Raw genomic sequence first — 57,671 nt, forward strand, 5'->3', positions numbered from 1 at the left:
AGCGTGGTCGCCAGCGGCAATATTTCCGAGAAGCTCAGCTTGCGCTATGGCGTTGGCGTGTTTGAACCGGCCAGCACCATTGCGCTGCGCTACAAGCTGAGCAAGAAGGTCTATGTCGAGGCGGCGAGTGGCGTTGCGAGTTCGCTGGATATCTTTTACAAGCGCGATTTCTAGACTGTAACTGGTTATTTGAACCGAGGCGCGGCCTTCGCGAGCAGGCTCGCTCCCACATTTGGAATGCGTTTCGCTGTGGGAGCGAGCTTGTTCGCGAAGGCGGCTTTAAGGCCGGCAGAAATCGTGCGGCTGACGGCGTCTTTGCGAACAGGCTCGCTCCTAGTTTTGATCCGGACGACATACCAGGGATGCGCGCTCGTAGTTCAACGCGTTATCACGTTCGGGCAGCGCATACGGTGCTTCACAATGCTGGCCCTGCCATTTGATGATAAGGGTGCCGGCGTCGTCCGCGACCAGTGCCAGCGCCTTGCCGCTCGGGTCGGAGATCGCCAGTTGTTTGCCGGCGGCGTCCTCCAGTGCGGCGCCAAACGGGATCGGCTGGTGGTGCGCGTCGAACAGAGAAAACTGCACCCGGCGTCCGGTTTTGCTCGCGTAGCGCGCTAGCACCACGGCACCACGGCGCGGTACCACTTGCTGGGTGGCGTTTTCAATTTCAAAGTCGCCGCCCAGGTCGCGGGTGTCGAGGCTGATCCAGTTGACCCGATACGGCTGCGCATTGGACACCACAGCGAATCCATTACCGGCGGTTTTCGCGCCCGAGAAACTGGCAATCTTCACGTCTTTGACACCGTCGACCTGCGCCAGCGCAAAAGTCTCACCGACGGTCTGCCCCAGGTTGATCCCGCCCGCGTGGCCGACAATCGATCCGGCCACGTTGAGACTCTGCGAGTTGTAGCCACGGCCCTGACTGTAGCCGGCGCTGATGTCCATCACTGGGGTTCGCGTGCTGAGGTTGGCCGACCCCGTACTGCCGCCGGTGCGACTGTTGCCTCCCTGCACTGAGTAATAGGTGTCGCTGTCTTCGGACAGGTAACCGTTGATGCCGACCTGGGTGCTGCTGTCATCTTTCTGCGTGCTGGCCGAAACGAACGCTCGCGGCGCGCGGGGCTTTGAGCCCAGCGGAAACGACACTGAGAGATTGAACAAAGTGTCGTTGTTCGCCGGGCCGTAGTTGCCGACATCCTTGGTGTAAGTCGCGCTGAGGTTGTAGCTGACGTCAGCCCAATAATTGCTGTAACCGGCCGACAGGCTCTGCGAACCGCCGCGGCCCCAATAGCGCTGATCACTGGCGTTGAGGTAGATGCTGCCGAACTGCTGATTGCGCCCCAGGCTCTGGTTGACAGTGAGGTCGGTGCGGGTTTTCGAGTTGCCGCTACGCTGCTCACCCTCACGGCTTAGCTCTTCGACGTGTTCGCTCAAGGTGCGATAGCCCTCGGTCGAATAGCGATAAGCGGCGAGGGTGAAGTTGGTGTCAGTACCGGTAAAGGTCTTGGCGTACAACGCGCGCAGGCTGTTGCCCTTGAGCGTCTGGCCGAAGGTGCGACTGCTGGAGTGGGTCAGATCGAGCGAGATCGCCCCGATGGCAGTGTTGCGACCGGCGCCGATCGACAGTGCCTGAAAATCCTCGGTGGCCTGAGTGCCGACAATCGCCGACAGGTTACTGCTGACGCCATAAGCCACGGTGCTGCTGATAAATTCCGGCGTTTGCTGGTCATCGCTGTTGCTGTTGTAGCGGCCCGCCGAAACGCTGTACTTCAACTGGCCTTCGCGCACCATGATCGGCAGGCTTGAAAAAGCCTGCACCGTGACCCGGCGCCGGCCATCGGCTTCGATTACGGTGATTTCCAGATCGCCGTTGGAGCCGCTGGGGTAAATGTCGCTGATCTCGAACGGCCCGGGCGGTACGTTGGCGGTGTACAGAATGTAATTGTTCTGGCGAATCTCTACCGTGGCGCTGGATTGCGCAATGCCGCGAATCACCGGCGCATAGCCGCGCTCACTGTCGGCGCGCATGCCGTCGTCGGAGGCCAGTTTCAGGCCGCGATAACGCACGCTGTCGAACAGGTCGGCGTCGGAGAAAATATCCCCGGCACTGAACTGGCCCTTCAGCGCGGTGACGTCATGTTGCAGGTAGCTGCGGTTGCTCTTGAACGTACTTGGCTGGCCGGTGCTGCTGTTGAAGTTCGACTCGTTACGCAGGCGCCAGCCGCCAAGGTTTATGCCGTTGCGCAGGCCGACGTTATTGGCAATCGTGGTCTGGGCATCGGTGCTGTTGCGGTTGCTGCTCACCTGATAATTGATGAACGCTGCGGGTACGCCTTCGTCCCACAGCGCCGGATCGACATAACCACGGCGGCCACGCTCCATGGCACTTTGCGGCACGCTGACCAGCAAACGCAGGCGCGGCACGTCATAGCGCACGGTGGCATGATCGATCAGCGCGGGCAGGTCGAGGCAGGCATCCGCATCGGCGACGTCGAGTTTGCCGCTGGCTTGCAGCTTGCCAATATCCACGCCCAGTTGCTTGAGCATGTCCAGAGTCAGACAGGCTTGGACCTTGTGACTGTCGGGGAGACGCCGAAAGGCGATATCGCGGCGGCCCACCAGCATATCGTTGCCATACAGATCGACCCGGTAAGTGCCGGGGAGCACGCGGCTGCCGGCGAGCAGCGATTGCAGGTCGATGGCAGACGTCGCGCCTTGCAGAAACGAGGTATTGAATTGCTCTTCGGCGTCAGCCAGACAGGTTGTGCTGAAGACCAGAGCAACCGAAAACGGTGCCAGGCCATCGCGCTTGAATAAAAACATGCAGGAACCCTATATCACCTCCGATACGAACTAACGGAGCGAAGAGAAATACAGTGAAAGTGCGGCTGTTAAAGCAGCACGCGAGTCATGGCGATTCTTTATCCAGGCTGGCGCTTACTGCGGCGCTGCCGGAAAGTTGCGCGACATAACGGTCTCTGGCGCCGTAGTCGTTGATGCTGCTGAACAACAGGCGCGGGGAACCTGCCGTGTGAAGTTGTTTGAGAACAAACTCTTTTTCTTCGCCAGGGGCGATCATCATCGAGTCGAACGGATGCTCGCGTGTGGCGCCGGATTGCACAGTGATGTCGGCAATCGAGACGTGATAAACCCCGGGATTACTCACCACCAGTACGCTCTTGCCGGCGCGCTCGGTCAGTCGCCAGGTCAGCTCGGTCGGGGCCTGATAAGCGTTGTTGTTCAGGCCGCCAGGGCGGAAGAACACCTTGATCCGTTGGCGCACCGCCAGTTGCAGGGTGTTCGCGGTTTTCGCCGACTGCGGGATCTCCTGCACGTTCAACCACACCACCGACTCGCGGTCTTTGGGCATACCGGTGCCTTCGTAGATGACCCGCAGAATCTGTTGTTCTCCGTCGCTGACGCGCACCAGCGGTGGAGTGACGGCAAAGGGCACAGAGGCTTCGTCGCTGTCGGTATCGACCCAGGACTGAATCAACACGTCTGCACCGCTGTTGCGCACGGTGATGCCGGCTTCTTTGTGCTTGCCGTCGAATATCAGTCGAGTGCTGCTCAGGGAAATGCCAGCCATGGCCTGATTGACGGCGAGCAGGCCCAGAAGGCCGACGCAAAGGGACAGGGAAGGACGTAAAAACATGAAGAATTACCGCGCAGAGTGAAAGAAAGTGCGGGACCGTTCGGCCCCGCACAGTGCTCGATGAATCGCGCGATTTATTCGTATTGCAGGGTGAACGGCAGGGTCGCGTCGCCACGGCCGGCAACGGCCAGTTTCGGATCGACGGTGGTCACGTAGGCGGCCGAGAATTTCAGCGTGGTGTTGCTGTCCTGCAGGGTGTTTTCGATGCGCGCGGTAGTCGGCGAAGTCAGGTCGATTACTGCACCGTTGGCATCAAGCAAGGCGATACCGATACCTTTTGCCGAGCCCAGGCCGTCGATCAGTTTCAAGACCTTGGTGCCGGTTTCGATACCCGAGCCTGCGCCCTTGGTTGGTTCGAAGATCATTGCCACTTTGGTGCCAGCGTTGCAGTTGATCTTCATGTCGAAGTTCTCGACGCTCAGCGTGCCGTTGCCTTTTGGCGCGGTGGCGGTGCCCATGTCCTTGATCGACACTTCGCCCATGTTCACCGAAATGGTCTTGTCCTTGCCGGCGCCTTCGACCGAGCAGGCATCGTTGTTGATGGTGCCGGTGAAGTTGATGGTGCCGCTGCCAGCCTTGGTAGGCACAACCGGATCGGCCGCCAGGACATTAGCGGCAGCGAAGATCGACAGGGCGAGAAGCGTGCGAGACAGCTTTTTCATGTTGCTTTTCCATTGGTGGGGTAAAGACAACACGATAAAACCCGGTTGGGCGCTGCAACATCAGACAATCCCTAGAAACCAGCAAGTTGCGAGGGGCAACAGTCTGTCAATTGAACAAGTTGCGTTCGATGCAGTAAGTCAGCAGCTCCTGATCACTGCTGACATCCAGTTTGCGCATGGCCGAAATCTTCTGCGTGCTGATTGTCTTTGCACTTCGATTCAGACCTCGGGCGATTTCATTGACGCCTTGCCCCTGAACAAACAAGCGCAGGATTTCATGTTCCTTGGGCGATAGACGGGAGAAACGTTCATCGAGATCGGCGCCATCGTCCAGCACCGAAGTCGGCGTCGTTCGATGGCCGCTTATGCGCTTGCCCTTGGCGATGGCTTTGAGCGCCACTTCTATTTCAACGTGCAACTGGCTTTTCTGAATGACTGCAAGTACGCCGAGTTCTTGCAGGCGGGTCAGGATCAACGGGTTGGAAATCATGGTCAGCACCAGCACCCGCACTGCGGGAAAGTGTCGGGTCACGTACTCCACCAGTTTCAGGCCATCACCGTAGGGCGAGTCACCGGGCATGTTGAAGTCGGTGATCAGCAGATCCACCGGTTGTGACCTCAGCAGCTTGATCAAACCATCGGAACACACTGCCTCGCCGACTACGCTGAAGCGCCGGTCGCGCTCGACCAGTTCCCGCACCCCCAGCAGGACGATGGGATGATCATCGGCGATGACAACGTTGAAGGTTTCCATGAGTGCTTTATCCAGAGTGAAATTATTCAAGGGCGTCGAGCAGGTCAGTCAGGCGCGCCAGTTGTTGACGAACCTCTACGGCCAGCGCGGGAGTCACCGACATGCCGGTCAGGCGGCATTCCAGTGCAACGAAAGCTTGGGCCAGCGCCTCGACCTGCACCGCACCCAACGCACCGGCCATGCTGTGCAGTTGCTGCGCGACGCTGTTGGCGTCGGCGGCATCCAGCGCGCTGAGGGTGGTCTGAATATCCTTGTGCAGTGTCGAGACAAACAGCTCGCGCATCTTCGGCGATAGCGCTGGCGGGATGTCAGCGACCTGCGCGATCGGAATCTGGCAGTGGCTTTGCAGTTGCGCGCGCAGCGTCGCCAGGTTCAGCGGTTTGACCATCCATGCGTTCATACCCACAGCGGCGCAGCGTTCGCCTTCTTCGCGCAAGGCGTTGGCGGTAACACCGATGATCGGCAGCGTTGCATCCTGTTCGCGCAAGGCTGTGGTCAGCTCATAGCCGTTCATGATCGGCATGTTGACGTCGGTCAGCAGCATATCGAAGCGCCCCGGCGCCCATCGCTCCAGCGCCTGTTCGCCGTTGGTAGTGACAACCACCGAGCAGCCTAGTGCCTCCAGTTGTTCCTGGATGACCGCTGCGTTGATCACATTATCCTCGGCCACCAGCACGCGCAGGTTCAGTGCTCGGGTATTTTCCTGCTGCGAGGGTACGCGCCGCTGATGGGCGTCGTGCCTTGCCAGCGCGATCGCCCAGCCAATCGCGCGCACATCGTCGGCATCGACCTGCCAGCCGCTGCCGCTGATCTGTGCCGGGTTGGGGCCGCCCGGTATTGCGACGATTCGCTGGCCATCGAAAACCGTGGCGTGGGTCAGCGGCGCAAGATCCACCAGCAGCGCGGAAGACGACGGCAACTCGTGCGTCACCAGACGGCAATCCAGACCAAAGCGGTGCAGCCAGCCGAGCAGATGCTGCGCCAGTTCGGCGACCGGTGCGCGCACGTAAACGGCGGCGCTGCCGGCCTCGAAGGCCGGGCAATCGGCGAGCCTGCCCGGCGCGCAATCCAGCGCCAGTTGCAGGTTGAAGCGACTGCCCAGGCCCGGTTCGCTGACCACATTCAACTCGCCATGCATCAACTCGCACAGCCATTTGCAAATGGCCAGACCGAGACCCGCACCGGCATGACTATCGGCTTCATTGACTTGATAGAAAGGGTCGAACAATTGCTCTTGCTGTGCCTGGGAAATACCCACGCCGGAATCGCTGACCTGCCACTGCACCTCGGCGCGGCCGCCAGTGCTTTGCAGCACCACAACGCGCACCACAACGCGCCCGTTATCGGTGAACTTGATCGCGTTGCTCAGCAGGTTGTTGAGGATCTGGCGAATGCGTTGCGCATCACCGAGCAGTTGATCCGGCAATGCCGCATCAATGCAGGCGTACAGTTGCAGACCTTTGCCTCGGGCAAACGCGCCGTAGCTGCGCACCACGTCTTCGGTCAGCTCCAGCGGGCAGAACGGCTGAAGCTCAAGGTTCATCTGCCCGGCCTCGATTTTCGACACATCCAGCACGTCGCTGATCAGTTTGAACAGGCTGGCGGACGAGCGCTGAATGGTTTCCAGATAGGCCTGCTGACGCGGCGCGAGATCGGTCAGGCCAAGCAGTTCCAGGGTGCCGAGCACGCCATACAGCGGCGTGCGGATTTCATGGCTCATGGTTGCCAGAAAACGGCTTTTTGCCTGATTGGCCGAATCGGCCGCCTGACGGGCGACTTCCAGTGCCGCTGCATCTTCGACATGGCGGGTGACATCGTGCAGCGCACACAGCCACGCGTCCTGGCCCTGATAACGGGTGGCGATGAAGGCCACGTGCAAATGCCGGCCGTCGATCTCAAGCTCCGCGTGGCCATGGCCGGTCGCGCCTTGTTGTTCGAGCAGGCTGATCAATTCCTGGGTGTCGTGCCATTGCTGGGCGCGCTGGTTTTCCAGCAAGACCTGATGATCACGACGGCTGATCACGCACAGGCCGGTCGGTGCGGTATCGATGACCGCACGGCTGAACGCTTCACTTTCGGCGATGCTTGCGTGGGCACTTTGTGCGGGCAAAATCACCCGTTGCGCGTACCAGCGATTCAGCGCTCGGCCACTGCCGAGCACTACCAGCACCAAGCCCAGCAGACACAGCAATGGCCATAATGCGTAATCGAGAAAACTCTGCACGCTGATCACATAGATCGCCGTCCAGTGCCGTTCACCGGGGCTGCTCAGCTTGAACACCAGACCGTCGCGGGTCAGGTTTGCGCCTTCATTGAGCACCCGATCAGGCTTGAGTTCGCCGATCAACACTGTGCCGCTGGGCGTGATCAGGGTGAAGTCATCGTAGATCGACCATTTCATCAAACGCTCGATATTGTTGACTTGCGAGAGCTTCAGCAGCGAGCCGAGCACTACCCAGGAATTCGCCCCTTCAATGGTCAGCGTCGGTTTGCTCAGGTTGATCCGTACATAAGCGAGCAGGCTCGGCGTCACGTTGTCGTCCGCAGCGAACGGGTAGGGCGCCCACTGCACTTGCGCTGAAGTCTGCGCGCGCCGTTGCAGATTCTTCTGGGTCATGATCTCGACGAAGGTGCTGATTTGCGTTGGCCCCGCACCTCGCAGACGACCGGCGGCGGGCACGGCGATATCGAAATTGTCCGGGCCGTTGAGCAGGATCACCTGCGGCGACTGGTAATGCGAGGCCGCCCAGAAGGCGCTGTAATACGCTGCCAGATAGCTGCCGAGGGCAAACACCTTGGGGTGTTGGCTGGGAGCGATTCGCTCGGGATCGATCTTGACGCTGAATGGCAGCGAGAACGGCAGCCCACGGCCTTCATAAATGTTCGGCCCTTCTTCGGGCAAACGCTTTTGCACCACCGGCGGCGCCACGGTTTCCGGGAAGTACTCGCCCTTGTCGCTGGCCCGTGAGATATCGCCGAGAAACGCTTCCTGCTCGCGAATGTTTTCCATCAGCCGGGCGAAGTGGAACTGCATGGTATCGCGCTGTTCTTCGACCATGCGCTGCACGCCGAGATAGCTGATGCCCAGCAACAGCAAAACCAGCGCGCCGAGGATCAGCAAGCCCTTGTTCAGGCGCAGTGAACTGCTGGCGAGTTTTTCCAGCAAGGCATTGGGATGCGGCATCAACACGCCCGGTCAAAGAAAGTGATTACGCGAGTGAACATGGATGGCCTCGATGGCAAGTGGTGATTGTCCACTGCATTGTGCCGGTCACCAGACATTCGCCGGGCCGTCGTGGCTGAGCAACTGCTGGAACTGCTCCGAAGACACTGCGTGGGAAATCAGGAAACCCTGAACCTGAGTGCAGTCGATCTTACGCAACAGAGCAAGTTCTTGCGCGGTTTCCACGCCTTCGGCCACCACCGTCAGGCCCAGTTGCCGACCCAGGGTGACGATGCTGGTCAGCGCTTGCGCCAGTTCGGCGTTGCTGTTGCAACCCTGGACCAGTGCACGGTCGATTTTCAGCTCGGTAAACGGCGCCGACACCAGGTTCATGTAGGCGCTGTAGCCTTTGCCGAAATCATCCTGAGACAAGCCGAAACCCTTGATCCGCAAGCGACAGGCTCCGGCGTAGAAATTGCTGATGTCGTCGGGCACCGAGCATTCCATCAGCTCGAAACAGATCCGCGCCGGCAGACCGTTGTGTTGCAGGACAAAGGCGAGGATGCGATCGGGCAGGTCGTGGCTGTTGAGCAAGTGCGTGGGCAGATTGATCGACACCGGAATGTCATAGCCTTGCTGGCGCCATATTGCCTGGGCGGCAATCGCCTGTTCCAGCATGCGCCAGAGCAGATGTTCTTCAAGGTCGTGGGCGATCAGCACCGGCAGAAATAACCCCGGTAACAACATGCCATGTTCGGGGTGCACCCAGCGCACCAGTGCTTCGGCGGCGACGATGCGGCCATTGTCCAGCGCCTTCTTGGGTTGAAACCAGGCTTGCAGCTCACCGTTGTCCAGCGCGCGCAAAATGCTCTGCCGATCAATACCGGTATGCGCGGCAACAGGCGCGTCCTGACGCAACGCCTGCAACTGCTCGATCAGGCAGTGCAATGCCGCGCTGTTGACCGGTTTGGAAATCAGCCCGATGACCTTCACCTGCAGATTGCTCGCCACCAGGCTCGCACCCATCAGCATGCGCCGCGAGGCGGCGCTCATGATCGCCAGTGCCGGGCGCGATTTCTGCATCGCGAGGCCCTGAATGAACTGCACGCCGTCCATGCCCGGCATCAACAGATCGGTAAGCACCAGATCGAATTCGCGATTTTGCAGGCGGTGCAGGGCTTCTTCGCCGTCCCGGGCAAATTCCAGATCGAACACGCCCAGCGCATTGAACAGGTTCTGCAAGTACAGATGCTGAAATGGGTGATCTTCGACAATCAGTAGGCTAGAGGACTTCATCGGCGACTCGTTGGTAGGGAGCCAGTGCGGTCGACAAGGCTCGCAACGTGAAAGGTTTGATCAGGCAGTGATTCATGCCGGCGGCCAGGCACAACGCCTCTTCACCGCGCAGGGCGTTGGCGGTGGCGCCGATGATCGGCGTGGTGCAGCCCAGGTGTCGCAGGGCCTTGGCCAGTTCGTAGCCGTTGAGATGTGGCATGTTCACGTCAGTCAGGACGACATCGAAGCTGTCGTCCTGCCAGAGTGACAAGGCTTCTTCGCCATCGCTGGCCAACGTCACCGTGCAGCCCAGTTCCTGCAATTGGTCACGCAGGATCAGTTGGTTGATCGCATTGTCTTCGGCGACGAGGATGTGCAGGTGTAACGCCGCCAGCACCTGGGTTTGAGCGGGGTGTTGATGCTCGATGACGGGACCGCCCTGCGCTTGGCACACCGCCTGGCGGATCGCGGCCAGATCGTTCAGGTTGACGAGCCAGCCGTCGCCTTTGCTCAGCGACTCCCACGCGCCATCGCCGCTCGCCAGAATACGTGGCCCTGCCCAGCGCAGTTCTCGGCGCTGTTCCATCGGCGCAGGCCACAACTCAAGCAACACGCCATCGTCGGCACCGTCGTGGCTGGCCGGTGCGCCGATATGCGGCAGAGCGCCCCAGCGGCGCAACCAGCCAGCGAGGCTTTCGGCCAGCTCGCGCACTGGCGACACCACGTAAACGGTATCGGCCGCGAGCTTCGCCTTGCCCTCAGGCTGCGCATTACCCGAGCGCTGCTCCAGCGGCAAGGTCAGGGAAAAACTGCTGCCCAGCCCCGGCTCGCTGACCATGCGCAGGGTGCCATCCATCAGATGGGTCAGGCGCAGGCAAATCGGCAGGCCCAGCCCGGTACCGGCAACCTCATGGCTGTTGCCTTGGGTCTGGTAGAACGGTTCGAAGATGAAGGCCTGATCCGCGTGGGCAATCCCGCGCCCGGTGTCCGAGACCTGCCATTGCACGCAAACGCGTTCGCCTTCGCGGGTCAGCACTTTGACCCGCAACACCACGCGCCCGGAATCGGTGAATTTGACCGCGTTACTCAACAGATTATTGAGGATCTGCCGTAAGCGACTGACATCGCCGATCAAGCTGTCGGGCAATTGCGGGTCAAAGCAGGCGTACAGCTGCAAGCCTTTGCTCTGTGCCGCCGCCGCGTATCCTTGAACGGCTTCTTGGGCGAGCGCCACGACGGAAAAATCACTCAGTTCCAGCGCCAATTGCCCGGCCTCGATTTTCGACACATCGAGCACGTCGCAGATCAATTGCAGCAGGGTCGCCGACGATCCTTCGATCGCTCGCAAGTAACCTTTCTGCTGAGCGTCGAGCCGGGTCCGAGCGAGCAACTCCAGAGTGCCGAGCACGCCATACAGCGGCGTGCGGATTTCGTGGCTCATGGTCGCCAGAAACAGGGTTTTCGCTTCGTTGGCGGCATCGGCCGACTGGCGCGCCTGCTCCAGCGCCGCTTCGATCTGTCGGCGTGCGCTGATGTCGCTGAAGGCGCAAAGCAACACGTCTTCGCCCTTGTAGCGGGTCGGCGCGCAGCTCAGGTACAGGTGGCGACCGTCGGCGGTCTCGAAGTAGTCGGTCAGGCATGGCGCGTTTTCCGCGAATGCAGCCCGGATCCAGCCGGGGCCGAGTTGTTCGCTGCAGGCGCCCAGCCATTGCTGCGCGAGGGTATTTTCCAGCACCACTTGAGCATCGCTGCGGCGTAATACGCAGAGCGCCACTGGCGCGGTCTGGATCACGTCGCGGCTGAACAGCTCACTTTCGACCAACGCTTGAATGCGTTGCAGGGTCGGCATGATGAAGCGATGTTCCAGACGCCGGATCAGCAGCCAGACCAAGCTGATACTGGCCACGCAGAAGGCCAGCGCGCCAAGCATCTGTGGCCACAACGCCCACAACACTGCGAGCAAGTTGATGGAATAGGTCAACTGCCAGTCCGACGATTTCAGCTGTTTGCGCAACACCAATTGCTCGGGCAGCCAGCCGTCTCCGACGAAGCCGAAGAAATCCTGTTGGCGCAACAGCGGCAGATCCTGCCCGGGCGGCGGCTTGTGGCTGTTGCTGAAGAGTGGCATGCCTTGCGAGTTGAACATGGTGAACTCGCCGGCGCTATGGTCGCTCAATGCGCTGGAGACTTCGCGGTCGTCCATTTCCAGACCGAGCCAGCCGGAATCGAGGTCGCGATCATCCAGACGAATAAAAATGTACAGCTGCGAGTGCCCTTGCGAATTGTGGGTCAGCCAGATTTCTTTGAGGGCGCTGGTGTTGTCACGCTTGAGGGTTTCCAGGCGATCAAGCATCGCACGCGGAAAATCGCCGGCCATGGGCGTCGTGTTGTACAGACGCCAGACCTGCACCTTGGCGCCGCTGCTGACGTAGAGCAGGTTCAGTTTGCGCGCCTGCAGGTAGTCGCGCATGCGCTGGGTCAGCCAGATGCTCCATTGCTTGCCCGGGGGTTGTCCGAGCAACAGTCGAATTTCCTCTTCGGACAGCGGCGCGCTTAACGCAGTCTGCCGAGTCGCCGACAAACTCAGGCTTTCCAGCAGCGCCTCGCGCGTAGTGAAAAACGTATGCGCCTCGGCAATGGCGCTGCTCATGTAGCTGCGCCGCTGGGAGATCTCATTGTTGAAGGTGAACAGCAGAAAGCTGTACACGCCACCGAGGATGCCCACCAGCAACACCCACGCAAAAATGCGCAACAAACGTCGCGCAGCATGGGGCGTGGACAGGACCGGGCTGATCTGGTGGAGGTAATTCTTCAATCGCATGCCGGCACAGTAGGGGTGGCCGGGGGCGGCGAAAATCAGACGATTCTTAAAGACTTCACAAGTAATTGACGATGAAAGTCACTTCGGTATTGGCGCTGCCCGCGCTGAGTTCTTCATTGCCCAGGCGGTAATAAGCGGCTGACAACGGGATCTTGAAGTTGAGCCCGGTGGTGTTGAAAGCATCGAACGGGTAGGTCGTGTCGAAAGCGATCGGCTGGCCCGCTTCATTCAACACTTGCAGGCCGATGCCTTTGGCGGTGGACCCGGCATTCAGTGCGACGATGCCCTTGGTCGCGTCGATCACTGGCGTGTTGGCCTTGAGCGAATAGGTGACTTTCTTGATGCCGGTCTGGCATTGGTTCAGGGCGATATCGAAGCGCACCGTGCGCGGCTTGGCGCCGGCTTCGCGAAATTCATGAAGTTGATAATCGTCGCCCATGGCCACCGGGACGGAAGGTGTCTCGCAGGAGGCGGCGTTCAGTACGATGGGGTTCATCAGGTTGAGTTTTTTCAGGATCAGATCATCGTCCTGCAGGCTGCCCAGATACCCCGCATCGATGTTGACTTTCGACGCCAGCTCGCCGGTCTTGACGATTTCCAGGCGCACCGAGTTTGCACCGAAGCCATAGCTGGTGTTGGGCGCGATGGCCTGCGGCGCTGATTGGTAGCGGTCTAGCGCGGCAAACCAGACCCGGTAGGAAAGCCCGCTTTTGCCTAACGGAAAAAGAGTTTCCGTACCGCTGGCGGTGCCTAACTTCGGATTCATCAGAATGCCGAACATGGACGTCTTTGAGCAGCTCCAGATGTGAGCGGTCGACTGCACGGTGTCCTGATAAACCACGGTGCCATTGGGTGTGTCGGCAGGAATGGTCAGGGTTGAACTGGCCAGGCTGGCGCCGAAGTTGAGCGTGTCGAGTTTTGAGTCGACTACCACACAACTGCCGGCCATCGCGTTCGAAGCGCAGGCAAACAGAGTGACTGCGATAGAGAGCAGGAGCGGGCGGTGGAGTTTGAAACGCTTCATTAGTAGGGCTTTACGTGTCGGCCGATGAGCGGCGTACGTTAGCCACGGCACTCGAGCCTGGACATCAGGCGATTCCTAGAATGCGGTCGCCCATGCAACACAAAAACCCACTCCACTGGTCAACTAACTACCAAGCCTCCTAACTATTGCGTTGACATTCGCTGCCTAGGCAGTAACATCTCGACATACATTCACTGCCTAGGCAGTTATTAGGTGAGCAAATGAAGCATTTCACCCCGGACGAATTCAAACACTGCCATCTCGGCCTGTTGCTTGGCCGTGCTGCGCTGCTCAAGGACCGGATCATCGACACCCACATGGAACCCCACGGCATCACCGCCGCGCAGTTCAAGGTGTTGATCATCATGGCCCAGTTCGGCGTCGATACCCCGGCCGAGCTGTGCCGGCATCTGTCGCTCGACAGCGGTTCGATGACGCGCATGCTCGATCGTCTGGAGCAGAAAGACTTTCTCGCTCGCCAGCGCAGCGAAGGCGATCGCCGTCAGGTGCAACTGAAACTGACCGAGCAAGGCCAGCAACTGGCCGATCGCCTGCCGCACATCGGCGCCGACGCAATGAATGAACTGGCCGGCGCCGTCACTCCGGACGAGTTGAAGACCCTGGAATACATCCTCAAGAAAATTCTGCTGGCAGCCGGTGACCCGATCACCATCCAGCGGTTAGGTGAACACAATGAGCGGTAAAACCTTGCGCAGCAGCCTGACGCTGGTGCTGTCGGCGATGATCCTCGCCGGCTGCGCCAACTACAGCGGCCTCGACACTCAAGGCAAAAGCCTTGATGCGAAAAGCCTCAACGCCAGCCAATCCCTCAACGGCGTGACCCTGTCGCCAGCCGCGTGGCCGAAAAACGACTGGTGGACCAGCCTCGGCGATCCGCAACTCGACGGCTTGATCCGCGAAGCCCTGCACGACAGCCCGGACATGCAAATCGCCGAAGCACGCGCCCATCAGGCCAGTGCCGCCGCGTATGCCGCCGACGCCGAACGCTATCCGACCCTCGACGCCAGCGCCGGCATCAGCCGTTCGCGTCTGGCCAAGGATCAGGACCCGCGAGGGCAGGGCGATGCCTACGCCACCGTGCGTAACGTCAGCGCCGGTTTCAATTACAACTTCGACCTCTGGGGCGGCCAGCGTGATGCCTGGGAAGCTGCACTCGGTCAGGCCCGCGCCGCTGAAGTTGATCGTCAGGCTGCGCAGTTGACGCTTGCCGCCGATGTCGCTCGTGCCTACAGCGATCTCGGTCAGGCGCACATCGTTTATGACCTGGCGAACGAAGACCTCAAGCGCACCAAACAGATGCTCGATTTGAGCCAGCGTCGCCTGAGTTCCGGGATCGACAGTCAGTACCAGTTCCAGCAAACACAAAGTCTGGAAGCCAGTTCCGAAGCCAGCCTGATCGACGCAGAAAAACGCCTGAACAGCGCCAAGATCGCCCTGGCCGTGCTGCTCGGCAAAGGCCCGGATCGCGGCAACGAAATTGCCCGCCCGAAAGTCCTGCAAGCCAGCGCTGTCGCCGTGCCGTCAGTGTTGCCGGCGGAACTGCTCGGTCGTCGGCCCGATCTGGTTGCTGCACGCTGGCGCGTAGAAGCCGCGAGCAAAGACATCGACTCGGCGAAAACCCGCTTCTATCCCAACTTGAACCTGTCGGCCTCGGCCGGTGCCGAATCTTTGTTGGGTGACGCGATGTTCGGTTCGGCCAGTCGCTTCTTCAACATTGCCCCGACCATCTCGGTGCCGATCTTCGACGGCGGGCGCCTGCGCGCCAACCTCGATGCGCGCGACGCCGACTACGACCTGGCGGTGGCGCAGTACAACAAAAGTCTGGTGAAAGCACTGGGCGATGTCATCGACACGATCAACCAGTTGCGTGACATCGGCCGGCAGATCGGTGCGCAGCAGCACGCCACCGACATTGCCCAGGATTCTTACAACACCGTCGTCCAGCGTTACGGTTCCGGCATCGGCAACTACCTGGACGTGCTCAGCATCGAACAGCAATTGCTCCAGGCCCAGCGTCAGTTGGCCAACCTCAATGCCGAGCAGATCGACCTGTCGATTCAACTGATGCAAGCGCTGGGCGGCGGCTTCCAGGGTGACACCCTGACCGCAGCCAACGCCACCCCAGCCACGCCGCACAACTAATTCAAGGTACTTGTCATGGCCACTGCCGAAAATACCCAAGCTCAAGGCAACACCCCGGACACCGGCAACCCGCGCAAACGCAAAGTGATGCTGCTGGTGCTGGCCGTTGTGGTTGCACTCGCCTGCGCCGGCGTCTGGGCGTATCACGAATTCATCGGGCGCTTTAACGAAAGCACCGACGACGCCTACGTCAACGGCAACGTCGTCGAAATCACCCCGCTGGTGACTGGCACCGTGGTCAGCATTGGTGCTGACGATGGTGATCTGGTTCACGAAGGTCAGGTGCTGATCAACTTCGACCCGAACGATGCCGAAGTCGGCCTGCAAAGTGCCCAGGCGAAACTGGCGCGCACCGTGCGTCAGGTGCGTGGTCTGTACAGCAACGTTGACGGCATGAAAGCCCAGGTCAACGCGCAACAGGCCGAAGTGCAGAAAGCCCAGGACAACTACAACCGCCGGAAGAACCTGGCGCAGGGCGGGGCGATTTCCCAGGAAGAACTGTCCCACGCTCGCGACGACCTGACCTCGGCGCAAAACGCCTTGGCCAACGCCAAGCAGCAACTGAAAACCACCAGCGCCTTGGTTGATGACACCGTGGTGTCGTCGCATCCGGACGTGATGTCGGCCGCTGCCGATCTGCGTCAGGCGTATCTGACCAATGCGCGCAGCACGCTGATTGCGCCGGTCACCGGTTACGTGGCCAAGCGCACCGTGCAACTCGGTCAGCGTGTGCAGCCGGGCACGGCGTTGATGGCGGTGATTCCGCTGGATCAGCTGTGGATCGACGCTAACTTCAAAGAAACCCAACTGCGTGACATGCGCATCGGTCAGCCGGTCGATATCGAATCCGATATCTACGGCAGCGACGTGAAATACAGCGGCACCGTCGACAGCCTCGGCGCCGGCACCGGTAGCGCGTTTGCTCTGCTGCCAGCGCAGAACGCCACCGGTAACTGGATCAAGATCGTGCAGCGTGTGCCGGTGCGCATTCACATCAACGCCGAAGAACTGGCCAAGCATCCGCTGCGTGTCGGTCTGTCGACCAACGTTGAAGTGAACCTGCATGACCAGAGTGGTCCGGTATTGGCCCAGCAGCCGCCGCAGAAAGCGTCGTTCAGCACCAACGTCTACGACCGCCAACTGGCTGAAGCCGACGCGATGATTGCGCAACTGATCCACGACAACAGCGCCGCGGTCAGCAAAACCGCACAACGTTGATACCGACACCGACCCTGTGGGAGCGAGCCTGCTCGCGAAAGCGGTGTGTCATTCAGCATTTAAATGTCTGAAAGGCCGCCTTCGCGAGCAGGCTCGCTCCCACAGAGAGCCCGGCGCTAATCAGGTTCCAAAGGATTCACAATGAGCAATAACGCCTCTTTCACGCCGCCCAGCCTGTTGCTCAGCACCATCGGCCTGTCGCTGGCGACGTTCATGCAAGTGCTCGACACCACCATCGCCAACGTGGCGCTGCCGACGATTTCCGGCAACCTCGGGGTGAGTTCGGAGCAGGGCACCTGGGTGATTACTTCGTTCGCCGTGAGCAACGCGATTGCGCTGCCGCTGACTGGTTGGCTCAGCCGCCGTTTCGGTGAAGTGAAGCTGTTTCTCTGGGCCACCATCCTGTTCGTGCTGGCCTCGTTTCTCTGCGGTATCTCCACATCGATGCCGGAACTGATCGGCTTCCGCGTGCTGCAAGGTCTGGTCGCCGGGCCGCTGTACCCGATGACGCAAACCCTGTTGATCGCGGTCTATCCGCCCGCGAGGCGAGGCATGGCCCTGGCGTTACTGGCGATGGTCACGGTGGTTGCGCCAATTGCCGGGCCGATTCTCGGCGGCTGGATTACTGACAGCTATAGCTGGCCGTGGATCTTCTTTATCAACGTACCGATCGGCATCTTTGCGGTGATGGTGGTGCGTTCGCAACTGGCCAAACGTCCGGTGGAAACCAGCCGTCAGCCGATGGATTACGTCGGACTGATCACGCTGATCATCGGCGTCGGTGCGTTGCAGGTGATCCTCGATAAGGGCAATGACCTGGATTGGTTCGAGTCGAACTTCATCATCATCGGCGCGGCGATTTCGGTGATCGCGCTGGCGGTGTTCGTTATCTGGGAAATGACCGACCAGCATCCGGTGGTGAATCTGCGGCTGTTCGCGTATCGCAACTTCCGCATCGGCACGCTGGTGTTGGTGCTGGGTTACGCCGGCTTCTTCGGCATCAACCTGATCCTGCCGCAGTGGTTGCAAACGCAAATGGGCTACACCGCGACCTGGGCCGGTTTGGCCGTGGCGCCGATCGGCATTCTGCCGGTGCTGCTGTCGCCGTTTGTCGGCAAGTACGCGAACAAGTTCGACCTGCGTTTACTGGCCGGGCTGGCGTTTCTGGCGATTGGCTTGAGCTGCTTCATGCGGGCGGGTTTCACCAATGAGGTGGACTTCCAGCACATTGCTTTGGTGCAGTTGTTCATGGGTATTGGCGTGGCGCTGTTCTTCATGCCGACGTTGAGCATCCTCATGTCGGACTTGCCGCCGAGCCAGATTGCCGATGGTGCGGGTCTGGCGACTTTCCTGCGGACGTTGGGCGGTAGCTTTGCGGCGTCGCTGACCACGTGGATCTGGATTCGTCGGGCCGATCAGCATCATGCGTATATGAGTGAGAGCATCAGCACCTTCGAGCCGGCGACTCGCGAGACCTTGAATCATTTGGGCGGGGCGAGTCAGTCGGCTTATGCGCAGATGGATCAGATCCTCACCAGTCAGGCGTATATGCTCTCCACCGTGGATTACTTCACGCTGCTGGGCTGGGGGTTTATGGGGTTGATTCTGATTGTGTGGCTGGCGAAACCGCCGTTTGCTGCCAAGGCAGGGCCAGCGGCTTCCGGGCACTGAGGTCAAGAGCCCCTCACCCTAACCCTCTCCCAGAGGGAGAGGGGACTGACCGTGGTGCATGTTCGGGATACATCGACCTGACAGACTTCAGTCGAACTCAGGTTTTGAACTGCATGCGGTCGGCTCCCTTTCCCCCTCGCCCCCCTGGGGGAGAGGGCTGGGGTGAGGGGGTAGCGATCTTCAGCCGTGCGGCAAAGCCAGCGGCGGGGCGAAGTCGAACGGCGCCAGGGCGTAGCCGCTCTCATCCACCTGCAATGCCCACCCCTGACGATCCCAATCCCCCAGCACAATCCGCTTCGCCGCCTGCTCACCGAGTTGCAACTTGTGGATCGCCGGGCGGTGGGTGTGGCCATGAATCAAGGTTTTCACGCCAAACGCCTGCATGATCCGCGGAATCTCTTCCGGCGTGACATCGACAATGTCATTAGCCTTCATCCGCGTCTGTGCCTTGCTTTCACTGCGCAGTTTGCGCGCCAGTTTGTGGCGGCTGCTCAAGGGCAGATTGCGCAGGATAAACAGCGTGATCGGGTTACGCAGATAACGCCGCAGCTTCATATAGCCGACATCGCGGGTGCAGAGGCTGTCGCCGTGCATCAACAGCACCGGCTCGCCGTAAAACTGCACGACACTCGGGTCCTTCAACAACGTACAGCCGGCCTGCTTGCAGAAGGCCTTGCCGAGCATGAAGTCGCGATTGCCGTGCATCAGAAAGATGGCCGTGCCGCTGTCGCTCAATTCGCGCAGGGCCTGGCAGATGGAACGCTGGAAGGGCGTTATGGCGTCGTCGCCAATCCACGCTTCGAAGAAGTCGCCAAGAATGTACAACGCACTCGCCGAGCGGGCGCGTCCGGCGAGCAAATCCAGAAACGCCCGGGTAATGTCCGGGCGCTCCTCTTCCAGATGCAAGTCTGAAATCAGCAATATCACGCTTCGATGATCTCGGCTTTCTCGATGATCACGTCGTCTGCTGGTACGTCCTGGTGGCCGGCCTTGGAAGTGGTCGAAACACCTTTGATCTTGTCGACAACGTCGGTGCCGGCGGTCACTTTACCGAATACCGCGTAGCCCCAGCCCTGCACGTTCTTGCCGCTGTGGTTGAGGAAAGTGTTGTCGGCAACGTTGATGAAGAACTGCGCGGAAGCCGAATGCGGCTCCATGGTACGGGCCATGGCAACGGTGTATTTGTCGTTGGAAAGACCGTTGTCAGCTTCGTTCTGGATGCTTGGACGCTTGTCTTTCTTTTCTTTCATGCCTGGTTCGAAGCCGCCGCCCTGGATCATGAAGTTACCGATTACGCGGTGGAAAACAGTGTTTTCGTAGTGACCGGCGTTAACGTATTCGATGAAGTTGGCGACGGTGATCGGCGCCTTTTCAGCGTTCAGTTCGATGACGATGTCGCCATGATTGGTGGTCAATTTAACTTGAGTCATGATCGCTACTCTTTATAAGGAATTCGTGGGCAATGGGACATTTGCGCCCGTTACCGGTTCAGCCCGTGGGCCAAGGTGCGCAGTTTAGCGTGACAGGCGCGAATTTCGAGGCTGTTTTTCAATTCCCGGCGATTAAATGCGCTCCTTTATAGGCCGTGCTCTGTCAGCCCCTTGACAGCATCGGCTATGATAGCGGCTTTGTTTTGTCTGGCCCCCTCTGCGGCCGCGCACATGTAAGTCAAGGATCCTATGAGCAAGCCCACTGTCGACCCTACCTCGAATGCCAAGTCCGGCCCTGCCGTGCCGGTCAATTTCCTGCGGCCGATCATCCAGGCAGACCTGGACTCGGGCAAGCACACCCAGATCGTCACCCGTTTCCCGCCTGAGCCCAACGGCTACCTGCACATCGGCCACGCCAAGTCGATCTGCGTGAACTTCGGCCTGGCCCAGGAGTTCGGCGGCGTCACGCACCTGCGTTTCGACGACACCAACCCGGCCAAGGAAGACCAGGAATACATCGACGCGATCGAAGCCGACGTCAAATGGCTGGGCTTCGAGTGGTCCGGTGAAGTGCGCTACGCCTCGCAGTATTTCGACCAGTTGCACGACTGGGCGGTGGAGTTGATCAAGGCTGGCAAGGCCTACGTCGACGACCTGACCCCGGAGCAGGCCAAGGAATACCGTGGCAGCCTGACCGAGCCGGGCAAGAACAGCCCGTTCCGCGACCGTTCGGTGGAAGAGAACCTCGACTGGTTCGCGCGCATGCGTGCCGGTGAGTTCCCGGACGGCGCCCGCGTGCTGCGCGCGAAGATCGACATGGCCTCGCCGAACATGAACCTGCGCGACCCGATCATGTATCGCATCCGCCACGCCCATCACCACCAGACCGGCGACAAGTGGTGCATCTACCCGAACTACGACTTCACCCACGGTCAGTCGGACGCCATCGAAGGCATCACCCACTCGATCTGCACCCTGGAGTTCGAAAGCCATCGTCCGCTGTACGAGTGGTTCCTCGACGCATTGCCAGTGCCGGCGCACCCGCGTCAGTACGAGTTCAGCCGTCTGAACCTCAACTACACCATCACCAGCAAGCGCAAGCTCAAGCAACTGGTCGATGAAAAGCACGTCAACGGCTGGGACGATCCGCGCATGTCCACGCTGTCGGGCTTCCGCCGCCGTGGCTACACGCCGAAATCGATCCGCAACTTCTGCGAAATGGTTGGCACCAACCGTTCCGACGGCGTGGTTGACTTCGGCATGCTCGAATTCAGCATCCGTGACGACCTCGACCAGACCGCGCCGCGCGCCATGTGCGTGCTGCGTCCGCTGAAAGTCGTCATCACCAACTACCCGGAAGGCCAGGTCGAAAACCTCGAACTGCCGCGCCACCCGAAAGAAGACATGGGCGTACGCGCTCTGCCGTTCGCCCGGGAAATTTACATCGACCGTGACGACTTCATGGAAGAGCCGCCGAAGGGCTACAAGCGCCTGGAACCGGCCGGTGAAGTGCGTCTGCGCGGCAGCTACGTGATCCGTGCCGACGAAGCGATCAAGGACGCCGATGGCAACATCGTCGAACTGCGTTGCTCGTACGACCCGGAAACCCTCGGCAAGAACCCGGAAGGCCGCAAGGTCAAAGGCGTGATCCACTGGGTGCCGGCTGCCGCCAGCGTCGAGTGCGAAGTGCGTCTGTACGATCGCCTGTTCCGTTCGGCCAACCCTGAGAAGGCTGAAGACAGCGCGAGTTTCCTCGACAACATCAACCCTGATTCGCTGCAGGTACTCACCGGTTGTCGTGCTGAGCCATCGCTTGGCAACGCACTGCCGGAAGACCGTTTCCAGTTCGAGCGCGAAGGCTACTTCGTTGCTGATATGAAGGACTCGAAACCAGGTCAGCCGGTATTCAACCGTACCGTGACCCTGCGTGATTCGTGGGGCCAGTGATTCAGCGTCAAGGGAAATAACGTGCTAACGATCTACAACACGCTCACCAAGAGCAAAGAAGTCTTCAAGCCGCTGGATGGCAACAAGGTGCGCATGTACGTCTGCGGGATGACCGTGTACGACTACTGCCACCTTGGCCACGGCCGCAGCATGGTCGCTTTCGACCTGGTGACCCGCTGGTTGCGGTTCAGCGGTTACGACCTGACCTACGTGCGCAACATCACCGACATCGACGACAAGATCATCAACCGCGCCAACGAGAACGGTGAATCGTTCGAAGCGTTGACCAAGCGCATGATCGCCGCGATGCACGAAGACGAAGCGCGCCTGAACATCAAGAAGCCGGACATGGAACCGCGCGCCACGGATCACATTCCGGGCATGCACGCGATGATCCAGACCTTGATCGACAAGGGTTACGCCTACGCGCCGGGCAATGGCGACGTGTACTACCGCGTTGCTAAGTTCATGGGCTACGGCAAGCTGTCGCGCAAGAAGATCGAAGACCTGCGCATCGGCGCCCGCATCGAAGTCGACGAGTCGAAACAGGACCCGCTGGATTTCGTGCTGTGGAAAGCCGCCAAACCGGGCGAGCCAAGCTGGGAATCGCCATGGGGCGCCGGGCGTCCGGGCTGGCACATCGAGTGCTCGGTGATGTCCACCTGCTGCCTCGGCGAGACCTTCGACATTCATGGCGGCGGCAGCGACCTTGAGTTCCCGCACCACGAAAACGAAATCGCCCAGAGCGAAGCGGCCACCGGCAAGACCTACGCCAACGCGTGGATGCATTGCGGCATGATTCGCATCAATGGCGAGAAGATGTCCAAGTCCTTGAACAACTTCTTCACCATTCGCGACGTGCTGGAAAAGTATCACCCGGAAGTCGTGCGTTACCTGCTGGTGTCGAGCCACTACCGCAGCGCGATCAACTACTCGGAAGACAACCTCAAGGACGCCAAAGGCGCCCTCGAGCGTTTCTACCATGCGTTGAAAGGCCTGCCGAACGTCGCACCTGCCGGGGGCGAAGCGTTTGTTGAACGCTTTACTACCGTGATGAACGACGACTTTGGCACGCCGGAAGCGTGCGCGGTGCTGTTTGAGATGGTGCGTGAGATCAACCGTCTGCGTGAGAGCGATCTCGATGCGGCGGCGGGTCTGGCGGCACGTCTGAAAGAACTGGCGAGCGTGTTGGGTGTGTTGCAGCTCGAAGCCGATGACTTCTTGCAGGCGGGCGCTGAAGGGCGTGTTGATGCAGCTGAGGTTGATGCACTGATTGCGGCGCGTCTGGCGGCACGGGCCGGGAAGGATTGGGCTGAGTCGGATCGGATTCGTGATCAGCTGACGGCGATGGGTGTTGTGCTGGAAGACGGCAAGGGTGGGACTACCTGGCGTTTGGCTGACTGATTGCTGTGTTTGGCTTCAAAACAAAACCCGCCTAGTGCGGGTTTTTGTTTGGCGGCGAGAAAGCCCCTCACCCTAACCCTCTCCCAGAGGGAGAGGGGACCGAATGGGGATGCTCAAGAAATACGCCGACCTGAACGTGCTGCACCGAATCCATAATCGACTGGTTATTTCAGGTCGATGTACTCGGACCTGGCCGGCCTGCTCTGAATCCATATTCGACTCCTTTTTTCAGGTCGATGGATGACTCGAGACACTTCGGTCAGCCCCCTCTCCCTCTGGGAGAGGGCTGGGGAGAGGGCTGGGGTGAGGGTTGCTTTTGACGTTCGCGTAGGTCTTGATATCGGCAACGCGTTCAGCCGGATGCTGAGCGGTGACGATCATGTAAGGGAAACACCATGGCCAATCACTATCGCGAACTGCTAACGACCCCCGGCGCCACCGGGCTAGTGCTCGCGAGCTCTATCGCGCGCTTGCCGCAGGCAATGATCGGCATCGGCATCATCACCATGCTGGTGCAGCAAACCGGGGTGTACTGGCTGGCCGGCGCAGTCGCCGGGACGTTCACCCTGGCCAATGCACTGCTCGGCCCGCACATCTCCAGACTGGTCGATCAACATGGCCAGAGTCGCGTACTGCCCATCGTCACCGCGTTCAGCATTGTCATGCTGCTGGCGCTGATCACCGCCGTTTACCTGAGAGCGCCCGCCGCGGTGTTCTTTGTACTGTCAGCCTTGGCGGGGACGATGCCGAGCATGCCATCGATGATCCGCGCGCGATGGTCGCAGTTGTTCCGGGGCAAGCCGCAGTTGCACACGGCGTTCTCGCTGGACACGGTCCTGACCGAACTCGCTTACATCATCGGCCCGCCACTGGCGATTGGTTTGAGTGTGAGCTTTTTCGCCGAAGCCGGGCCGCTGGTTGCGGTCGGGCTGTTGGCCGTCGGGGTCACGGCGTTTCTGCTGCAACGCCAGACTGAGCCTAAGGTTGTCGTCGGCCACGCCAGCCATAGCGGCTCAACCTTGCTGATTCCCGGCGTGCGCACCATTGTTCTGGCGCTGTTGGCGATGGGGGTCATTGGTGGAGCAATCGATGTTGCCGTCGTCGCCTTCGCCAATGCGCAAGGCTGGCCGGGGGCAGCGACCTTCATCCTCGCTGCCTATGCGTTCGGCTCACTGGTGGCGGGCCTGACGTTTGGTGCGATGAGGGTTTCGCTGGCGATCGAAAAACAGTTCCTGATCGGGATATTGGTCACGGCGTTCACTGGCGTGCTGCCCATTTTTGCCACGGACGTTTATGTCCTGTCAGCGACGCTGTTTATTGCCGGCATCTCGTTTGCGCCGACGATGGTGGTGGTCATGAAGCTGGGAACGATCATCATCCCGCCATCAAGGATTACTGAGGGGCTGACGTGGATGACCACCGGTATCAGCATTGGCGTCGCGCTGGGCGGCATGCTGGCGGGGCTGGTCATTGATGGCTGGGGTGCACGGGCGGGGTTTGGCGTGGCCATTGGCGCTGGGATCATGATGGTGGTTGTTGTGTTGGTCGGGTTGCGCACATTGGCGGCGGCTTCGGTTGCGCATGTTGAGCCGGAATTTTCGCCCTCACCCTAGCCCTCTCCCCCAGGAGAGGGGACTGATTGGGGGATGTTCACGAGATACACCGACCTGAGCGATTTGCACCGAATCCATAATCGCCACGATCTTTCAGGTCGATGTCCAGCGCCAGACACCTCGGTCAGCTCCCTATCCCTCCGGGAGAGGAGACTGATTGGGGGATGTTCACGAGGTACGCCGACCTGAACTGGATGCTTTGAATCCATAATCGACTGGTTTTTTCAGGTCGGTGTACAACGCCAGACACCGCGGTCAGCTCCCTCTCCTTTGGGAGAGGGCTGGGGTGAGGGAAAGGGCGGTTCACTCAACCTTCAATCTGCCGCAACCGCTTGTAAAGCGTATTCCGACTCACCCCCAATCGCCGCGCCAGATGCGAAATATTCCCCCCAGCCGCTTTCAACTCCCGGTTCAACGCTTCAATATCATTCAAATCAACCCCCAGCGGCGCCGCGCTCTCCACCGGCTCCATCTCCAGATCAACAAAAAAATCATCCGGCAAATGCTCCAGCCTCACCGGCTGCTCCTCAGCCATGGCCAGCGCCACCTGCATCACGCTACTGACCTGACGCAAATTCCCCGGCCACGGATGACGGCTGAACAGTTCCAGCACCTCTTGGCTCAACCCCGCCCACTGCGTTGGCTCACGATGCTGCTCCCACAACCGTTTAAACAACGCCTCTTTATCACTGCGCTCCCGCAATGGCGGCAGCTCCAGCGTCAGCCCGCCGATTCGGTAATACAAATCCTCACGAAACCGGCCCAACTGCACTTGTTCACGCAAAGAGCGGTTAGTCGCCGAAATAATCCGCAAATCCACTTGGAACAGCTCGCTACTGCCCACCGGCTGCACACAGCGCTCCTGCAAAACCCGCAACAACCGCGCCTGAGTCGGCAATGGCATATCGCCAATCTCATCAAGGAACAACGTGCCTTTGTCCGCCTTGCGAATCAGGCCGATGCTGCCTTTCTGATTCGCGCCGGTGAACGCGCCTTTCTCGTAGCCGAATAACTCGGATTCCACCAGTTCGGCGGGGATCGCCGCACAGTTGACGGCGATAAATGCTTGTTTGCTGCGCGAGCTGGCCTGATGCAGCGCTTTGACGAAGACCTCTTTGCCGACACCGGTTTCGCCATGGATCAGCAGCGGAATGTCTTTCTCCAGCAAGCGCTCAGCCTGGCGCACAGCTTTCTCCACGCGACTGTCGCCGAAGTGCAGGGTGCTGAGGCTGATAGCGCCCGCGGGTGGTTTTAATGGCACTTCAACGCTTTTCGGTTCGGCAAACACCCGAGGCTGAATTGACACCTGTTTCGGCCGCTTCAACAAACATTGAAAACGGTTACGCCCGGACGTCTGCAAGGCAAACGGCAACCCGTCGGGCTGATTGATCAACTCCAGCAGTGACACCTTGAACAGACTTTCAACGCTCACCCGCGACAAGCGCACACCGAGCAGATTGTCGGCGCGACGATTGGCCGACAGCACTTGACCGCTCTCATCAAAGATCAACAACCCGGCCCACTGACTGTCGAGGTTGTTCAACCCGGTGTTGAAGGTCAGTTGAAAATGCTGACCATGGAACAGGTTGAGGATCAGCCGGTTCTCCACGGTCTGGCTCATCATCTTGACCATACCCAAAGTGTGCGAGGGCGGCAGGTAGCTGTCGCTGGACACATCGAGCACCGCTATGACCTTGCGCTCGGCGTCGAAAATCGGCGCAGCGGAACCGGTCATGAAGCGGTTGGCCTTGAGAAAGTGTTCATCGTGTTCGATATGCACGGCCTGCTCACACGCCAGCGCCGTGCCGATCGCATTGGTGCCGCTGGTGCGCTCGACCCAACTTGCACCAGCCTGAAACCCCCGCGCCAGTTTCGGTTCGATAAACCGTTGCGTGCCCCACGAGGTCAGCACCTGACCTTGATTGTCGGCGAGCATGATCAGGCAGTTGGAGTTGCTGAGGATGTTTTCGTAATAGGGCAGGACTTCCTGGTGCGTGGTCTGCACCAGTGAGTGATGGCTGTCGAGCAACTGCGCGATGCCGGCGGCAGGCAACTGATCGAAGGCCGGCGTGCTTTGGTGGTCGAGACCGAACGCGCGGCAACGTTGCCAGGAAGTCTGGACGATCGCGTCGTGGGACAGCGGCGGGGCAGGTGCGGCCATGGCAGTCAGCCTCTGATGCAGCGATTTTTATTGTTGTTATGAAGCCAATCTTCGAAACCTACACAAATCCCCTGTAGGAGTGAGCCTGCTCGCGATAGCGGTGTGGCAGACATATTTGCATCGACTGACACACCGCTATCGCGAGCAGGCTCACTCCTACAATGGATCTTCGACGTTCACAGGATCGGGCAAAAAGCGCTTATAGAGTGTTGTTCACTATTGTTCATTGTCAATCGCCCAACTGTTCAAATGTGTTCAGCAATGAACGCTCAATCCCCACGCTTTCAACGATTTTTACGACAAATCAACCACTTGCCATTTCTGGCACGAAACTCGCTCCCGTGCACAGGTCGCTTGACTCCAATAATAAAAAGGCCGAGCCATGTCACTCACCCTGGAGCACGTCAGCCGTACCGTCGAGGGCCAGATCTGGATCGACGATGCGTGCCTGAAATTCGAACCCGGTTCTTTCAACGTTTTGCTCGGCCGCACGCTGTCCGGCAAAACCAGCCTCATGCGTTTAATGGCCGGTCTGGACAAACCCGACAGCGGCCGCATCCTGATGAACGGCGTCGACGTTACCCAACGTCCGGTGCGCCTGCGCAACGTGTCGATGGTCTATCAGCAGTTCATTAACTACCCGACGATGACCGTGTTCGAAAACATCGCCTCGCCGCTGCGCCAGGCCGGCGTTTCCAAAGAGATCATCCACAGCAAAGTGCAGGAAACCGCGAAGATGCTGCGCATCGAGAAGTTTCTGCAGCGCTATCCGCTGGAACTCTCTGGCGGCCAGCAGCAGCGCACCGCTATGGCCCGCGCGCTGGTCAAGGATGCCGAGCTGATCCTGTTCGATGAGCCGCTGGTCAACCTCGACTACAAACTGCGCGAAGAGCTGCGCCAGGAAATGCGCGAGCTGTTCAAGGCGCGCCACACCATCGCGATCTACGCCACCACCGAACCCAACGAAGCGCTGGCACTCGGCGGCACCACGACGATTCTTCACGAGGGCCGGGTGATTCAGAGCGGCCCGTCGACCTCGGTGTATCACCAGCCACAAAGCGTGCTCGCCGCCGAGTTGTTCTCCGAGCCGCCGATCAACCTGATGCCTGGGCGTATTGCCGGTAATGAAGTCAGTTTCGCCAATTTCGTGCACTTCCCGTTGAACGTCGATCTACGCCCGGTGGGTGAGGGCGAGTTTCGTTTTGGCGTGCGCCCCAGCCATATCTCGCTGGTGCCGAGCAACGATGACGATCTGGAATTGGCAGTGACCGTCGAAGTCGCCGAGATCAGCGGTTCGGAAACCTTCCTGCACGTGCGCAACGAGCATTTCCTGCTGGTGCTGCACCTGCCCGGCGTTCACGAATACGACGTCGATGCGCCGATCCGCATTTACATCCCGACCCATAAACTGTTCGTTTTCGATGCGCAGGGCCGTCTGGTGCAAGCACCGGGCCGGCGTGTCGCGAGGGTTGCCTGATGGCCGAAATCCGTTTGCAGCACCTCGCCCACAGCTACAGCAAAATCCCCAGCGGCGCCGAGGATTACGCGATCCGCGAGATGGATCACGTCTGGGAGCAGGGCGGCGCCTACGCCTTGCTCGGGCCATCGGGTTGCGGCAAGTCGACCTTGCTCAACATCATTTCCGGGCTGCTCAGCCCCTCGCAGGGCCACGTGTTGTTCGACGGCAAAGCGGTCAACGACCTGACGCCGGAGAAGCGCAACATCGCCCAGGTTTTCCAGTTTCCGGTGGTTTACGACACCATGACCGTGTTCGATAACCTCGCTTTTCCCCTGCGCAATCAGGGCATGGCCGAGGCGAAAGTGCACAGCAAGGTGCAGGAAATCGCCGAAGTCCTCGACCTGCAAAACCTCCTGAGCAAGAAGGCGCGCAACCTCACTGCTGACGAAAAACAGAAAGTCTCGATGGGCCGGGGTCTGGTCCGCGACGACGTTTCGGCGATCCTCTTCGACGAACCGCTGACGGTGATCGACCCGCACCTGAAATGGAAATTGCGACGCAAGCTCAAGCAGATCCACGAGCAGTTCAACATCACCATGGTCTACGTCACCCACGATCAGCTGGAGGCCTCGACCTTCGCCGATAAGATTGCGGTGATGTACGGCGGCCAGATCGTCCAGTTCGGCACGCCTCGGGAACTGTTTGAGCGGCCGAGCCATACCTTTGTCGGCTATTTCATCGGCAGCCCCGGGATGAACCTGATCGAGGTGCAGCCACAACCCGGCGGCGTCGGTTTCGCCTCGACGCATCTGCCGCTGTCTGACGCGATGCAGCGACATATCGAACACGGCCAGTGGAAAAATCTGAAGGTCGGCATCCGCCCCGAGTTTATTCACGTGTGGGACGAGCCGTTTGATGACGCGATGCAGGCAAAGGTCGTACACGTCGAAGACCTCGGCACCTACAAGATCATGACCCTCGACCTCGATGGCGCGCCGTTGAAAGTGCGTTTGGCCGAAGACAAACCGGTGCCCCAGGGCACGGCGTACATCAGTTTTCCGGCGCAGTGGTTGATGGTCTATGCCGATGAGTTTCTGCTCGAAGCTGACGAAGAGGTGCAGCCATGAACAAGGTGCAGAACAACAAGGCCTGGTGGCTGGTGTTGCCGGTGTTCCTGCTGGTGGCGTTCAGTGCGGTGATCCCGATGATGACCGTGGTCAACTATTCGGTGCAGGACATCTTCGACCAGTCCAGCCGCTACTTCGTCGGCGCCGACTGGTACAAGCAAGTGCTGCTCGATCCGCGTTTGCACGACTCATTGCTGCGCCAGTTCATCTATTCGGCGTGCGTGTTGCTGATTGAAATTCCGCTGGGTATTGCCGTTGCGCTGACGATGCCAACCAAGGGCCGCTGGTCGTCGGTGGTGCTGATCATTCTGGCGATTCCGTTGCTGATCCCATGGAACGTGGTTGGCACCATTTGGCAGATCTTTGGCCGTGCGGATATCGGCCTGCTCGGTTCGAGCCTCAATGCCATGGGCATCAGCTACAACTACGCCGCCAACACCGTGGACGCTTGGGTCACGGTGCTGGTGATGGACGTCTGGCACTGGACTTCACTGGTGGCGCTGCTGTGTTTCTCCGGATTGCGCGCGATTCCCGACGTGTATTACCAGGCCGCGCGCATCGATCGAGCCTCGGCCTGGGCGGTGTTCCGCCATATCCAATTGCCCAAGCTGAAGAGCGTGCTGCTGATCGCGGTAATGCTGCGCTTCATGGACAGTTTCATGATCTACACCGAGCCGTTCGTGCTCACCGGCGGCGGGCCGGGCAACGCCACGACTTTCTTGAGTCAGACGCTGACCCAGATGGCCGTAGGGCAATTCGACCTCGGTCCGGCAGCGGCGTTTTCGCTGGTGTACTTCCTGATCATCCTGTTGGTGTCCTGGCTGTTCTACACCGCCATGACGCACTCCGACGCCAACCGCTGAGGCCCGGCCATGAGCAAGAGAAAGATTATTCCGTTGCTGGTGTACATCCTGTTCCTGCTGGTGCCGATCTACTGGCTGTTGAACATGTCGTTCAAGAGCAACACCGAAATCCTCGGCGGCCTGACGCTTTTCCCACAGGCCTTTACGCTGGCGAACTACAAGGTGATCTTCACCGACCCGAGCTGGTACACCGGTTATCTCAACTCGCTGTATTACGTGAGTTTGAACACGGTGATCTCGCTGAGCGTGGCGTTGCCGGCGGCGTATGCGTTTTCGCGCTACCGTTTTCTCGGCGACAAGCACCTGTTCTTCTGGCTGCTGACCAACCGCATGGCGCCACCGGCAGTGTTCTTGCTGCCGTTCTTTCAGTTGTATTCGTCGATTGGCCTGTTCGACACACATATCGCCGTGGCCTTGGCGCACTGTCTGTTTAACGTGCCATTGGCGGTGTGGATTCTCGAAGGCTTCATGTCCGGTGTGCCCAAGGAAATCGACGAAACTGCCTACATCGACGGCTACAGTTTCCCCAAGTTCTTCGTGAAGATTTTCATCCCGCTGATCGGCTCCGGCATCGGCGTTACGGCGTTTTTTTGCTTCATGTTTTCCTGGGTCGAATTGCTGCTCGCGCGCACGTTGACCTCGGTAAACGCCAAGCCGATTGCGGCGGTGATGACGCGCACGGTTTCCGCTTCGGGTATCGATTGGGGCGTGCTGGCAGCGGCGGGGGTGTTGACCATTCTGCCGGGCATGCTGGTGATCTGGTTTGTTCGCAACCACGTGGCCAAGGGCTTTGCCCTCGGTCGGGTCTGAGGAGCTGATGATGGAATGGATGAGCTGGACCACGCCTACCGCAGCATTCTTCATTGTCATCGGCCTGATTCTGGTCGGCATGACCACTTGGGAATTGCGCTCGCCGAGCATCCTGCGGCGAGGTTTTCTGCCGATTGCCACCACCCGTGGTGATCGTTTGTTTATCGGTCTTCTCGGCAGCGCCTACCTGCATTTGCTGGTGATCGGCGCCACCGACTGGAGCATCTGGGTAGCGTCCGCGTTGTCCCTGGTGTGGCTGTTGGCTGTGATGCGTTGGGGCTAGTCGAGTCGTTCGGCAACGCGGCTCCACAACTTAAACAGGAGGTCTCTATGTTCGACAAAAACAATAAGCTGCGACATAGCATTTCATTGGCAGCCATGCTGGCACTCAGCGGTTTGAGCGCCGCCGCGTGGGCGGATGCCTACGAAGACGCGGCGAAAAAATGGATCGGCAGTGAATTCAAACCGTCGACCCTGACGGCCGAGCAGCAACTCGAAGAGTTGAAGTGGTTCATCAAAGCGGCCGAGCCGTTTCGCGGCATGGACATCAAGGTCGTTTCCGAGACCCTGACCACCCATGAATACGAGTCGAAAGTGCTGGCCAAGGCGTTCAGCGAAATCACCGGGATCAAACTCACCCACGACCTGCTGCAAGAAGGCGATGTGGTCGAGAAAATGCAGACGGTGATGCAGTCGGACAAGAATATTTATGACGGCTGGGTCAACGACTCGGACCTGATCGGTACGCACTTTCGCTACGGCAAGACCGAATCGATCACCGACCTGATGGCCAACGAGGGCAAGAACTTCACTTCGCCAACCCTCGACATCAAGGACTTCATCGGCATCTCGTTCACCACCGCGCCGGACGGCAAGATCTATCAACTGCCCGACCAGCAATTCGCCAACCTGTACTGGTTCCGTGCTGACTGGTTTGAACGTGCGGATCTGAAAGCCAAGTTCAAGGAAAAGTACGGCTACGAATTGGGCGTGCCGGTGAACTGGTCGGCCTATGAAGACATCGCCAAATTCTTCAGCGAAGACGTCAAGGAAATCGACGGCAAGCGCGTTTACGGGCACATGGACTACGGCAAGAAAGACCCGTCGCTGGGCTGGCGCTTCACCGATGCCTGGTTCTCCATGGCCGGTGGCGGCGACAAAGGGTTGCCCAACGGTTTGCCGGTGGACGAGTGGGGGATTCGCGTCGAAGACTGCCATCCGGTCGGTTCCAGTGTGACTCGCGGCGGCGACACCAACGGCCCGGCGGCGGTGTTCGCCACCACCAAGTATGTCGACTGGCTGAAGAAGTACGCGCCACCGGAAGCGGCGGGCATGACCTTCTCCGAATCCGGTCCGGTGCCGTCGCAGGGCAACATTGCGCAGCAGATCTTCTGGTACACCGCGTTCACCGCCGACATGACCAAGCCGGGCCTGCCGGTGGTCAACGCCGACGGCACGCCGAAATGGCGCATGGCGCCATCGCCGCGTGGGCCGTATTGGGAGGAGGGCATGAAGCTCGGTTATCAGGACGTGGGTTCGTGGACGTTCATGAAGTCCACACCTGAGAAACAGAAGCTGGCGGCGTGGCTGTATGCGCAGTTTGTGACCTCGAAAACCGTGTCGCTAAAGAAAACCATCGTCGGCCTGACGCCGATTCGCGAGTCGGACATCAACTCGCAAGCGATGACCGATCTGGCGCCGAAACTCGGTGGCCTGGTCGAGTTCTACCGCAGCCCGGCCCGCGTGCAATGGACCCCGACCGGCACCAACGTGCCGGACTACCCGCGTCTGGCGCAATTGTGGTGGAGCCACATCGCCGAAGCGGCCAGTGGCGAGAAAACCCCGCAGCAGGCGCTGGATGGTTTGGCCAAGGATCAGGACGCAATCATGACGCGCCTCGAACGCTCCAAGGCTCAGGCGGTTTGTGCACCGAAGATGAATCCGGAGCGCGATGCTCAGTACTGGTTTGATCAGCCGGGCGCACCGAAACCGAAACTGGCGAACGAGAAGCCGAAGGGCGAGACCGTGAGCTACAACGAACTGCTGAAATCGTGGGCGGATGCGCGGAAGTAACAGCTGAAATGTGAAAGGCGAACGGCACTGCAAGGTGCCGTTTTTTTTTGCGCCTGATCTACCGCAATCGCGAGCAGGCTCACTCCTACAGGGGATTGAGGCGTACGCATCATCTGTGAACGACACAAAAACCTGTAGGCCTTCGCCTGCTCGCGATATCGGTGTGTCAGACGAAAAAGATACCGACTGACCCGCCGCCATCGCTTGCAGGCGAAGGCCTACAGGTTTCAGTGGTGTCCACAAACCGGAGTACCCCGCAAATCACTGTGGGAGCTTGCCTGCAAGCGAAGGGGCCATTGGCGGCACCGCCGGAAATCCAAGCCTGAACACCGTCATCGCCCCCGGCAAACTCTTAACCTCCGCCACACCCTGATGCAGGCTCATGATCGAGCGCACGATTGCCAGGCCCAATCCGGTGCTGCCCTGCGAGCGTGAGCGACTGCTGTCGACGCGGTAGAAGCGGTCGAACAGATGTGGCAGGTGTTGCGCCTCAATCCCGGCGCCGGGGTTGCTGACCAGCAGGGATGCCTGCGTCGCACTCTGTTCGATCAGCAGCGTCACGGTTTTCCCGTTCGGGCAATGACGCAGCGCGTTGGACAGCAGATTGGAAATCGCCCGCTGAATCATCAGCCGATCGCCCATCACCGTCGCACTGCCAACGACATTCAAATGAATGTTCTTATCCTGCGCCGACAACGAAAACATCTCCGCGACCTTCGCCGCCTCAACCTCCAGCGCCACCGCTTCAAACGGCGCCAGCGCGGACGGATGACTGACCTGCGCGAGAAACAACATGTCCGAGACAATCCGCGCCACGCGCTCCAGTTCCTCGGTGCACGACACCAGCACGTCCTTGTATTCCTCGGTCGTGCGCTCGCGGGACAAGGTCACCTGCGCCTTGCCCATCAGGTTATTGATTGGCGTACGCAGCTCATGCGCCAAGTCATCGGAGAATTGCGACAACTGCTGCACCCCGGCATCCAGCCGATGCAGCATGAAGTTGATGCCTTGCGCCAGTTCACTCAACTCCTGCGGCATGTTCACCACGGACAGCCGGTGTTCCAGATCCTGGGTCGAGACCATCGCCGCCACTTTGCGAAACTCGCGCAGCGGCGCCAACCCGCGTTGCACCGCGCCCCACGCGGTCAGGCCGATAAACACCAGCAACAACGGCAAGGCAATCAGCGTCGAGCGTAGATAGGCGCTGAGGAGGGCCTCATCGTGGGCGTTATCCACTGACAGCAGCACCGGCACGCTGCTGCTGTCCTTGAGGCGAATCAGTTTCGAGGCGGTGAGGAATTTCTTGCCTTGCGCGTCGGTGCTGTCGCTGTAAGTCAGTTGATCGGTGGTGGCGCGCACCGCTTTCAATTCGACGCGCGGATCGCTCAATCCCGAGCCGGACTTGAGCAGCGGCGAGCGCTGATTGAGGCGGTCATAAATGGTCAGCGTGAGGTTGTCATGCCCCATCACCTGATCGAGCAGAATATGCGGCTTGCCGGTGATTTCATTGGCATCGACGTACAACGACAGGCTGTGCTCCACCTGCGCCATCTTCTTTTCCAGGCTGTCTCTGGCAAGCGAATTCAGCTCATGGGTCAGGGCGAAATAGGCGAGGATCGCCAGAAACACCACCAGCAGCGCGCCGAGAATACTCACCGTCAAACCGAGGCGCATCGACAGGCTGGAGGGTTTCATTCCCGCGCCTCCAACACATAGCCGACACCGCGCAGGGTGTGGATCAGTTTGCTGTCGAACGGGTCGTCGATTTTCGCCCGCAAGCGGCGGATCGACACTTCGACCACGTTGGTGTCGCAGTCGAAATTCATGTCCCACACCAACGAGATGATTTGTGTGCGCGTCAGCACTTCGCCGGACTGGCGCATCAGCAGATGCAGCAGGGCGAATTCCTTGGTGGTCAGGTCAATACGCTGTTGCCCGCGAAACGCGCGATGGCGACCCGGATCGAGTTCCAGATCAGCGACTTTCAGCACCTGCGGCACCGGGATATTTTCGCTACGACGCATCAAGGTGCGCACCCGCGCCAGCAGTTCGGGAAACTCGAACGGCTTGACCAGATAATCGTCGGCGCCCAGATCGAGGCCGCGAATCTTGTCGGCCAGACGCCCGCGCGCCGTCAGCATCATCACCCGCGTCGAATGGGTGCGACGCAGTTGTTCCAGCACGCCCCAACCGTCGAGTTCCGGCAGGTTCACGTCGAGAATAATCAGGTCATAGGCTTGTTGTTGCGCCAGATGCAGGCCATCGGCACCGGTGGCGGCGTGGTCAACGACATAACCACTTTCGGTCAAACCCTGATGCAAGTATTCGGCAGCTTTAAGCTCGTCCTCGACGACAAGGATTCGCATGATCTTTCACCACTTTTATTTAATGGGTATTTAATTTAAAAGCCCCTCACCCTAACCCTCTCCCAGAGGGAGAGGGGACTGAGCGTGGGATATTTCAGAACTACGCCGACGTGAAAGAACGTTACTGAATCCATAATCAACTTGATGTAACAGGTCGATAAAAAACGCCAGACACTTCGGTCGGCTCCCTCTCCCCCCGGGAGAGGGCTGGGGTGAGGGGAGTGCGGACAATAAAGGTTGTAGCGGCTACAGGGTCAACGCCCAAGTGCTTTAGATCAGTGTTCTGCGACAGTAGGTCGCAGTGCTAACCACCAAATTCTCTTGAGTTTACTTACGGCAAGTGCTGTTCAGCAGATAACTACCGTGTTTTTGTTTCGATGTATTTCGATAACGCTGCTAGCACTTCGCATCCTAGAACAAAACAACTTCCCCAAACCGTGGATAACGGATTTGTAATGTTCCAGTCACCTTGTCGATAAGTTCAAAACCCTACCGTGGCGGCATCCGAGATTCTTGAATAAAGGAAGTCCTCCATTGCCCGGTTTAATTAAACTGACGGCGCAATCACGCCTGAAAAAAACCGCCAGCGTCATCCTGCTGCTGGCCTGTACCAGCCTTGCAAACGCAGCGACCCTGACGCTGGATCAAGCCCTGCAAGGCGCCTTCGCCAGCAACCCGGATTTAGCCGCCGCGCAATGGGAAATCGGTATCGCCGAAGGTGACCGCCAACAGGCCGGCCTGATCCCCAACCCCGAAATGTCGTGGGAAGACGAAGACACTCGGCGCAATTCGCGCACAACCACGGTGATGCTCAGTCAACCAATCGAACTGGGCGGCAAACGCGGTGCACGCATCGATGTCGCCAGCCGTGCGCAAGACGCTGCCGGCATCGAACTGGAGCGCAAGCGCAATGCCTTGCGTGCCGATGTGATTCAGGCATTCAACAGCGCGCAAACCGCGCAGCAACGCTTGCAGCTGTCCCGGCAATCCCTGCAATTGGCCGAGCACGGTTTGCGCGTGGCGCAAGGGCGGATCGAGGCGGGTAAATCTTCGCCGGTCGAAGGCACGCGGGCGCAAGTGCAGCTCTCGGAAGTGCGCCTGGAGCTGAGCCGCGCCGAACGCGATCAGGCCACCGCGTACCAACAATTGGCGCAAGTCATGGGCGCGCCGTTGCCGACCTCGACCAAGGTGCAGGCCCCCACGCAAAACATGCCGGCCGTACCACCACCGACAAGATTGCTCGAGCGTTTGAACGAGACTGCCGAACTGCGTCTGGCCAAGTTGCAGATCGATCAGCGCGAAGCGTCGTTGGGCCTGGAAAAGTCCCAGCGCATCCCCGATCTCACCGTCAGTATCGGCAGCCAATACAGCGAAACCGAGCGCGAGCGGGTCAATGTGGTCGGGCTGTCGATGCCGATTCCGCTGTTCAATCGCAATCAGGGCAACGTGCTCGCGGCCGCGCGCCGCACCGATCAGGCGCGGGATCTGCGCAACGCCACCGAGCTGCGTTTGCGCACGGAAATCCAGACCAGCCTTGAGCAATGGCAGACCGCCAACGGCGAAGTCACTGCGTTCAACCAGACCATCCTGCCCGCCGCGCAAAGTGCGGTCGACAGCGCCACCCGTGGTTTCGAAATGGGCAAGTTCGGCTTCCTCGATGTGCTCGATGCGCAACGCACCTTGATCAGCGCTCGGAGCCAATACATCCAGGCCGTCAGCGAAGCCACCGACGCCCGCGTACGCATCGAACGGATCTTCGGCGACCTCAGCGTCAGCCGTTGAATTTCACTTTTCAGACAACTGCGCGATGGCTCGGCGCAGAGGAGTTTCCATGGATAAAAAATTGATGATTGTCGCGGTGGCGACGTTGGCGCTGGGCATTGGCATCGGCTCGCAGTGGTCAGGTCACGCAAGTATCGACGCGCATGCCGATGAGGCCGCTGAACACGCCGATCATGCGCAAGAAGATGCAGCGGCTGAACATGCCGAAGAAGGGCGCATCGAATTGAGCGCGGAGCAGATCAGCGCTGCCGGCATTCAACTGGCCGAGGCAAAACCGCAAAACATCAGCCGCGGCCTGCCGTTTCCCGGCGAAGTGCGCTTCGACGAAGACCGCACTGCCCACGTCGTGCCGCGTGTGCCGGGTGTGGTCGAGGCGGTGGCGGTCAACCTCGGGCAAACGGTGAAGAAGGGCCAGTTGCTGGCAGTGATCGCCAGTCAGCAGATCTCCGATCAACGCAGCGAACAGGCGGCCGCGCAACGTCGCCTGACCTTGGCGCGCACCACTTATGAACGCGAGAAAAAACTCTGGCAGGACAAGATCTCTGCCGAGCAGGATTTCCTCCAGGCGCGCCAAGCGTTGCAAGAAGCTGAAATTGCCCTGAGCAATGCGCAGCAGAAGATCAGCGTACTCAGCGGCAGCGTGGTCGCCACTGGCGGCAATCGCTACGAACTACGCGCGCCGTTCGATGGTGTGGTGGTAGAAAAACACCTGACGCCGGGCGAGGTGGTTGATGAAACCACGGCGGCGTTCACGCTCTCGGATCTGTCGCGAGTGTGGGTAACGTTCGGTGTTTCACCGAAGGATCTGAACAAGGTGCAAGTGGGCAAAGCGGTCACCGTCAGCGCCCCGGAACTCAACGCGGAAGTGGTCGGCAGCGTGGCTTACGTCGGCAGTTTGCTCGGCGAGCAAACCCGCACTGCGACCGTTCGCGTCACCCTGGAAAACCCGCAAGGCTCGTGGCGCCCCGGTCTGTTCGTCACCGCGCTGGTGGCGACCGACAGCCGCGAAGCGCAAGTCGCCGTACCGGAAACCGCGATCCAGACCGTCGAGGACAAACCCACGGTGTTCGTGCGTACCGACGACGGTTTCGAAGCCCGCGCGGTAGAACTGGGCAGCCGCGCCGCCGGCCATGTGGAAATTACTCAAGGCCTGGAACCGGGCGTGCAAGTCGCCAGCGCCGGCAGCTTCGTCCTCAAATCGGAGCTGGGCAAAGCCTCAGCCGAGCACAGCCACTGATCCGGAAGACTCCCATGTTCGAACGCCTGATCCAGTTTGCCATCGAGCAGCGCATCATCGTCCTGCTCGCCGTTCTGCTTATGGCCGGCCTCGGCATCGCCAGTTATCAAAAACTGCCGATCGACGCCGTGCCCGACATCACCAACGTCCAGGTGCAAATCAACACCGGCGCCGCCGGGTTTTCGCCGCTGGAAACCGAGCAGCGCATCACCTTCCCGATTGAAACCGCCATGGCCGGTCTGCCGGCACTCGAACAGACCCGTTCACTGTCGCGCTCGGGCCTGTCGCAGGTCACGGTGATCTTCAAGGACGGCACTGACCTGTTCTTCGCCCGTCAATTGGTCAACGAGCGTTTGCAGATTGCCAAGGAGCAATTGCCCGAAGGCGCCGAAGCGGTGATGGGGCCGATTTCCACCGGCCTCGGCGAGATCTTTTTATGGACAGTGGAAGCCAAGGAGGACGCACTCAAGGACGACGGCACAGCCTACACGCCGACCGATCTGCGGGTGATTCAGGACTGGATCATCAAACCGCAATTGCGCAACGTACCCGGTGTCGCCGAGATCAACACCATCGGCGGTTTCGCCAAGGAATATCAGATCGCGCCGGACCCGAAACGCCTGGCCGCGTACAAACTGACGCTCACCGATCTGGTCACTGCGCTTGAGCGCAACAACGCCAACGTCGGCGCCGGTTACATCGAGCGCAGCGGCGAGCAATTGCTGATCCGCGCGCCGGGGCAAGTGGCGAGCACCGAGGACATCGCCAACATCGTCATGGCCAATGTCGACGGCACGCCGATCCGGGTGAAGAACGTCGCCACCGTGGAAATCGGCCGCGAATTGCGCAGCGGCGCGGCCACCGAAAACGGCCGCGAAGTGGTGCTCGGCACCGTGTTCATGCTGATCGGCGAAAACAGCCGCACGGTCTCGCAAGCGGTGGCCAGCAAGCTCGAACAGATCAACAAATCCTTGCCGCAAGGCGTGATCGCCGTGCCGGTGTACGACCGCACGCACCTGGTCGACAAAGCCATCGCCACGGTGAAAAAGAACCTCATCGAAGGCGCGATTCTAGTGATCGCGATTCTGTTCCTGTTCCTCGGCAACATCCGCGCGGCGCTGATTACCGCGATGGTGATTCCGCTGTCGATGCTGTTCACCTTCACCGGGATGTTCAGCAACAAGGTCAGCGCCAACCTGATGAGCCTCGGCGCGCTCGACTTCGGCATCATCGTCGACGGCGCGGTGGTGATCGTCGAAAACACCCTGCGCCGACTGGCCCATGCGCAGCAGCATCACGGACGTTTGCTGACCCGTGCCGAGCGTTTCAAGGAAGTCTTTGCCGCAGCGAAAGAGGCGCGGCGACCGCTGATTTTCGGCCAGTTGATCATCATGGTCGTGTACCTGCCGATCTTCGCGTTGAGCGGCGTCGAAGGGAAAATGTTCCACCCGATGGCGTTCACCGTGGTCATCGCTTTGCTTGGCGCGATGCTGCTTTCCGTGACCTTTGTGCCGGCGGCGATTGCGCTGTTCGTGACTGGCAAGGTCAAGGAAGAAGAGGGTGCGGTGATGCGCGGCGCACGTCGCGTTTACGCGCCGGCGCTGGCCTGGGTCATGTCCCATCGCGCAATCGCAGTGGGCGCGGCGTTGGGCGTGATCGTGCTCAGCGGCGTGCTCACCAGTCGCATGGGCAGCGAGTTTGTTCCGAGCCTGAGCGAAGGGGATTTTGCCCTGCAAGCGCTGCGCGTGCCGGGCACCAGCCTGACGCAATCGGTGGATATGCAGCAGCGACTGGAGACGTTGATTCTGGCGAAGGTGCCGGAAGTCGAGCGCGTGTTTGCCCGCACCGGCACCGCCGAAATCGCCTCGGATCCGATGCCGCCGAATATCTCGGACAGCTATGTGATGCTCAAACCGAAAGAGCAATGGCCGGACCCGGACAAGTCCCGCGAAACCCTGATGGCCGAGTTGCAGGCTGCCGCCGCGACGTTGCCGGGCAGCAACTATGAACTGTCGCAGCCGATCCAGTTGCGTTTCAACGAGCTGATCTCCGGCGTGCGCAGCGACGTCGCGGTGAAGGTGTTTGGCGATGACATGGCCGTGCTCAATGCCACGGCGGCGAAGATTGCTGCGGCGATGCAGAAGGTCAACGGCGCATCCGAGGTCAAGGTTGAGCAGACTACCGGGTTGCCGGTGCTGACCATCAACATCGATCGCGATAAAGCCGCGCGCTACGGACTCAACGTGGGTGATGTGCAGGACACCATCGCCGTCGCGGTAGGCGGGCGGCAGGCTGGGACGTTGTATGAGGGTGATCGGCGTTTCGACATGGTTGTGCGTTTGTCCGATGCCATGCGCAAGGACATCGACGGCTTGTCGGCACTGCTGATCCCGGTGCCGGCACTGAGTGGCGCTGCGAATCAGATCGGCTTCATCGCGCTGCAAGATGTCGCCAGCCTCGACCTGGTGCTCGGGCCGAATCAGGTCAGCCGCGAGAACGGCAAGCGACTGGTGATCGTCAGTGCCAACGTGCGCGGGCGTGATATCGGCTCATTTGTCAGCGAGGCCGGTGAAGTGATCGAACGTGACGTGCAGGTCCCTGCCGGTTACTGGACCAGTTGGGGCGGGCAGTTCGAGCAACTGCAATCGGCGGCCAAGCGCTTGCAGATTGTGGTACCGGTGGCGTTGCTGTTGGTGTTCGGGTTGTTGTTCATGATGTTCAACAATCTCAAGGACGGCTTGCTGGTGTTTACCGGGATTCCGTTTGCGCTGACCGGTGGGGTCATGGCGCTGTGGTTGCGGGATATTCCGTTGTCGATTTCCGCTGGCGTCGGGTTTATCGCGTTGTCCGGGGTGGCGGTGTTGAACGGGTTGGTGATGATTGCGTTTATTCGTAATTTACGCGAGGAGGGGCGGTCGCTTTCGGACGCGATCCATGAGGGTGCGTTGACGCGTTTGCGGCCGGTGTTGATGACGGCGCTGGTGGCGTCGCTGGGCTTCATCCCGATGGCGCTTGCAACCGGCACCGGGGCGGAAGTGCAGCGCCCGCTGGCGACCGTGGTGATCGGCGGAATCCTGTCCTCCACGATCCTCACGCTGCTGATCTTGCCCGCCCTCTACCAACTCGCCCATCGCCGGGATGAGGACGCTGTTCCATCTAAATAGGTAATCCCCTTGTGGGAGCGAGCTTGCTCGCGAAGGCGATCTGTCAGTCAACAACGATGTGACTGAACCACCGCTTTCGCGAGCAGGCTCGCTCCCACAGGGGTTCCGTGCACTGATCCGGCAGATAACGGATATGTAATTTCCCCGCCACCGTCACGATAGGTTCGGATTGTTACCTTGATCCCGTCAGTTACTTAAACGAGGAATCAACGATGAAACTTGCCCAACTCACTGCCTTCGCAGCCGCTCTGGCGATCTCTTCCGTGGCGTTGGCCGAAGGCGGCGGCGACCGCACGTTCGAGCGGATGATGACCAGCAACGACCGCTCCATGGAGCTCTTCGTCGCCAAGGAAAAAGCCGCCGGCAACCCGGTCGTGGTCAACGACAAGAAAGACGACAAAACCCGCGATCTGTAAGCCTGCTGCACCTGAACAAGCCCTTCATCGCGCATCGATGCCGGGCTTTTTTTTCAAGCTCGGACGGGAAGGAAATGGATATGAAAGTACTCAAGTTGATCGCATTCGCGGCTGTCATGGCGACGTCGGTAAATGTGCTGGCCGAAGGCGGTGGTGACCGCACTTTCGAACGCGCACTCAGCGCCAACAGCAAAGCCATGGAACAGTACGCCGCCAACCAGGGCAAAGCGCCGCCGGTGGTGAAGGATTATGAATACGGAATGAAGCTGGACGTGGCCAAAGTGGTGAGCGTGGTGAAGCCGCAGGCTGCGTGCAAAGTGGTGCCCACCGCGATGACCTACGAGGACTCCAAGGGGCAGCTCAACACCATCAAGTACAACGTGATGGGCGTGTGTCGCAACGGCGGGAGCTGAATCCTTTACGACGAAACGCGGCCCGAGCCTTCGGCAGCTCCTACAGGGTCGAATTGCAATATCACGATGCGTATTTCAATTCGTGATGTTTAAAGGTTGTGTGGGAAGTACGGAACCTTCCCACAATGTTTTCAGGTTGTCCGTCGGACGTCAGCTCTCTAGCCTGTGGGGGTCGCTGCCAATTCAGCGATCGGGATTGGAACCCCGTGGCTTTACAGAAAGCGAAAGCACTTTTCATGACGTATGCTTGCACACCTTTGATGGTATGCAGCTCGTTATGGCAGCTGTGCGCGGGAGACTTCGAGTCTGTCGGGTTTTCTGTTCCCCGGGTTCCAACCTGCGTACAGCTGCCACCCTTTCGATTGGAACCGAATGGGCCAGCTCCAATATCAGAACAGAAGATGAACCTTATGAAAAAACCAACCCCAAATCCCCCCGAAACAGACGCCATCCCCGACGCCAACTCAACATCGCCTTACGCCTCCGTCGACACCCGAAAACTCCACGAAGCCGCCGACCGCGCCCTCGATTTCTACCTCAAACCGTCGGCCGCCATCATGTCCGCACCGTACATCCCCAACCAGATGTTCCTGGTCAATCCCAAAGCCGATACCGAATCATTACTGACCAACGCCAGCGAATCCCTGGCCTCGGCCACGGTGATGCTCGGCGACTTCGCCGCGCTATTAGGCGGCACCCATCGCAAGACCCTGCTCGGCATCGCGCAGGTCGTCATGCTCGGCGAACTGGCGGTGAACAGAGCGCTGGATAACGTAGATCCTGCGGCGTAGCTATCAATGGCCGGGTTTTATCCGTTGTTTTTGCGTTGACCTCAAAATCCTGCCCCCTCACCCCAGCCCTCTCCCCCGAGGGGGCGAGGGGGAAGGGAGCAGATCTTCAAGCCATTCAAAATCAGAGTACGCCCCGGTTTTTCAGGTCGGTGTATCTTCAGCAACCAGCTCGGTCAGTCCCCTCTCCCCCACGGGGGCGAGGGGGAAAGGGAGCAGATCTTCAAGTCATTCAAAATCAGAGTACGCCCCGGTTTTTCAGGTCGGTGTATCTTCAACAACCAGCTCGGTCAGTCCCCTCTCCCCCAGGGGGAAAGGGAACAGATCTTCAAGCCATTCAAAACCAGAGTACGCCTCGGTTTTTCAGGTCGATGTATCTTCAACAGCCAACTCGGTCAGTCCCCTCTACCTCTGGGAGAGGGCTAGGGTGAGGGTCGGGTCTAAATCTGGAAAACATAACCACGGCAAAACGCAGCGCAAAAAAAAGCGCCCCGAAGGACGCCAAAAGATTCACCTCTTACCAAAGGAGCAAGGAGCTTCTAAAGGTGAATTTGCATCAACCGCGCAATCAGAGAATCGCCAGCGGATACTCGACAATCACCCGCACTTCATCCAGATCCGACTCGAACGCCGTGGCGCGGGTTGTGGCTTGGCGCAAGCGCAGTGACAGATCTTTCATCGAACCGCTTTGCACCACGTATTTGACTTCGATATCACGCTCCCAACGTTTCTGATCGGTCAGCGGATTGCCCTCGGCATCGCGGCGCATATACACGGCGTTAGCGTTTGAATAATCAGCGTCGGTGCCGCGTGCGTAACGGGTCATGAACGACAGACCCGGTACGCCATAGGTGCTCATGTCGAGGTCATAGCGCACCATCCACGAACGTTCTTTCGGCGAGTTGAAGTCGCTGTACTGGATCGAGTTGTCGAGGAAGATCGAGTCGGACTGGCGCAGGTAGTCGAAGTCGTCATTACCGTTGTTGCGCTGGTGGGAGAGGGCGACAGAGTGGGCACCAAGCTTGACGCCAACGCGGCCGCTCCAGATGTTGTTGTCGAATTCGCCGAGCAGTTGTTTGCCCTCGTCGACGGCCTTGTAATAGTTCAGGCCACCGAACAGCGACAAGTCATCCGAGAGCGGATAAGTCCAGGCGGTGCCGGCGTAGTACTGATTCCACGCATCCTTGAGACGGCTGGAATACAGACTGAAACTGAGATTCTTGTTCAGCACATAATCACCGCCACCATAAGCGATCCACGGCGAATTGACCGGGCCTGCATAGAAGGTCGCGAAGTTCTCACGCATGTCGCTGGACGCCGGCTGGCTCATCGCATGCAACCGGCCACCCTGCACCGACAGACCTTCAATGCTGGTGTTGGTCGCCGTCACCCCGCGAAAGCTCTCCGGCAGCAAGCGCGAGTCACCGGCCGCGACCATCGGGTTGGCCGGGAACACATCCCCCACCCTGACCACCGTATCGAACGCCCGGATTTTCGCGGCGCCGCCGACCTTGGTGTATTCGTCCCGCGCCTCGCCGTCGCTGTTGAGCGGCAACACATCAAACGAACTGCGCCCACCGTTGCGTCCGTCACCGGTATCGAGTTTCAGACCAATCATCGCAAATGCATCGACACCGACCCCGACGGTGCCTTGGGTGAAACCGGACTCGAACTTGCTGATCACCGCATGCGACCAGGCTTCTGAATAGCCGTTGCCGGTCGGACTGGACTGACCATTGCGATGATCACGATTGAAGTAGAAGTTACGGTTGAGCACCGTCAGGCTGCTGCCTTCGACAAAGCCTTCAGGCTTGTCTTCAGCAAACACCGTGGACGGCCCGGCGCCGACCACCACTGCTAGAGCGGCCATCGATATTTTCGAATTGTTAACCATCAAACACTCCTTGGGTTCGGCAGAACGGGAACGTGCTTCGGCGTGGGTTTTATTGTTCGACGGGGCAGGGCCCGCCGGCATTGGTCGCCGGGTGACATCGTTGCAAGCTGCGGATAACGCCAAGGTGATGAGGGAATTACAATTTCGTCATGTGGCTGGAATTAAAACCCTGTGTCAGGTCAGGGCTGCGAGTTGTTCGATTGTCTGTGGAAAACGCTCGACCAGACGGATCAGGGTTGTGGCCTGAGCATTGGGCGTTGCTCGTCCTTGCTCCCAGTTTTCGAGCGTTCGCGTGTTGGTGCGTAGATACATCGCGAATACTGACCGGGAAAGATTAAGTTGCTGACGGATGGCTATCACTTCTTCAGCAGTGATCGGCATCAGTTTTGGCAGTTGAACTTTGTGGGTACGCAAGGTGATTTTGCCTTGGCGTTCATCGGCCAGTGCTTCCAGTCCATCCATCAGTTCGGAAAAAATGTCACGTTTCATAGTGGGTTCTCGCGTTGAGTTCTCTATCCAGCGTTTTTCTGAAAAGTTTTTTCTGGGCAGGCGTCAAATCGTCCTGCTCGTTTTTGTTGTAGACGGTAAAGAGCCAGAACTGATCGAAGCCTGACCACCAGTAATAAATCACTCGTAATCCGCTGCGCTTACCTTTCCCTCTTCGTTGGTCGCCAAAGCGAATTTTACGAAGCCCGCCTGTGTCCTCGATGAGATCGCCCGCTTCCGGATTTTTCAGCAGCTCCAGTTGAAAGCTGCGAAACAGATCGTCATCCAGATAGTCGTCTCGGTGCTTCTGAAATACAGGCAATTCGATAAATAGAGCATCCATGTTCTGTACGCTACCTACGTATAGTGTTGTCTCGATAATCGAATCGGTCAAGGCCTCTTGGCCTTGCTTTTCGTCCCTTTTTCAACGGTAGACGCCGCTCGTAAAAACACCTGTAGGACGAATCGCCGCGTGTGGTGAGAACGTTCGATTGATCTATGAAGAGGCTTCGCAGCTGCCGTGTCGGAACAATCCCGCAAGCAGTGCCCAACGCCGAATGGTGATAGCGGCGGGGTGTCAGGCGAAGAAGAGGTTGAATGTGCCGACGCCTTCGCGAGCAGGCTCGCTCCCACAGTGATCCAGGGTGGGTACAGACTTTGTGAACACCATCGAAACCTGTGGGAGCCGGGCTTGCCCGCGATGAGGCCAGCGCAAGCGCTCGAGATGCTAAATCCCACAAAAACAAAAACGGCACCCGAAGGTGCCGTTTTCATTTCTAGCCAGCCGAACTATCAGCCCGCCAGACCCGCCTGCTGAACCAGTGTCAGCAATGGCTGCGGGTACACACCCAGGAAGAACGCGACCAGGGCGATAGCCAGCAGCATCACGCCGCCTGCCTTCTGTTCCCAGTGCAGTTGGGCGTCGTGGCGACGCAGGTTTGGCTCGATCAGGTACAGGGTGACCATCACGCGCAGGTAGTAGAAGACGCCGATGGCGCTGCCCAGTACCAAGGACCCGACCAGCCACCATTGGTGCGACTCGACACCGGTAGCGATGATGTAGAACTTGCCGATGAAGCCAGCAGTCAGCGGGATACCCGCCAGCGACAGCATCATTACGGTCAAGACTGCGGTCAGGTACGGACGGCGCCAAAACAGGCCGCGGTATTCGTACAGGGCGTCCGCGTCACGGCCGTTGTACGGCGAGGACATCAGGGTGATCACGCCGAAGGCGCCGAGGCTGGTGATCACATAAGTCACCAGGTACACGCCGATGGCTTCCACCGCCAGACCCTTGCTTGCCACCAGTGCGATCAGCAGGTAGCCGAAGTGCGCGATGGACGAGTAACCGAGCAGACGCTTGAGGTTGCTCTGGGTCAGGGCCAACAGGTTACCGAACAGGATCGAGGCGATCGCGATGACGGTCAGCACGTCGCTCAGCACACCGCTGCTGGCAGCAGGGGAGATCTGGAACAGACGCACCATCACCGCAAACACCGCAACCTTCGACGCAGTGGCGAGGAACGCGGCCACCGGTGCCGGAGCACCTTCGTAAACGTCCGGCGTCCACAGGTGGAACGGCACCAGCGACAACTTGAACGCCAGGCCGATCAGCATCATGCCCAGGCCCAGTTGTGCCAGCGAGCTAGGCAGGCCAGTCGCAGCCAGGGCCTGACCGATACCGACGAAGCTCAGCGAACCCGAGTCTGCGTACAGCAGCGCCATACCGAACAACAGGAACGCGGAACCGGCAGCCGACAGCACCATGTATTTGATGCCGGCTTCCAGCGAACGCTTGTTGAAGAAGGCGTAAGCCACCAGACCGTAAACCGGTACCGACAACAGTTCCAGACCGATGAACAAACCGGCCAGGTGCTGCGCGCTGACCAGAACCAGACCACCGGCGGCGGCCATCAGGATCAGCAGGTACAGTTCTTCACGGTTGCCCGGGTAACCCGAACCGCCATCACCCAAGTAGGCGTGGGCGAGGGTCACACAGGCGAGGGTGGCGACCAGGATCAGCGCCATGTACAGACAGGCAAACGAGTCGATCTGCAGCAGTGGAGTCACGGCCAGAGGCGCGACTTTCAGGGCTGGCAGGATCGACAGCAAGGCCAGGTTCAGACCGGCGACCGAGATCAGGAAGGTCTGCGAGTGGTTGCGGCGCCAGGCGATTGCCAGCATCACCACGATAATGGTGAGGCTGGTGATCAACAGTGGCGCAAGCGCAATAAAGTGTTGAATCGTGAATTCCATAGCGCTCTTACCGGGCCGAAGCGAGTTGAGTGAAGGCGGTGCCGAGCCACTGCTGCACGCCATGCATCGTGGCGGCAGAGGTGTCGAGGAACGGTTGCGGGTAGACGCCGAGGTAAATCAGCAGCACCGCAAGGCCCAGCACCATGATCAGTTCGCGAGCGTCCATACCGTGCAGGATCGAATCCGATTTCGACGGACCGAAGTAGGCACGGTGGATCATGATCAGCGAGTAGACCGAACCGAACACCAGACCGGAAGTGGCAATCGCGGTGATCCATGGAGCGCTGGCGAAAGTGCCGATCAGGATCAGGAATTCACCGACAAAGTTACCGGTACCCGGCAAGCCCAGGGATGCGGCTGCGAAGAACAGGCTGATCGCCGGCAGGTAAGCGATACGCGACCACAGACCGCCCATCTCACGCATGTCACGAGTGTGCAGACGCTCGTACAACTGACCGCTGAGGATAAACAGTGCCGCCGCCGACACACCGTGCGCCAGCATCTGGATCACTGCACCTTGCAGGGCCAATTGGCTGCCGGAGTAGATGCCGATCAACACGAAACCCATGTGGGAAACGGAAGAGAAGGCGATCAGACGCTTGATGTCGGTTTGGGCGAAAGCGAGGAACGCACCGTAGAAGATCCCGACCAGACCGAGGGTCATGGCGATCGGCGCAAACTCGGCCGAAGCGTTCGGGAACAGCGGCAGGGCGAAACGCAGCAGACCGTAGGCAGCGGTTTTCAGCAAGATACCGGCGAGGTCGACGGAACCGGCAGTCGGCGCCTGGGCGTGAGCATCAGGCAACCACGAGTGGAACGGTACGACGGGCAGCTTGACCGCGAAGGCGATGAAGAAGCCGAGCATCAGGATGTACTCGGTGGTCATCGACATCTTGGTTTTCAACAGGTCGGCGTAGTTGAAAGTAATCACGCCGGTGTTGTTGAAGTTGACCAGTACCAGACCGAGGATCGCCACCAGCATGATCAGGCCGGAAGCCTGAGTGAAGATGAAGAACTTGGTCGCTGCGTAGATCCGGGTTTTCTTGCCGTCCGAAGAACTGTGACCCCAGAGCGCGATGAGGAAGTACATCGGCACCAGCATCATTTCCCAGAAGAAGAAGAACATGAACAGGTCGAGGGCGAGGAACACGCCGACAACGCCGCCCAGGATCCACATCAGGTTCAGGTGGAAGAAGCCAACGTGACGTTGAATCTCTTTCCACGAGCAGAGTACCGAGAGGATACCCAGCAGACCGGTCAGCAGGATCATCAACAGCGACAGGCCGTCGAGGGCCAGGTGCACGTTGATGCCGAAGCGCTGGATCCAGACATGCTTGAACTCAAGCGCCCAGGTCGGATCGGCGCCAGGCGCCGGCGCAAATGAATAGTCACCGTGGGCCCACAGCCAGAGGCCGAGGGCGAGTTCCAGGGTCATGGTCAACAGCGCAATCCAGCGGGGCAGGGTAGCGCCGAAGCGCTCACCCATCCAGCACAGCAGGCCGCCGATGAAGGGGATCAGGATTAGCCAAGGCAGAATCATGACGGGCTCGTTTCCTTTCGCAAATTCGCAAGGTTCATATCAGACCGCTACCAGCACGATGGCGCCGATAACCAGCACGGCACCAGCAGCCATCGAAGCAGCGTACCAACGCAGTTGACCGGTCTCGGTGCGGCTTAGGGCGGTGTGACCACCCTTGGCCATACGCGGGATCAGACCGATGGTCTGGTCGAGCGGGTCTTTGCGCAGTACGTGGCTGATCGCCAGGTAAGGCTTGACGAACAGTTTGTCGTAGATCCAGTCGAAGCCCCAGGCAGCGAACCACCAGGCCGAAAGGAAACGGCCGATGCCGCTATTGGCGATGGCCGTGACGAAGCGACGCTTGCCGAGGAACAGCAGCGCTGCCAGCAGGATACCGGCCAGGGCAATGGCGCCCGAAGCGATTTCCAGACTGTGCTTGGCTTCGCCACCGGCATGACCAACGCTTTCTGGCAGTACGCCGTGCAGCGGTGGCACGATCATCGCGCCGACGAAAGTCGACAGCACGATCAGCACCGACAGTGGCAGCCAGTGCGAGATGCCGTGACCAGCGTGGGCTTCGGTCTTGGCTTCACCGTGGAACGTGATGAAGATCAGGCGGAAGGTGTACAGCGACGTCATGAACGCGCCGACCAGACCTGCGTAAAGCAGACCGTGGTTGCCGCTGGCGAAAGCTTCCCAAAGGATTTCGTCCTTGGAGTAGAAGCCTGCGGTAACCAGTGGCAGAGCGGCCAGGGCGGCACCACCAACGATGAAGCTGGCATAGGCCAGTGGCAGTTTCTTCCACAGACCGCCCATCTTGAAGATGTTCTGCTCGTGGTGGCAGGCAACGATCACCGCACCGGAAGCAAGGAACAGCAGGGCCTTGAAGAAGGCGTGGGTCATCAGGTGGAAAATCGCGCCATCCCATGCACCAACGCCCAGCGCCAGGAACATGTAGCCGATCTGGCTCATGGTCGAGTAGGCGAGGATACGTTTGATGTCGGTCTGTACCAGTGCGGCGAAGCCTGCGAGAACCAGGGTCACACCACCAACGATACCGACCAGGTGGAGGATTTCCGGCGCCAGGGTGAACAGACCGTGGGTACGGGCGATCAGGTAGACACCTGCGGTTACCATGGTCGCGGCGTGGATCAGTGCCGACACCGGAGTCGGGCCGGCCATCGCGTCCGCGAGCCAGGTTTGCAGCGGCAGTTGTGCCGATTTACCGACCGCGCCACCCAGCAGCATCAGGGTAGCCAGGGTGATCCAGAAGTCACCGACCTGGAATTTCTGCGGTGCCAGCACCAGCAGTTCCTGGATGTTAAGCGTGCCCACTTGCTGGAACAGGATGAACAGGCCGATGGCCATGAACACGTCGCCGATCCGGGTCACGATGAAAGCCTTGAGTGCGGCGTTACCGTTGTTGCGGTTGCTGTAGTAGAAACCGATCAACAGGTACGAGCACAGGCCTACGCCTTCCCAGCCGAAGTACAGGAACAACAGGTTATCGCCGAGCACCAGGAACAGCATGCTGGCGATAAACAGGTTGGTGTACGAGAAGAAGCGCGAGTAACCCGCTTCGCCGCGCATGTACCAGGATGCGAACAGGTGGATCAGGAAACCGACGCCAACGACCACGCCGAGCATGGTGATCGACAGGCCGTCGACGTAGAGGGCGAAGTCAGGCTTGAAGCCTTCGACCGCCATCCACTTCCACAGTACCAGCGTGTAGTGACCGCCTTCGGGTGGTGCGACGTTGAATTGCCAGATGACGTAGGCGGCGACAATCGCCGACAAGCCAATGGAACCCACGCCGATCAGCGCCGAGAGGTTTTCCGACCAGCGTCCACGGGAGAACGACAGGAGCAGGAAACCGATCAGAGGGAATACGAAAGTCAGAAAGATCAGGTTCATCCGCGCATCTCACTGGCAGCGTCGATATCGAGCGTGTGGAAGCGGCGATACAGTTGCAGCAGGATCGCCAGACCAATACTGGCCTCGGCGGCTGCAAGGCTGATCACCAGGATGAACATGATCTGTCCATCCGGCTGGCCCCAACGGGCGCCTGCAACGATGAACGCCAGTGCCGAGGCGTTCATCATTACTTCCAGACTCATCAACACGAACAAAATGTTGCGGCGGACCATCAGGCCGACCAGACCAAGGCAGAACAGGATGCCGGCAACGGCCAATCCATGTTCGAGAGGGATAGCAGGCATGTCTTACTCCTTCGCCTCGTTACGGCCCAAATGGAACGCCGTGACGGCTGCAGCGAGCAGCAGCATCGAGGCGAGTTCGACCACCAGCAGGTACGGGCCGAACAGGCTGATGCCCACGGCTTTCGCGTCTACGGTGGTGTGGCCGATGGCCTGACCGCTCTGGTGAGCGAACAGCACATACAGCAGTTCGGCCAGCAGCAGAGCGGCGAGAATCACCGGACCGGCCCAGATGCCGGGCTTGAGCCAGACGCGTTCTTGCTGAACCGAGGCCGGGCCGAGGTTGAGCATCATCACCACAAACACGAACAGCACCATGATGGCACCGGCGTAGGCGATCACTTCCAGCACGCCGGCGAACGGCGCGCCGAGTGCGAAGAAGGTCATGGCCACGGCGATCAACGAGATGATCAGGTAGAGCAGGGCGTGCACAGGGTTGGTGTTGGTGACTACGCGAAGCGTGGACACAACAGCGATACCCGATGCGAAATAGAAAGCGAATTCCATCGTTCTTCCTTAAGGCAGCAAGCTCTTCACGTTGATCGGTTCGGCTTCGTTCTGCGCGGAGCCTTTCGGCTTGCCAGCGATTGCCATACCTGCAACACGATAGAAGTTGTAATCAGGGTTTTTGCCGGGGCCGGAGATCAACAGATCTTCTTTCTCGTACACCAGGTCCTGACGTTTGAACTCGGCCATCTCGAAATCCGGCGTCAGCTGGATCGCGGTGGTCGGACAGGCTTCCTCGCAGAGACCGCAGAAAATGCAGCGCGAGAAGTTGATACGGAAGAAGTCCGGGTACCAGCGACCGTCTTCGGTTTCAGCTTTCTGCAGCGAGATGCAACCCACCGGGCAAGCCACAGCGCAGAGGTTGCAGGCAACGCAACGCTCTTCGCCATCGGGGTCGCGGGTCAGGACGATGCGACCACGGTAGCGTGGTGGCAGGTAGACCGCTTCTTCCGGGTATTGCAGGGTGTCGCGTTTGCGAAAGCCATGGCCGAAGACCATGACCAGGCTGCGCAACTGGGTACCAGTACCCTTAACGATGTCGCCAATATATTTGAACATGGGTCAAATCCTCACTGAACCGCGACTGCAGGCGTGTTCCACAACACGACCGCAGCGGTCACCAGCAAATTGATCAGGGTCAGTGGCAGGCAGAATTTCCAGCTGAAATCCATCACTTGGTCATAACGCGGACGCGGAATGGAAGCGCGCAGCAGGATGAACAGCATGATGAAGAACGCGGTCTTCAGTGCGAACCAGACGAACGCCAGTTGCGGCAAGATGCCGAACGGACCGTGCCAGCCACCGAAGAACAGGGTGACCAGCAGCGCCGAGATCAGGATGATGCCGATGTATTCACCGACGAAGAACATGCCCCATTTCATACCGGCGTATTCAATGTGGTAACCGTCGGCCAGTTCCTGTTCCGCTTCCGGCTGGTCGAACGGGTGACGGTGAGTCACGGCGACGCCAGCGATGAAGAAGGTACAGAAGCCGAAGAACTGCGGAATGATGAACCACAGGTTCTGCGCCTGGTACTCGACGATGTCGCGCATGTTGAACGAGCCGACCTGGACCACGATGCCCATCAGGGCCAGGCCCATGAACACTTCGTAGGACACGGTCTGCGCCGATGCACGCAAGCTGCCGAGCAGGGCGAACTTGTTGTTACTCGACCAGCCGGCGAACAACACCGCGTAGACCGACAGACCGGCCATGGCGAAGAAGAACAGCAGGCCGATGTTCAGATCCGCGACGCCCCAGGTCGGGGTGATCGGGATGATCGCAAAGGCGATCAGCAGGGCCGACATGGCCACCACCGGTGCCAGGGTGAAAATCACCTTGTCGGCAAACGGCGGGGTCCAGTCTTCCTTGAAGAACATCTTCAGCATGTCGGCGGCGATCTGGAACATACCGAACGGGCCAACGCGGTTCGGACCGTAACGGTCCTGCCACCAGCCCAGCAGGCGACGTTCGACAAAGCTGAGCAACGCGCCTGCGACCACCACGGCCAGCAGAATCACGATGGCTTTGACGACCGAGAGGATCACATCGATCACTTCAGGGGTGAACCAGGTCATTGCGCTGCCTCCTGCAGACCGTCGACGGATACGCCGGCGAATGCCGGTGGAATGCCGGCGATGCCCGCAGGCAATGCCACCAGACCGGCGCCCAGTTCTTCATTGATGCGCAGCGGCAGACGCAGGGTCTGGCCGGCCACGTTCAGGCTCAGCAGCGCACCGTCGTTGACGCCCAGACGATCCGCTTCCGACTTGGCCAGTGCCACGTATGGAGCTGGAATGCGCTCTTGCACCGGGGCGGCTTTCGAAGAGTTCTCTTCGCTGCCGAACAGGTGGAAGAACGGCACGGCTTGCCAGGTGCCCGGCGCCGGGTTGAACGCACGTGGCGCAGCGGCGAACCAGTTCAGCGAATCACCGGTGCTTTCGATCAGGCGGGTGCCCGGGTCGCCAGCGCGAATGTGACCACCGACTTCGTCCTGGAACTTGTTCCACGCTTGTGGCGAGTTCCAGCCCGGCGACCATGCAAATGGTACTTGCTGACGCGGTTCGGCAGAGCCCGAGTAACCTTCCATGGAGAAGGCGAACGCGGTGTCTTTGTCTTGCGGGGTGCGTGGTTCGTGAACGCTGATGTCGGCGCGCATCGCGGTGCGACCGGAGTAACGCAGCGGCTCACGCGCCAGTTTCAGACCCTTGATGCGGAACGCGGCGGACGGTGCAGCGTCGACGATGCGCGCCAGTTGCTCGGTGCTCGAAGCAACGGCAGCCGTCACGTGGTCGAGTTGCGTCCAGTCGATCGGCTGGTTCAGCAGGGTCGCGCGCAGGGCGTGCAGCCAGCGCCAGCCTTCGTGAACGAGGATGCTCGCATCCATGTATTGCGGGTCGAAAACCTGGAAGAAGCGCTGGGCGCGACCTTCCTGGCTGACCAAAGTACCGTCGCCTTCAGCGAAGCTTGCGGCTGGCAGAACCAGATGCGCGCGGTCGCTGGTAGCCGTTTTCTGATGGTCAGCAACGATCACCACTTGCGCAGCGTTCAGTGCAGCATCGACTTTGTCTTTGGCGGTGCGGGTGTACAGATCGTTTTCCAGCACAACGATCGCGTCAGCCTTACCGTCGATGACGGCTTGCAGCGCCGCGTCGACCGATTCGCCACCGAGCATGGCCAGACCGAGGCTGTTGGCTTCCGGGACGATCAGGCTGATCGAACCGTTCTTCTCGCGCAGCTTCAGCGCCTTGGCGATGTTCGCAGCGGCTTCGATCAGCGCTTTGGAGCCCAGCGAAGTACCGGCGATGATCAGCGGACGTTTTGCCGCGAGCAGGGCGTCAGCGATGCGCTTGGCCAGTTCCAGTGCTTCAGCGTCCAGACCTTCAACGGCAGGGGCGCTGGCGTCCAGAGCGTGAGCCACGGCGAAACCGATGCGCGCCAGATCGTCTGGAGCGGCGTGTACACATTCTTCAGCAATGTCGTCGAGCTTGGTTTCCGCCAGGCTGGCGATGAACAGCGGGTTCAGCGCGTGCTGACCGATGTTCTTCACCGCCGCGTCGAGCCAAGGCTGAACGCGCATGGCTTCGGCCATGTCTTCAGCTTTGCCTTTGACCGACTGACGCAGCGACAGCGCCATACGGGCGGCGGTCTGGGTCAGGTCTTCACCGAGCACGAAGATCGCGTCGTGGTCTTCGATGTCACGCATGTTCGGCACTGGCAGCGGGCTGTCTTTCAGCACTTGCAGGACCAGACGGATGCGCTCCAGTTCGGACGCTTCGATACCCGAGTAGAAGTGCTCGGCGCCGACCAGTTCGCGCAACGCGTAGTTGCTTTCGAGGCTGGCACGCGGCGAACCGATGCCGACGATGTTGCGCCCGCGCAGCAGGTCAGCAGCTTTATCCAGTGCAGCATCCAGACCGAGCTTGGTGCCGTCGGCCAGCAGTGGCTGACGTGGACGGTCGGTGCGGTTGACGTAGCCATAACCGAAACGGCCACGGTCGCACAGGAAGTACTGGTTCACCGAACCGTTGAAACGGTTTTCGATGCGACGCAGTTCGCCGTAACGCTCGCCCGGGGAGATGTTGCAACCGCTCGAGCAGCCATGGCAGATGCTCGGCGCGAACTGCATGTCCCACTTGCGGTTGTAGCGCTCGGAGTGAGTCTTGTCGGTGAACACACCGGTCGGGCAGACCTCGGTGAGGTTGCCGGAGAACTCGCTTTCGAGGGTGCCGTCTTCAACGCGACCGAAGTACACGTTGTCGTGGGCGCCGAACACACCGAGGTCGGTGCCGCCAGCGTAATCCTTGTAGAAACGCACGCAGCGGTAGCAAGCGATGCAGCGGTTCATTTCGTGGGAAATGAACGGGCCCAGTTGCTGGTTCTGGTGGGTGCGTTTGGTGAAGCGATAACGGCGCTCGTTGTGGCCGGTCATCACCGTCATGTCTTGCAGGTGGCAGTGACCGCCTTCTTCGCACACAGGGCAGTCGTGCGGGTGGTTGGTCATCAGCCATTCAACAACACTGGCGCGGAACGCCTTGGATTCTTCATCGTCGATGGAGATCCAGGTGTTGTCGGTGGCCGGGGTCATGCAGGACATGACGATGCGACCACGGGTGTCGTTCTCGTCGGTGTACTGCTTGACCGCGCACTGGCGGCAAGCCCCGACGCTACCAAGCGCGGGGTGCCAGCAGAAATAAGGGATGTCGAGGCCCAGCGACAGACATGCCTGTAACAGGTTGTCTGCCCCGTCGACTTCGAGCGCTTTGCCGTCTACGTGGATAGTGGCCATGGTTCAAAGGTCTTCGTTGGCCCGGTGTCAGCGGGCGTGGCTAATGGAATCTTGTTATTCGTCCGAATCCAGTCAGCCCCGAAAGGCGTCATCGGACGAAAGGCGAAGGGCACGGACCCTTCGCCTTTTTAAGCGTTTACGCGCCGATTACGATCGGCCTTGCCAGAGGCGGGACGGCGGCGCTGACTGGCGCGATACCGGCTTCGAACTCTGGACGGAAGTATTTGATGGCACTGCCCAACGGTTCCACGGCACCCGGTGCGTGAGCACAGAAGGTCTTGCCCGGGCCGAGGAAGTTGACCAGACCCAGCAGGGTCTCGATGTCGCCTGGCTGACCGCGACCTTGTTCGATGGCCATCAAGAGCTTGACGCTCCATGGCAGACCATCGCGGCACGGGGTGCAGAAACCGCACGACTCGCGAGCGAAGAACTGCTCCATGTTGCGCAGCAAGGAGACCATGTTGACGCTGTCATCCACCGCCATGGCCAGGCCGGTACCCATACGGGTGCCCACTTTGGCGATGCCGCCGGCGTACATCTGTGCGTCGAGATGTTCTGGCAGGAGGAAACCGGTACCGGCGCCACCTGGCTGCCAGGCCTTGAGCTTGAAGCCGTCGCGCATGCCGCCGGCGTAGTCTTCGAACAACTCGCGACCGGTGACGCCGAAAGGCAGTTCCCACAGGCCCGGGTTTTTGACCTTGCCGGAGAAGCCCATGAGCTTGGTGCCCATGTCTTCGCTGCCTTCACGCGCCAACGATTTGTACCAGTCAACGCCGTCGGCAATGATCGCCGGCACGTTGCACAGGGTTTCGACGTTGTTCACGCAGGTCGGCTTGCCCCACACGCCGACAGCGGCAGGGAAGGGCGGCTTGGAGCGCGGGTTGGCGCGGCGGCCTTCGAGGGAGTTGATCAGCGCGGTTTCTTCACCGCAGATGTAACGCCCGGCGCCGGTGTGGACGAACAGCTCGAAATCGAAGCCGCTGCCGAGAATGTTTTTACCCAGCAGGCCAGCAGCCTTGGCTTCTTCCACGGCACGGTTGAGGTGC

At 59.7% G+C, this 57,671-nt stretch carries 45 protein-coding genes (2 of these 45 cut by a window edge); 20 read left to right on the forward strand and 25 right to left on the reverse strand.

Annotated features, from left to right (window positions below; genetic code table 11):
- Positions 1-174, forward strand: the 3' portion of a protein-coding gene (locus HU754_RS11250; RefSeq protein WP_186622579.1) for a translocation/assembly module TamB domain-containing protein. The gene continues 3,501 nt to the left of window position 1, outside the view; the window shows 174 of its 3,675 coding nt (coding positions 3,502-3,675); the start codon falls outside the window, past its left edge; its stop codon occupies positions 172-174.
- Positions 175-333: 159 nt separating this feature from the next.
- Here the strand turns inward: HU754_RS11250 and HU754_RS11255 are convergent, their stop codons facing one another.
- The 8 genes from HU754_RS11255 to HU754_RS11290 all read right to left on the reverse strand — a co-directional run bounded on the left by HU754_RS11255 (position 334) and on the right by HU754_RS11290 (position 13,354).
- Entirely contained in the window at positions 334-2,823 is a 2,490-nt protein-coding gene (locus HU754_RS11255) for a fimbria/pilus outer membrane usher protein (RefSeq protein ID WP_186622578.1), read from the reverse strand.
- 85 nt (positions 2,824-2,908) lie between these two features.
- Positions 2,909-3,655, reverse strand: a complete 747-nt coding sequence (locus HU754_RS11260) for a fimbrial biogenesis chaperone (RefSeq protein WP_116030165.1) — start codon at positions 3,653-3,655, stop codon at positions 2,909-2,911.
- A gap of 74 nt (positions 3,656-3,729) precedes the next feature.
- Positions 3,730-4,317, reverse strand: coding sequence for a fimbrial protein (locus HU754_RS11265; RefSeq protein WP_116030164.1), 588 nt, complete (start codon positions 4,315-4,317; stop codon positions 3,730-3,732).
- Between the two features lie 106 nt (positions 4,318-4,423).
- On the reverse strand, positions 4,424-5,071 hold the full coding sequence (locus tag HU754_RS11270; protein WP_122843759.1) for a response regulator: 648 nt from the start codon (positions 5,069-5,071) through the stop codon (positions 4,424-4,426).
- A 22-nt stretch (positions 5,072-5,093) separates the two neighbouring features.
- Positions 5,094-8,255, reverse strand: a complete 3,162-nt coding sequence (locus HU754_RS11275) for a hybrid sensor histidine kinase/response regulator (protein WP_186622576.1) — start codon at positions 8,253-8,255, stop codon at positions 5,094-5,096.
- A gap of 87 nt (positions 8,256-8,342) precedes the next feature.
- Positions 8,343-9,530 (reverse strand): response regulator cyclic di-GMP phosphodiesterase PvrR, encoded by a 1,188-nt coding sequence (gene pvrR, locus HU754_RS11280; RefSeq protein ID WP_116030161.1) that lies wholly within the window; start codon positions 9,528-9,530, stop codon positions 8,343-8,345.
- Positions 9,517-12,330 (reverse strand): ATP-binding protein, encoded by a 2,814-nt coding sequence (locus tag HU754_RS11285; RefSeq protein ID WP_186622574.1) that lies wholly within the window; start codon positions 12,328-12,330, stop codon positions 9,517-9,519. The genes pvrR and HU754_RS11285 overlap by 14 nt, the downstream gene beginning before the upstream one ends.
- 55 nt (positions 12,331-12,385) lie before the next feature.
- Positions 12,386-13,354: a fimbrial protein gene (locus tag HU754_RS11290; protein ID WP_186622573.1), complete on the reverse strand. Its 969-nt coding sequence runs from the start codon at positions 13,352-13,354 to the stop codon at positions 12,386-12,388.
- 221 nt (positions 13,355-13,575) lie between these two features.
- On the opposite strand from HU754_RS11290, the gene HU754_RS11295 reads away from it, so the two are divergent.
- The 4 genes from HU754_RS11295 to HU754_RS11310 all read left to right on the forward strand — a co-directional run bounded on the left by HU754_RS11295 (position 13,576) and on the right by HU754_RS11310 (position 18,406).
- Entirely contained in the window at positions 13,576-14,058 is a 483-nt protein-coding gene (locus HU754_RS11295) for a MarR family winged helix-turn-helix transcriptional regulator (RefSeq protein ID WP_034154732.1), read from the forward strand.
- Positions 14,048-15,517, forward strand: coding sequence for an efflux transporter outer membrane subunit (locus HU754_RS11300; RefSeq protein WP_186622572.1), 1,470 nt, complete (start codon positions 14,048-14,050; stop codon positions 15,515-15,517). Before HU754_RS11295 ends, HU754_RS11300 begins: the two co-directional genes overlap by 11 nt.
- 15 nt (positions 15,518-15,532) lie before the next feature.
- A complete protein-coding gene (locus tag HU754_RS11305; RefSeq protein ID WP_008082123.1) occupies positions 15,533-16,735 on the forward strand; it encodes an HlyD family secretion protein in 1,203 nt (400 codons plus the stop codon).
- A gap of 141 nt (positions 16,736-16,876) precedes the next feature.
- Positions 16,877-18,406 (forward strand): DHA2 family efflux MFS transporter permease subunit, encoded by a 1,530-nt coding sequence (locus HU754_RS11310; RefSeq protein WP_016986555.1) that lies wholly within the window; start codon positions 16,877-16,879, stop codon positions 18,404-18,406.
- A 180-nt stretch (positions 18,407-18,586) separates the two neighbouring features.
- Here the strand turns inward: HU754_RS11310 and lpxH are convergent, their stop codons facing one another.
- Together lpxH and HU754_RS11320 are read right to left on the reverse strand one after the other, a co-directional pair.
- Complete coding sequence (gene lpxH, locus HU754_RS11315; RefSeq protein WP_186622571.1) at positions 18,587-19,333, reverse strand: UDP-2,3-diacylglucosamine diphosphatase; 747 nt, start codon at positions 19,331-19,333, stop codon at positions 18,587-18,589.
- Entirely contained in the window at positions 19,330-19,836 is a 507-nt protein-coding gene (locus tag HU754_RS11320; RefSeq protein ID WP_093434208.1) for a peptidylprolyl isomerase, read from the reverse strand. Before HU754_RS11320 ends, lpxH begins: the two co-directional genes overlap by 4 nt.
- A gap of 249 nt (positions 19,837-20,085) precedes the next feature.
- Between HU754_RS11320 and HU754_RS11325 the strand changes: the two genes are divergently transcribed.
- From HU754_RS11325 to HU754_RS11335, 3 genes are all read left to right on the forward strand, one after another.
- Positions 20,086-21,783 (forward strand): glutamine--tRNA ligase/YqeY domain fusion protein, encoded by a 1,698-nt coding sequence (locus tag HU754_RS11325; RefSeq protein ID WP_186622565.1) that lies wholly within the window; start codon positions 20,086-20,088, stop codon positions 21,781-21,783.
- Between the two features lie 21 nt (positions 21,784-21,804).
- Positions 21,805-23,187 (forward strand): cysteine--tRNA ligase, encoded by a 1,383-nt coding sequence (cysS, locus tag HU754_RS11330; RefSeq protein ID WP_186622563.1) that lies wholly within the window; start codon positions 21,805-21,807, stop codon positions 23,185-23,187.
- Positions 23,188-23,582: 395 nt separating this feature from the next.
- Complete coding sequence (locus HU754_RS11335) at positions 23,583-24,800, forward strand: MFS transporter (protein WP_093434221.1); 1,218 nt, start codon at positions 23,583-23,585, stop codon at positions 24,798-24,800.
- 307 nt (positions 24,801-25,107) lie between these two features.
- Here HU754_RS11335 and HU754_RS11340 read toward each other — a convergent pair whose 3' ends face one another.
- Entirely contained in the window at positions 25,108-26,961 is a 1,854-nt protein-coding gene (locus tag HU754_RS11340) for a sigma-54-dependent Fis family transcriptional regulator (protein WP_186622561.1), read from the reverse strand.
- A gap of 382 nt (positions 26,962-27,343) precedes the next feature.
- Between HU754_RS11340 and HU754_RS11345 the strand changes: the two genes are divergently transcribed.
- The 6 genes from HU754_RS11345 to HU754_RS11370 are packed head-to-tail and all read left to right on the forward strand — an operon-like array spanning position 27,344 to position 33,293.
- Positions 27,344-28,438: an ABC transporter ATP-binding protein gene (locus tag HU754_RS11345; RefSeq protein ID WP_095048092.1), complete on the forward strand. Its 1,095-nt coding sequence runs from the start codon at positions 27,344-27,346 to the stop codon at positions 28,436-28,438.
- Complete coding sequence (locus HU754_RS11350; protein ID WP_186622559.1) at positions 28,438-29,547, forward strand: ABC transporter ATP-binding protein; 1,110 nt, start codon at positions 28,438-28,440, stop codon at positions 29,545-29,547. Before HU754_RS11345 ends, HU754_RS11350 begins: the two co-directional genes overlap by 1 nt.
- Positions 29,544-30,410, forward strand: coding sequence for a carbohydrate ABC transporter permease (locus tag HU754_RS11355; protein WP_186622557.1), 867 nt, complete (start codon positions 29,544-29,546; stop codon positions 30,408-30,410). The genes HU754_RS11350 and HU754_RS11355 overlap by 4 nt, the downstream gene beginning before the upstream one ends.
- A 9-nt stretch (positions 30,411-30,419) precedes the next feature.
- On the forward strand, positions 30,420-31,220 hold the full coding sequence (locus HU754_RS11360; RefSeq protein ID WP_093434233.1) for a carbohydrate ABC transporter permease: 801 nt from the start codon (positions 30,420-30,422) through the stop codon (positions 31,218-31,220).
- A 10-nt stretch (positions 31,221-31,230) separates the two neighbouring features.
- Entirely contained in the window at positions 31,231-31,503 is a 273-nt protein-coding gene (locus HU754_RS11365; protein WP_007912485.1) for a DUF2160 domain-containing protein, read from the forward strand.
- Positions 31,504-31,550: 47 nt separating this feature from the next.
- A complete protein-coding gene (locus tag HU754_RS11370; protein WP_016986564.1) occupies positions 31,551-33,293 on the forward strand; it encodes an ABC transporter substrate-binding protein in 1,743 nt (580 codons plus the stop codon).
- Between the two features lie 261 nt (positions 33,294-33,554).
- On the opposite strand, the gene HU754_RS11375 is transcribed toward HU754_RS11370, so the two are convergent.
- Positions 33,555-34,988 (reverse strand): heavy metal sensor histidine kinase, encoded by a 1,434-nt coding sequence (locus HU754_RS11375; protein WP_093434236.1) that lies wholly within the window; start codon positions 34,986-34,988, stop codon positions 33,555-33,557.
- Positions 34,985-35,659 carry a heavy metal response regulator transcription factor gene (locus tag HU754_RS11380; protein WP_095048087.1) on the reverse strand — a complete coding sequence of 225 codons (675 nt, stop codon included), beginning with the start codon at positions 35,657-35,659 and terminating at the stop codon, positions 34,985-34,987. The genes HU754_RS11375 and HU754_RS11380 overlap by 4 nt, the downstream gene beginning before the upstream one ends.
- Before the next feature lie 534 nt (positions 35,660-36,193).
- Here HU754_RS11380 and HU754_RS11385 point away from each other — a divergent pair.
- The 6 genes from HU754_RS11385 (at position 36,194) to HU754_RS11410 (ending at position 43,462) form a co-directional block, all read left to right on the forward strand.
- On the forward strand, positions 36,194-37,441 hold the full coding sequence (locus HU754_RS11385; protein WP_186622555.1) for a TolC family protein: 1,248 nt from the start codon (positions 36,194-36,196) through the stop codon (positions 37,439-37,441).
- Between the two features lie 49 nt (positions 37,442-37,490).
- A complete protein-coding gene (locus HU754_RS11390; RefSeq protein ID WP_186622553.1) occupies positions 37,491-38,678 on the forward strand; it encodes an efflux RND transporter periplasmic adaptor subunit in 1,188 nt (395 codons plus the stop codon).
- 14 nt (positions 38,679-38,692) lie between these two features.
- Positions 38,693-41,842, forward strand: coding sequence for a CusA/CzcA family heavy metal efflux RND transporter (locus HU754_RS11395; protein ID WP_186622552.1), 3,150 nt, complete (start codon positions 38,693-38,695; stop codon positions 41,840-41,842).
- A 212-nt stretch (positions 41,843-42,054) separates the two neighbouring features.
- A complete protein-coding gene (locus tag HU754_RS11400) occupies positions 42,055-42,258 on the forward strand; it encodes a co-regulatory protein PtrA N-terminal domain-containing protein (RefSeq protein ID WP_186622550.1) in 204 nt (67 codons plus the stop codon).
- Between the two features lie 80 nt (positions 42,259-42,338).
- Positions 42,339-42,671, forward strand: coding sequence for a DUF2790 domain-containing protein (locus HU754_RS11405; protein ID WP_186622548.1), 333 nt, complete (start codon positions 42,339-42,341; stop codon positions 42,669-42,671).
- Positions 42,672-43,081: 410 nt separating this feature from the next.
- On the forward strand, positions 43,082-43,462 hold the full coding sequence (locus tag HU754_RS11410) for a DUF6124 family protein (RefSeq protein ID WP_186622546.1): 381 nt from the start codon (positions 43,082-43,084) through the stop codon (positions 43,460-43,462).
- A gap of 565 nt (positions 43,463-44,027) precedes the next feature.
- Here the strand turns inward: HU754_RS11410 and HU754_RS11415 are convergent.
- The 12 genes from HU754_RS11415 to nuoF all read right to left on the reverse strand — a co-directional run.
- Complete coding sequence (locus HU754_RS11415; RefSeq protein ID WP_186622544.1) at positions 44,028-45,353, reverse strand: OprD family porin; 1,326 nt, start codon at positions 45,351-45,353, stop codon at positions 44,028-44,030.
- A 174-nt stretch (positions 45,354-45,527) separates the two neighbouring features.
- On the reverse strand, positions 45,528-45,842 hold the full coding sequence (locus HU754_RS11420; protein ID WP_027614657.1) for a helix-turn-helix domain-containing protein: 315 nt from the start codon (positions 45,840-45,842) through the stop codon (positions 45,528-45,530).
- Complete coding sequence (locus HU754_RS11425; protein ID WP_093434372.1) at positions 45,832-46,182, reverse strand: type II toxin-antitoxin system RelE/ParE family toxin; 351 nt, start codon at positions 46,180-46,182, stop codon at positions 45,832-45,834. Before HU754_RS11425 ends, HU754_RS11420 begins: the two co-directional genes overlap by 11 nt.
- Positions 46,183-46,631: 449 nt before the next feature.
- Entirely contained in the window at positions 46,632-48,095 is a 1,464-nt protein-coding gene (gene nuoN, locus HU754_RS11430) for an NADH-quinone oxidoreductase subunit NuoN (protein WP_008082842.1), read from the reverse strand.
- Positions 48,096-48,102: 7 nt separating this feature from the next.
- Positions 48,103-49,635 (reverse strand): NADH-quinone oxidoreductase subunit M, encoded by a 1,533-nt coding sequence (gene nuoM / locus HU754_RS11435; protein ID WP_186622542.1) that lies wholly within the window; start codon positions 49,633-49,635, stop codon positions 48,103-48,105.
- A 39-nt stretch (positions 49,636-49,674) separates the two neighbouring features.
- Complete coding sequence (nuoL, locus tag HU754_RS11440) at positions 49,675-51,528, reverse strand: NADH-quinone oxidoreductase subunit L (protein ID WP_007920175.1); 1,854 nt, start codon at positions 51,526-51,528, stop codon at positions 49,675-49,677.
- Positions 51,525-51,833, reverse strand: coding sequence for an NADH-quinone oxidoreductase subunit NuoK (nuoK, locus tag HU754_RS11445; RefSeq protein ID WP_003223790.1), 309 nt, complete (start codon positions 51,831-51,833; stop codon positions 51,525-51,527). Before nuoK ends, nuoL begins: the two co-directional genes overlap by 4 nt.
- Positions 51,834-51,836: 3 nt before the next feature.
- Positions 51,837-52,337: an NADH-quinone oxidoreductase subunit J gene (gene nuoJ, locus HU754_RS11450; RefSeq protein ID WP_007920176.1), complete on the reverse strand. Its 501-nt coding sequence runs from the start codon at positions 52,335-52,337 to the stop codon at positions 51,837-51,839.
- Between the two features lie 9 nt (positions 52,338-52,346).
- Entirely contained in the window at positions 52,347-52,895 is a 549-nt protein-coding gene (gene nuoI / locus HU754_RS11455; protein ID WP_007920177.1) for an NADH-quinone oxidoreductase subunit NuoI, read from the reverse strand.
- An 11-nt stretch (positions 52,896-52,906) separates the two neighbouring features.
- A complete protein-coding gene (nuoH, locus tag HU754_RS11460) occupies positions 52,907-53,914 on the reverse strand; it encodes an NADH-quinone oxidoreductase subunit NuoH (protein ID WP_007920179.1) in 1,008 nt (335 codons plus the stop codon).
- Positions 53,911-56,625: an NADH-quinone oxidoreductase subunit NuoG gene (nuoG, locus tag HU754_RS11465; RefSeq protein ID WP_095124495.1), complete on the reverse strand. Its 2,715-nt coding sequence runs from the start codon at positions 56,623-56,625 to the stop codon at positions 53,911-53,913. The genes nuoH and nuoG overlap by 4 nt, the downstream gene beginning before the upstream one ends.
- A gap of 136 nt (positions 56,626-56,761) precedes the next feature.
- A protein-coding gene (gene nuoF, locus HU754_RS11470; protein WP_007920184.1) for an NADH-quinone oxidoreductase subunit NuoF crosses the window boundary here: on the reverse strand, positions 56,762-57,671 show its 3' portion. 446 nt of this gene lie beyond the right edge of the window; the window shows 910 of its 1,356 coding nt (coding positions 447-1,356); its start codon lies off the right edge, out of view; its stop codon occupies positions 56,762-56,764.

It is taken from the genome of Pseudomonas zeae, from assembly GCF_014268485.2.
GTDB classification, from domain to species: Bacteria; Pseudomonadota; Gammaproteobacteria; order Pseudomonadales; family Pseudomonadaceae; genus Aquipseudomonas; species Aquipseudomonas neuropathica.

Bases quoted from the DNA above. Each gene is read 5' to 3' on its own strand.
- nuoK (WP_003223790.1), bottom strand. From the start codon at position 51,833: ATGCCTGCTATCCCTCTCGAACATGGATTGGCCGTTGCCGGCATCCTG.
- HU754_RS11405 (WP_186622548.1), top strand. From the start codon at position 42,339: ATGAAAGTACTCAAGTTGATCGCATTCGCGGCTGTCATGGCGACGTCG.
- nuoN (WP_008082842.1), bottom strand. From the start codon at position 48,095: ATGGAATTCACGATTCAACACTTTATTGCGCTTGCGCCACTGTTGATC.
- HU754_RS11390 (WP_186622553.1), top strand. From the start codon at position 37,491: ATGGATAAAAAATTGATGATTGTCGCGGTGGCGACGTTGGCGCTGGGC.
- nuoL (WP_007920175.1), bottom strand. From the start codon at position 51,528: ATGAACCTGATCTTTCTGACTTTCGTATTCCCTCTGATCGGTTTCCTG.
- HU754_RS11305 (WP_008082123.1), top strand. From the start codon at position 15,533: ATGGCCACTGCCGAAAATACCCAAGCTCAAGGCAACACCCCGGACACC.
- HU754_RS11345 (WP_095048092.1), top strand. From the start codon at position 27,344: ATGTCACTCACCCTGGAGCACGTCAGCCGTACCGTCGAGGGCCAGATC.
- pvrR (WP_116030161.1), bottom strand. From the start codon at position 9,530: ATGAAGTCCTCTAGCCTACTGATTGTCGAAGATCACCCATTTCAGCAT.
- nuoM (WP_186622542.1), bottom strand. From the start codon at position 49,635: ATGATTCTGCCTTGGCTAATCCTGATCCCCTTCATCGGCGGCCTGCTG.
- HU754_RS11260 (WP_116030165.1), bottom strand. From the start codon at position 3,655: ATGTTTTTACGTCCTTCCCTGTCCCTTTGCGTCGGCCTTCTGGGCCTG.
- HU754_RS11255 (WP_186622578.1), bottom strand. From the start codon at position 2,823: ATGTTTTTATTCAAGCGCGATGGCCTGGCACCGTTTTCGGTTGCTCTG.
- HU754_RS11365 (WP_007912485.1), top strand. From the start codon at position 31,231: ATGGAATGGATGAGCTGGACCACGCCTACCGCAGCATTCTTCATTGTC.
- HU754_RS11410 (WP_186622546.1), top strand. From the start codon at position 43,082: ATGAAAAAACCAACCCCAAATCCCCCCGAAACAGACGCCATCCCCGAC.
- HU754_RS11400 (WP_186622550.1), top strand. From the start codon at position 42,055: ATGAAACTTGCCCAACTCACTGCCTTCGCAGCCGCTCTGGCGATCTCT.
- HU754_RS11340 (WP_186622561.1), bottom strand. From the start codon at position 26,961: ATGGCCGCACCTGCCCCGCCGCTGTCCCACGACGCGATCGTCCAGACT.
- HU754_RS11380 (WP_095048087.1), bottom strand. From the start codon at position 35,659: ATGCGAATCCTTGTCGTCGAGGACGAGCTTAAAGCTGCCGAATACTTG.
- HU754_RS11270 (WP_122843759.1), bottom strand. From the start codon at position 5,071: ATGGAAACCTTCAACGTTGTCATCGCCGATGATCATCCCATCGTCCTG.
- HU754_RS11375 (WP_093434236.1), bottom strand. From the start codon at position 34,988: ATGAAACCCTCCAGCCTGTCGATGCGCCTCGGTTTGACGGTGAGTATT.
- HU754_RS11415 (WP_186622544.1), bottom strand. From the start codon at position 45,353: ATGGTTAACAATTCGAAAATATCGATGGCCGCTCTAGCAGTGGTGGTC.
- HU754_RS11425 (WP_093434372.1), bottom strand. From the start codon at position 46,182: ATGGATGCTCTATTTATCGAATTGCCTGTATTTCAGAAGCACCGAGAC.
- HU754_RS11290 (WP_186622573.1), bottom strand. From the start codon at position 13,354: ATGAAGCGTTTCAAACTCCACCGCCCGCTCCTGCTCTCTATCGCAGTC.
- HU754_RS11275 (WP_186622576.1), bottom strand. From the start codon at position 8,255: ATGCCGCATCCCAATGCCTTGCTGGAAAAACTCGCCAGCAGTTCACTG.
- nuoG (WP_095124495.1), bottom strand. From the start codon at position 56,625: ATGGCCACTATCCACGTAGACGGCAAAGCGCTCGAAGTCGACGGGGCA.
- HU754_RS11320 (WP_093434208.1), bottom strand. From the start codon at position 19,836: ATGACTCAAGTTAAATTGACCACCAATCATGGCGACATCGTCATCGAA.
- HU754_RS11265 (WP_116030164.1), bottom strand. From the start codon at position 4,317: ATGAAAAAGCTGTCTCGCACGCTTCTCGCCCTGTCGATCTTCGCTGCC.
- HU754_RS11395 (WP_186622552.1), top strand. From the start codon at position 38,693: ATGTTCGAACGCCTGATCCAGTTTGCCATCGAGCAGCGCATCATCGTC.
- HU754_RS11335 (WP_093434221.1), top strand. From the start codon at position 23,583: ATGGCCAATCACTATCGCGAACTGCTAACGACCCCCGGCGCCACCGGG.
- HU754_RS11360 (WP_093434233.1), top strand. From the start codon at position 30,420: ATGAGCAAGAGAAAGATTATTCCGTTGCTGGTGTACATCCTGTTCCTG.
- HU754_RS11300 (WP_186622572.1), top strand. From the start codon at position 14,048: ATGAGCGGTAAAACCTTGCGCAGCAGCCTGACGCTGGTGCTGTCGGCG.
- HU754_RS11325 (WP_186622565.1), top strand. From the start codon at position 20,086: ATGAGCAAGCCCACTGTCGACCCTACCTCGAATGCCAAGTCCGGCCCT.
- HU754_RS11295 (WP_034154732.1), top strand. From the start codon at position 13,576: ATGAAGCATTTCACCCCGGACGAATTCAAACACTGCCATCTCGGCCTG.
- HU754_RS11310 (WP_016986555.1), top strand. From the start codon at position 16,877: ATGAGCAATAACGCCTCTTTCACGCCGCCCAGCCTGTTGCTCAGCACC.
- HU754_RS11355 (WP_186622557.1), top strand. From the start codon at position 29,544: ATGAACAAGGTGCAGAACAACAAGGCCTGGTGGCTGGTGTTGCCGGTG.
- nuoH (WP_007920179.1), bottom strand. From the start codon at position 53,914: ATGACCTGGTTCACCCCTGAAGTGATCGATGTGATCCTCTCGGTCGTC.
- HU754_RS11285 (WP_186622574.1), bottom strand. From the start codon at position 12,330: ATGCGATTGAAGAATTACCTCCACCAGATCAGCCCGGTCCTGTCCACG.
- nuoI (WP_007920177.1), bottom strand. From the start codon at position 52,895: ATGTTCAAATATATTGGCGACATCGTTAAGGGTACTGGTACCCAGTTG.
- HU754_RS11420 (WP_027614657.1), bottom strand. From the start codon at position 45,842: ATGAAACGTGACATTTTTTCCGAACTGATGGATGGACTGGAAGCACTG.
- HU754_RS11350 (WP_186622559.1), top strand. From the start codon at position 28,438: ATGGCCGAAATCCGTTTGCAGCACCTCGCCCACAGCTACAGCAAAATC.
- nuoJ (WP_007920176.1), bottom strand. From the start codon at position 52,337: ATGGAATTCGCTTTCTATTTCGCATCGGGTATCGCTGTTGTGTCCACG.
- HU754_RS11370 (WP_016986564.1), top strand. From the start codon at position 31,551: ATGTTCGACAAAAACAATAAGCTGCGACATAGCATTTCATTGGCAGCC.